The organism is Stenotrophomonas sp. TWI1149 (assembly GCF_039673155.1).
Lineage (GTDB): Bacteria > Pseudomonadota > Gammaproteobacteria > Xanthomonadales > Xanthomonadaceae > Stenotrophomonas > Stenotrophomonas maltophilia_AA.
This window is the reverse complement of the sequence record NZ_JBDJLB010000004.1, coordinates 285,757-329,704: the sequence shown is the minus strand read 5'-3', so window position 1 is coordinate 329,704 and position 43,948 is coordinate 285,757. Positions and strand designations below refer to the sequence as shown.

The 43,948-nt window shown below is 63.5% G+C and carries 38 protein-coding genes (1 of these 38 cut by a window edge); 26 read left to right on the top strand and 12 right to left on the bottom strand.

From position 1 onward, the window contains the following. Nucleotides 1–107 precede the first annotated feature (107 nt). From ABE424_RS06985 to ykgO, 3 genes are all read right to left on the bottom strand, one after another. Complete coding sequence (locus tag ABE424_RS06985; RefSeq protein WP_346490894.1) at nucleotides 108–1,142, bottom strand: agmatine deiminase family protein; 1,035 nt, start codon at nucleotides 1,140–1,142, stop codon at nucleotides 108–110. Nucleotides 1,143–1,188: 46 nt separating this feature from the next. Continuing rightward, the gene (locus ABE424_RS06980) at nucleotides 1,189–1,515 is read right to left on the bottom strand and encodes a hypothetical protein (RefSeq protein WP_176989789.1); all 327 of its coding nucleotides are present in this window, start codon (nucleotides 1,513–1,515) and stop codon (nucleotides 1,189–1,191) included. A 181-nt stretch (nucleotides 1,516–1,696) separates the two neighbouring features. Then, nucleotides 1,697–1,822, bottom strand: a complete 126-nt coding sequence (gene ykgO, locus ABE424_RS06975) for a type B 50S ribosomal protein L36 (protein WP_057628212.1) — start codon at nucleotides 1,820–1,822, stop codon at nucleotides 1,697–1,699. A 194-nt stretch (nucleotides 1,823–2,016) separates the two neighbouring features. Between ykgO and cmk the strand changes: the two genes are divergently transcribed. From cmk to galU, 8 genes are all read left to right on the top strand, one after another. After that, the gene (gene cmk, locus ABE424_RS06970; protein WP_176989790.1) at nucleotides 2,017–2,697 is read left to right on the top strand and encodes a (d)CMP kinase; all 681 of its coding nucleotides are present in this window, start codon (nucleotides 2,017–2,019) and stop codon (nucleotides 2,695–2,697) included. A gap of 194 nt (nucleotides 2,698–2,891) precedes the next feature. Then, complete coding sequence (rpsA, locus tag ABE424_RS06965; RefSeq protein WP_346490895.1) at nucleotides 2,892–4,577, top strand: 30S ribosomal protein S1; 1,686 nt, start codon at nucleotides 2,892–2,894, stop codon at nucleotides 4,575–4,577. A gap of 87 nt (nucleotides 4,578–4,664) precedes the next feature. Next, nucleotides 4,665–4,970: an integration host factor subunit beta gene (locus tag ABE424_RS06960; protein WP_019183098.1), complete on the top strand. Its 306-nt coding sequence runs from the start codon at nucleotides 4,665–4,667 to the stop codon at nucleotides 4,968–4,970. Nucleotides 4,971–5,073: 103 nt separating this feature from the next. Further along, complete coding sequence (locus ABE424_RS06955) at nucleotides 5,074–5,358, top strand: LapA family protein (protein ID WP_123729054.1); 285 nt, start codon at nucleotides 5,074–5,076, stop codon at nucleotides 5,356–5,358. A 6-nt stretch (nucleotides 5,359–5,364) separates the two neighbouring features. Next, a complete protein-coding gene (gene lapB, locus ABE424_RS06950; protein WP_176989792.1) occupies nucleotides 5,365–6,543 on the top strand; it encodes a lipopolysaccharide assembly protein LapB in 1,179 nt (392 codons plus the stop codon). A 3-nt stretch (nucleotides 6,544–6,546) separates the two neighbouring features. Then, nucleotides 6,547–7,521, top strand: coding sequence for a glycosyltransferase family 4 protein (locus tag ABE424_RS06945; protein WP_179459133.1), 975 nt, complete (start codon nucleotides 6,547–6,549; stop codon nucleotides 7,519–7,521). Nucleotides 7,522–7,537: 16 nt separating this feature from the next. After that, nucleotides 7,538–9,445 (top strand): nucleoside-diphosphate sugar epimerase/dehydratase, encoded by a 1,908-nt coding sequence (locus ABE424_RS06940; protein WP_176989794.1) that lies wholly within the window; start codon nucleotides 7,538–7,540, stop codon nucleotides 9,443–9,445. After that, nucleotides 9,445–10,326, top strand: a complete 882-nt coding sequence (gene galU / locus ABE424_RS06935) for a UTP--glucose-1-phosphate uridylyltransferase GalU (RefSeq protein ID WP_179459131.1) — start codon at nucleotides 9,445–9,447, stop codon at nucleotides 10,324–10,326. The genes ABE424_RS06940 and galU overlap by 1 nt, the downstream gene beginning before the upstream one ends. Before the next feature lie 241 nt (nucleotides 10,327–10,567). Here galU and ABE424_RS06930 read toward each other — a convergent pair whose 3' ends face one another. The 3 genes from ABE424_RS06930 to ABE424_RS06920 form a co-directional block, all read right to left on the bottom strand. Further along, on the bottom strand, nucleotides 10,568–11,776 hold the full coding sequence (locus ABE424_RS06930; RefSeq protein WP_346477996.1) for an acetyl-CoA C-acyltransferase: 1,209 nt from the start codon (nucleotides 11,774–11,776) through the stop codon (nucleotides 10,568–10,570). A gap of 90 nt (nucleotides 11,777–11,866) precedes the next feature. After that, nucleotides 11,867–14,239 carry a 3-hydroxyacyl-CoA dehydrogenase/enoyl-CoA hydratase family protein gene (locus ABE424_RS06925; RefSeq protein ID WP_346477997.1) on the bottom strand — a complete coding sequence of 791 codons (2,373 nt, stop codon included), beginning with the start codon at nucleotides 14,237–14,239 and terminating at the stop codon, nucleotides 11,867–11,869. A 44-nt stretch (nucleotides 14,240–14,283) separates the two neighbouring features. Continuing rightward, nucleotides 14,284–14,946 carry a TetR family transcriptional regulator gene (locus tag ABE424_RS06920; protein WP_176989798.1) on the bottom strand — a complete coding sequence of 221 codons (663 nt, stop codon included), beginning with the start codon at nucleotides 14,944–14,946 and terminating at the stop codon, nucleotides 14,284–14,286. 320 nt (nucleotides 14,947–15,266) lie between these two features. Between ABE424_RS06920 and ndk the strand changes: the two genes are divergently transcribed. The 16 genes from ndk to ABE424_RS06840 all read left to right on the top strand — a co-directional run bounded on the left by ndk (nucleotide 15,267) and on the right by ABE424_RS06840 (nucleotide 35,424). Continuing rightward, nucleotides 15,267–15,692, top strand: coding sequence for a nucleoside-diphosphate kinase (ndk, locus tag ABE424_RS06915; RefSeq protein ID WP_008265389.1), 426 nt, complete (start codon nucleotides 15,267–15,269; stop codon nucleotides 15,690–15,692). Between the two features lie 10 nt (nucleotides 15,693–15,702). After that, nucleotides 15,703–16,908, top strand: coding sequence for a 23S rRNA (adenine(2503)-C(2))-methyltransferase RlmN (gene rlmN / locus ABE424_RS06910; protein ID WP_176989799.1), 1,206 nt, complete (start codon nucleotides 15,703–15,705; stop codon nucleotides 16,906–16,908). Continuing rightward, the gene (gene pilW / locus ABE424_RS06905) at nucleotides 16,895–17,692 is read left to right on the top strand and encodes a type IV pilus biogenesis/stability protein PilW (RefSeq protein ID WP_179459126.1); all 798 of its coding nucleotides are present in this window, start codon (nucleotides 16,895–16,897) and stop codon (nucleotides 17,690–17,692) included. Before rlmN ends, pilW begins: the two co-directional genes overlap by 14 nt. Before the next feature lie 6 nt (nucleotides 17,693–17,698). Next, nucleotides 17,699–18,562, top strand: coding sequence for a RodZ domain-containing protein (locus ABE424_RS06900; RefSeq protein ID WP_346490220.1), 864 nt, complete (start codon nucleotides 17,699–17,701; stop codon nucleotides 18,560–18,562). Nucleotides 18,563–18,621: 59 nt separating this feature from the next. Continuing rightward, nucleotides 18,622–19,260, top strand: coding sequence for a tetratricopeptide repeat protein (locus ABE424_RS06895; RefSeq protein ID WP_346490896.1), 639 nt, complete (start codon nucleotides 18,622–18,624; stop codon nucleotides 19,258–19,260). After that, nucleotides 19,260–20,468, top strand: a complete 1,209-nt coding sequence (gene bamB / locus ABE424_RS06890) for an outer membrane protein assembly factor BamB (protein ID WP_346490897.1) — start codon at nucleotides 19,260–19,262, stop codon at nucleotides 20,466–20,468. The genes ABE424_RS06895 and bamB overlap by 1 nt, the downstream gene beginning before the upstream one ends. Nucleotides 20,469–20,480: 12 nt before the next feature. Beyond that, a complete protein-coding gene (gene der, locus ABE424_RS06885) occupies nucleotides 20,481–21,872 on the top strand; it encodes a ribosome biogenesis GTPase Der (protein ID WP_346490898.1) in 1,392 nt (463 codons plus the stop codon). 77 nt (nucleotides 21,873–21,949) lie between these two features. After that, nucleotides 21,950–23,089, top strand: coding sequence for a molybdopterin-synthase adenylyltransferase MoeB (gene moeB, locus ABE424_RS06880; RefSeq protein WP_346490899.1), 1,140 nt, complete (start codon nucleotides 21,950–21,952; stop codon nucleotides 23,087–23,089). A 221-nt stretch (nucleotides 23,090–23,310) separates the two neighbouring features. Continuing rightward, entirely contained in the window at nucleotides 23,311–25,137 is a 1,827-nt protein-coding gene (locus ABE424_RS06875; RefSeq protein WP_346478001.1) for a monovalent cation:proton antiporter-2 (CPA2) family protein, read from the top strand. A gap of 137 nt (nucleotides 25,138–25,274) precedes the next feature. Then, nucleotides 25,275–26,156 (top strand): bifunctional methylenetetrahydrofolate dehydrogenase/methenyltetrahydrofolate cyclohydrolase FolD, encoded by an 882-nt coding sequence (gene folD, locus ABE424_RS06870; protein ID WP_152150574.1) that lies wholly within the window; start codon nucleotides 25,275–25,277, stop codon nucleotides 26,154–26,156. Between the two features lie 154 nt (nucleotides 26,157–26,310). Next, the gene (guaB, locus tag ABE424_RS06865) at nucleotides 26,311–27,768 is read left to right on the top strand and encodes an IMP dehydrogenase (RefSeq protein WP_346490900.1); all 1,458 of its coding nucleotides are present in this window, start codon (nucleotides 26,311–26,313) and stop codon (nucleotides 27,766–27,768) included. A gap of 108 nt (nucleotides 27,769–27,876) precedes the next feature. Then, nucleotides 27,877–29,442 (top strand): glutamine-hydrolyzing GMP synthase, encoded by a 1,566-nt coding sequence (gene guaA, locus ABE424_RS06860; RefSeq protein ID WP_346490901.1) that lies wholly within the window; start codon nucleotides 27,877–27,879, stop codon nucleotides 29,440–29,442. 373 nt (nucleotides 29,443–29,815) lie between these two features. Next, nucleotides 29,816–31,231 carry an N-6 DNA methylase gene (locus ABE424_RS06855; protein ID WP_346490902.1) on the top strand — a complete coding sequence of 472 codons (1,416 nt, stop codon included), beginning with the start codon at nucleotides 29,816–29,818 and terminating at the stop codon, nucleotides 31,229–31,231. 82 nt (nucleotides 31,232–31,313) lie between these two features. After that, nucleotides 31,314–32,942, top strand: a complete 1,629-nt coding sequence (locus ABE424_RS06850; protein WP_346490903.1) for a restriction endonuclease subunit S — start codon at nucleotides 31,314–31,316, stop codon at nucleotides 32,940–32,942. A 2-nt stretch (nucleotides 32,943–32,944) separates the two neighbouring features. Beyond that, a complete protein-coding gene (locus tag ABE424_RS06845) occupies nucleotides 32,945–34,615 on the top strand; it encodes an AAA family ATPase (RefSeq protein WP_346490904.1) in 1,671 nt (556 codons plus the stop codon). Nucleotides 34,616–35,151: 536 nt separating this feature from the next. Next, complete coding sequence (locus ABE424_RS06840; RefSeq protein ID WP_346490905.1) at nucleotides 35,152–35,424, top strand: hypothetical protein; 273 nt, start codon at nucleotides 35,152–35,154, stop codon at nucleotides 35,422–35,424. 4 nt (nucleotides 35,425–35,428) lie between these two features. Here the strand turns inward: ABE424_RS06840 and ABE424_RS06835 are convergent, their stop codons facing one another. Together ABE424_RS06835 and ABE424_RS06830 are read right to left on the bottom strand one after the other, a co-directional pair. Further along, on the bottom strand, nucleotides 35,429–35,785 hold the full coding sequence (locus ABE424_RS06835) for a hypothetical protein (protein ID WP_346490906.1): 357 nt from the start codon (nucleotides 35,783–35,785) through the stop codon (nucleotides 35,429–35,431). A gap of 542 nt (nucleotides 35,786–36,327) precedes the next feature. Then, nucleotides 36,328–37,245, bottom strand: a complete 918-nt coding sequence (locus ABE424_RS06830) for a LysR family transcriptional regulator (RefSeq protein WP_346490907.1) — start codon at nucleotides 37,243–37,245, stop codon at nucleotides 36,328–36,330. Between the two features lie 96 nt (nucleotides 37,246–37,341). Between ABE424_RS06830 and ABE424_RS06825 the strand changes: the two genes are divergently transcribed. Next, entirely contained in the window at nucleotides 37,342–38,223 is an 882-nt protein-coding gene (locus ABE424_RS06825; protein ID WP_346490908.1) for a type 1 glutamine amidotransferase domain-containing protein, read from the top strand. A gap of 152 nt (nucleotides 38,224–38,375) precedes the next feature. On the opposite strand, the gene lpdA is transcribed toward ABE424_RS06825, so the two are convergent. Genes lpdA through ABE424_RS06805 form a run of 4 tightly spaced genes read right to left on the bottom strand, consistent with a single transcriptional unit; the run spans nucleotide 38,376 to nucleotide 43,432 of the window. Then, nucleotides 38,376–39,782, bottom strand: a complete 1,407-nt coding sequence (gene lpdA, locus ABE424_RS06820) for a dihydrolipoyl dehydrogenase (protein WP_346490909.1) — start codon at nucleotides 39,780–39,782, stop codon at nucleotides 38,376–38,378. Nucleotides 39,783–39,785: 3 nt separating this feature from the next. Then, complete coding sequence (locus tag ABE424_RS06815) at nucleotides 39,786–41,129, bottom strand: dihydrolipoamide acetyltransferase family protein (protein WP_346490910.1); 1,344 nt, start codon at nucleotides 41,127–41,129, stop codon at nucleotides 39,786–39,788. 3 nt (nucleotides 41,130–41,132) lie between these two features. After that, a complete protein-coding gene (locus ABE424_RS06810) occupies nucleotides 41,133–42,176 on the bottom strand; it encodes an alpha-ketoacid dehydrogenase subunit beta (RefSeq protein ID WP_176989814.1) in 1,044 nt (347 codons plus the stop codon). 5 nt (nucleotides 42,177–42,181) lie between these two features. Next, on the bottom strand, nucleotides 42,182–43,432 hold the full coding sequence (locus tag ABE424_RS06805) for a 3-methyl-2-oxobutanoate dehydrogenase (2-methylpropanoyl-transferring) subunit alpha (protein ID WP_346488991.1): 1,251 nt from the start codon (nucleotides 43,430–43,432) through the stop codon (nucleotides 42,182–42,184). A gap of 262 nt (nucleotides 43,433–43,694) precedes the next feature. Here ABE424_RS06805 and ABE424_RS06800 point away from each other — a divergent pair, with 262 nt between their 5' ends. Then, nucleotides 43,695–43,948, top strand: partial view of a LysR substrate-binding domain-containing protein gene (locus ABE424_RS06800; RefSeq protein WP_176989816.1) — the beginning only. 658 nt of this gene lie beyond the right edge of the window; the window shows 254 of its 912 coding nt (coding positions 1–254); it begins with the start codon at nucleotides 43,695–43,697; the stop codon falls past the right edge of the window.

The window sequence follows — 43,948 nt, the reverse complement described above, 5'->3', positions numbered from 1 at the left end:
CGCCATGGATGGCGCCCACGATCCCCCAGGGATGGGTTTACGGCGCGTCCCGCACCTCCGCCCCCGCCAGCCCAGCCTCCGCAACCTTCAGACCGCGTGCTTTGCTGTCAGGCCAGCAACCCCGCCGGCAGCTGCATCGTGATGCAGTGCAGGCTGCCGTTCTGCCAGATCAGCGAGCGGCACGGCACCGGCACGATCTCGCGGTCCGGATAGGCCTGGGCCAGCACCGCACGCGCGGCCTCGTCGGCGGCATCGCCGTAGGCCGGCATCAGCACCGCACCATTGAGGATCAGGTAGTTCGCGTACGAAGCGGCAAGGCGGCGGCCTTCGTCGATCACCGGCTGCGCCCACGGCAGCGGGAACAGGCGGTACGGCTGGCCGTCGCGGGTGCGCAGCGCAGCCAGTTCGGCACCCATCGCCTGCAGTTCGGCATAGTGCGAATCGCTGGCGTCATCGCAGGCCTGGTAGACGATGCTGTCGGTCGAGGCGAAGCGGGCCAGGGTATCGATGTGGGCGTCGGTGTCGTCGCCCTCCAGATAGCCGTGGTCCAGCCACAGCACGCGGTCCTGGGCCAGCCAGGCGGCCAGGTCGGTGCTGAGCGATTCGCGGCTGCGATCCGGATGACGCTCGTGCAGGCACTGCCAGGTGGTCAGCAGGGTGCCGGCGCCATCGGTCTCGATGCCGCCGCCTTCCAGCGCGAACGGAATGCTCTGCAGCTCCGCATCGGTAAACAGCCCGGCGGCGTGCAGCACGCCGACCAGCTGGTCATCCAGGCTGGCGTCGAACTTGCCGCCCCAGCCGGTGAAGCGGAAGTCCAGCAGGCGGAAGCCGCCATCGGCGCGCTTGAGCGTGATCGGGCCGGAATCGCGCAGCCAGGTATCGTCGTACTGGGCCGTCACGAACCGCACGCGGTCCGTGTCGATCCGGTTCGAACGCAGGCGCGCGTCGGCGTACGCCTCCAGGTCGTCGTCGGCGACGATGATCACCACCGGCTGGAAGCGGGTGATGGCAGCGACGAGGGCGATGTAGGTGTCCTCGACGTCACCCAGGCGGTCGGCCCAGTCGGTGTCGGCGTGGGGCCAGGCGATCAGGATGGCGGACTGGGATTCCCATTCGGCCGGAAAGCGGAGCGTGTCGTTCATGATCTCAGTGCGAAGGCCCGCCGGCGGGCGGGCAAAGGGAAGGGGGTCAGCGGATCGGCGGTTTCGGCCCGATCTCGTTGGCGTCGGCACGGTTGGCGACCACGTCGATCACCTTCTGCTTTTCGAAGTAGACGGTGAACTGCGGGTAGACCCAGCGGTTGATCGTCGGCCACTGCTGCTTCTGTCCGCCGCGCGGTTCCAGGCGTTCGCCCGGGTCGCCGAACTGGGCTTGGACCTGCTGCATGCTCTGGCCGCGGACGGGCAGGGCGATGGCGGGCTTCTCACGGCTGCGGTCGATCAGCAGGGTGTCGGCGTGGGCACTGGAAACGGCCAGGACAGCCAGCAATGGCAAGGTGGTCAGGTAACGCTTCATCTCGAACTACTCCCCAGTGGTCAAGAATGCGGAAGGTCTCACGACTGCAGGCCTCACGACCAACGGTCGTGAGCTACCTGGCGATTACAACAAAAATGGCAGCAAAAAGCCGCCCGGAGGCGGCTTTTTGTTCATCGCCCGGTCCGGTGAGGGACCGGTGGCGGCCGTGAGGCCAGCCGGCTCAGCGCTGGCGAGCCTTGAAGCGCGGGTTCGACTTGCAGATCACGAAGATCTTGCCGCGGCGACGGACGACCTTGCAGTCGCGGTGACGGGTCTTGGCCGACTTCAGGGAAGACAGGACTTTCATTGCATACCTCGGCGTAAACGTTGGATTCGGTTGGAGCGCGGCCGCGATATGCAGATGACAATCGGCAGGTGACGCCCGTTCAAGCCCGCCATTCTACCGGGCTTTTCCCCATCCTTTCAAGTGGTTGGCCCAAAAAAGTCTCAGGCCACCCCGGGCAGGGGCTAGAATGGGCGGTCACATCTATCGGGAAACCCATGAATCAGCTTCCATCCGTGCTCACCATCGACGGTCCTTCCGGGGCCGGCAAAGGCACTGTCAGCCGCATTGTCGCACGCCGGCTGGGCTGGCATTACCTGGATTCGGGCGCCCTGTACCGGGCGGTGGGCGTGGCCGCCAGCTGGGCCGATATCGATACCTCCGACGCCTCGGCGCTGGTCCGCTGCACCTTCGATACGCACGTGCGGTTCGTGGAATCGGCCGATGGCGGGCTGCGGGTGCTGGTCAACGAGACCGATGCCACCGACGAGCTGCGGCTGGAGACCACCGGCGCCCTGGCCTCGGCGATCGCGGCCATCCCGGAAGTCCGGGCAGCGCTGAAAGAGCGCCAACGCGCATTCAGGATGGAGCCGGGCCTGGTCGCGGACGGTCGGGACATGGGCACGGTCATCTTCCCGGACGCCCCATTCAAGGTGTTTTTGACCGCCAGCGCCGAGGAACGGGCCGAGCGGCGGCATAAGCAGTTGAAAGACAAGGGTGTTTCGGTTAACTTTGACGACCTCCTGCGCGAGATCATGGCCCGCGACGCCCGTGATGCACAGCGCACAGTGGCGCCCCTGAAGCCGGCAGACGATGCCGTCATCATCGACACCAGTGGTATTGGCATCGACGCCGTCGTTGCCAAGGTATTGGATCTGCTTCCGGTTTCGGGTGCCTGATCCGTTGTAAAGGAGGGCCGTCAGGGCATCGACGGTGTCGCACCATCGCAAGGCAACAAAAGCTCCGTCCCGCAATGATGCGTGGCGGTTTTCCTACTTAACACACGACCTGCGTTTCCGGGGTCGACCAACAGGCGGGCAGTAAGCGGTTCCCTTCGGGGGCCAATGCCCATGTGTCCAACAGAGTAAATCTAATGACCGAATCATTTGCAGAGCTGTTCGAAGCCAGTCAGGCCAATCTGGCCAAGCTGAAGCCGGGCTCGATCGTCAGCGGTGTCGTTGTTGAAGTCCGCGGCGATGTCGTGGTGATCAACGCCGGCCTGAAGTCCGAAGGCATCGTGCCGATCGAACAGTTCCGTAACGACGCTGGCGAGATCGATGTCGCTGAAGGCGACGTCGTCAAGGTTGCCCTCGATTCCATCGAGAACGGCTTCGGTGAAACCGTTCTGTCGCGTGAGAAAGCCAAGCGCGCGATGGTGTGGGACGAGCTGGAAGAAGCGTTGGAAAAGAACGAAACCATCACCGGCCGCATCAGCGGCAAGGTCAAGGGTGGTTTCACCGTGGACATCAAGGATGTCCGCGCGTTCCTGCCCGGTTCGCTGGTGGATGTGCGCCCCGTGCGCGACCCGGCCTACCTGGAAGGCAAGGAGCTGGAATTCAAGCTCATCAAGCTGGACCGCAAGCGTAACAACGTCGTTGTGTCCCGTCGTGCAGTCGTCGAGAGCGAGCATTCGGAAGAGCGCGAGCAGCTGATGGACAAGCTGCAGGAAGGCGCGATCCTGAAGGGTGTCGTCAAGAACCTGACCGATTACGGCGCATTCGTGGACCTGGGCGGTATCGACGGCCTGCTGCACATCACCGACATGGCCTGGAAGCGCGTGCGCCATCCGTCCGAAGTCGTGAACGTCGGCGACGAGCTGGACGTCCGCGTGCTGAAGTTCGACCGTGAGCGCAACCGCGTTTCGCTGGGTCTGAAGCAGCTGGGCGAGGATCCGTGGGACAACATCGCCCGTCGTTACCCGGCCAACAGCCGCGTCTTCGGCAAGGTCTCCAACGTCACCGATTACGGCGCATTCGTCGAGATCGAGCCGGGCGTCGAAGGCTTGGTGCACGTGTCCGAAATGGATTGGACCAACAAGAACGTCAACCCGTCCAAGGTTGTGCAGGTCGGTGACGAAGTTGAAGTCATGGTCCTGGACGTCGACGAGGAGCGTCGCCGCATCTCGCTGGGCATGAAGCAGGTTGCCGCCAATCCGTGGGAAACCTTCGCTGCGATCCACAAGAAGGGCGACAAGGTGTCGGGCCAGATCAAGTCGATCACCGACTTCGGCATCTTCATCGGCCTGGACGGCGGTATCGATGGCCTGGTGCACCTGTCCGACATCAGCTGGAACACCACCGGCGAAGACGTGGTCCGCAACTTCAAGAAGGGCGACAACCTGGACGCCGTCGTCCTGGCCGTCGATCCGGAGCGCGAGCGCATCAGCCTGGGCGTCAAGCAGCTGGAGCAGGATCCGTTCGGTCAGTACATGGCTGCCAACCCGAAGGGTTCCAAGGTCGAAGGCTTGGTCAAGGAAGTGGACGCCAAGGGCGCAACCATCGAACTGGCTGACGGCATCGAAGGCTACGTGGCTGCTCGCGACGTTGCGAACGAGCGCGTCGACGACGCGACCCAGTTCCTGAAGGTCGGCGACAAGGTTGAAGCCAAGTTCGTGGGCATGGATCGCAAGGGTCGTACCCTGCAGCTGTCGATCAAGGCCAAGGACGACGCGGAAATGCGCGAAGTGCTGGAGGAATACCAGTCCTCTTCGGCGTCCAGCGGCACCACCCAGCTCGGCGCGCTGCTGCGTGCACAGCTGAACGGCAACAAGTCCGAGTAATCGGTCTGTCGCTGTCGTAGTTTCCTGGGCGGCCCGGACATCAGTCCGGGCCGTTTCAGGGTCTGAGTTCCTCCCCAAGAGCCCGTAATGACCAAATCCGAGCTGATCGAAATCCTGGCGCGCCGACAGGCGCATTTGAAGTCGGACGATGTCGATCTGGCCGTGAAGTCGTTGCTGGAAATGATGGGCGGGGCGCTGGCCGGCGGGGATCGCATCGAGATCCGCGGGTTCGGCAGTTTTTCGTTGCACTACCGGCCGGCACGGCTGGGGCGCAATCCCAAGACCGGGGAATCGGTCGCGTTGCCGGGCAAGCATGTCCCGCACTTCAAGCCGGGCAAGGAACTGCGTGAGCGCGTCAGCGCCGTGGTGCCGCTGGAAAGCGATCCTGCCTGAGTGTCCATCCGCCACGGGGCGGATGCATGATTTCCATGGAGTCGGCTGGTAGAGCGGAGCGTTAGTCCGCTACTCTTGAGCCCTACGGAACTGGAGCTGCTGCATGAACATCGTACGTCTGCTGATCCTGCTGGCGGTTCTGGTCGTGGGCCTCATCATCGGTGCCCTCAACTCGCAACCGATCATCATCAGCCTGGGCTTTACCCAGATCAATTCCACCACCGGCGTGGCGATCATCATCGCCCTGTTGTCCGGTGCCCTCATCGGCGGCGGCCTCGTGCTCGCCAGCATGGTGATCCCGCTGTACGCCAAACTGCGCCGTGCGCAGAAGGCCGCGCCCGCCGTGGTCGTGGCACCCCCTTCTTCTTCTACATTCGACGGACGCTGAGCGCCGATGGAATTTGTCTCCGAGTGGTTCTGGTTCTTCCTGTTCCTGCCCCTGGCCGCGCTGTCGGGCTGGGTGATCGGGCGTCGCGGTGGCCAGCGCCATGGCGACAACCAGGTCAGCCATCTGTCCAGCACGTATTTCCGCGGCCTGAACTATCTGCTCAACGAGCAGCCGGACAAGGCGATCGAGCTGTTCCTGCACATCGCCGAACTGGACAAGGAAACCTTCGAGACCCAGGTCGCGCTGGGCCACCTGTTCCGTCGTCGCGGTGAGGTCGATCGTGCGATCCGCCTGCACCAGGGCCTGGTCAACCGCGCGGACCTGAGCGATCAGCAGCGCGTCCAGGCGCTGCTGGCACTGGGCGAGGACTACATGAAGTCCGGCCTGCTCGATCGTGCCGAAACCGTGTTCACCGAGCTGGCCCAGATCGACCAGCGTGCCCCGCAGGCGCTCAAGCACCTGATCGGCATCTACCAGGCCGAGCGCGATTGGGAAAAGGCGATCGACAACGCCAGCCGTTTCGAGGAAGTCACCGGCGAGCCGATGGGCAAGCTGATCGGTCAGTTCGAGTGCGAGCTGGCCGAGCGTTACCGCGGGGCCGGCAAGATCGACGAAGCGCGCGCTGCGATCGCACGTGCCTACCAGGCCGATGCGATGTCGGTCCGTGCCGGCATCATCGAAGGCCGCCTGGAAGACGATGCCGGCAACGCCGAAGCAGCGGTCCGTGCGTTCGAACGTGCGGCACGCAACGATCCGGAGTACCTGCCCGAAGTGTTGCAGGCGCTCATGCAGAACTACCGCAAGGTCGGTGATCTCGGCGGCGCACGCGCGTTCCTGTCGGAGATGACCGAGCACTATCGGGGCATCGCGCCGGTGCTGGCGCTGACCCAGCTGATGGAAGAGCAGGAGGGCGTCGCGCCGGCGCGCGCCTACCTCGGGCGCCAGCTCAAGGACCGTCCGTCGGTGCGTGGCGAATCGGCGCTGATCGACCTGACCCTCGCCGAGGGCGCCGATTCCACCGCGACCCTGCACGACCTCAAGCACATCACCGACCAGCTGCTGGTCCGCAACCCGGCGTACCGCTGCACCCGGTGTGGCTTCGGTGCGCGCACCCATCATTGGCAGTGCCCGAGCTGCAAGGAATGGGGCACCGTCAAGCCACTGCTCAACTACGCGGTGCTCTGAACCATGATGGTCGCCTGGATGGCGGGGCTGCTGGCGGTGCTGGCGGTATCGGCGGGCTTGACCTGGGGCGCACGCGCGTATGCGCTGCGTCGCAATCTATTGGATGAGCCGGGCGAGCGGCGCAGCCACGGCGTGGCGACGCCGCGCGGCGGCGGCATCGCGATCGTCCTGACCCTGCTGCTGGCCTGCGTGGTCGCGGCGGTGATCTGGCCGACGGCCTGGATCACGCTCGCGGTGTTCGCGCTGGGCCTGGTGCTCGTCGCCGGGATCGGCTGGTGGGACGACCATCGGCCGCTGCCGGCGGTGCGTCGCCTGCTGGTCCATGTGATCGCCGCGGCACTGCTGGCCGGGCTGGTCTGGCACGCCAGCGGCAATCCCTGGCAGGCGCTGCTGGCGCTGTTGTTCGCCACCTCGTTGATCAACATCTGGAACTTCATGGATGGGATCAACGGCATCGCGACCACCCAGGCCATCCTGGCCGGGCTCGCCTTCGCGATGGTGCTGCCCCCGCCCTATGGGCTGGCCGGCGTGGTACTGGGACTGGCCTGCCTTGGCTTCCTGCCGTTCAACTACCCGCGGGCACGCATCTTCATGGGCGACGTTGGCAGCGGGGCGCTGGGCTATGCCATCGCCGCCCTGGTCTGCCTGGTCAGTGTACGCACCGATATCCACTGGCTGCTGTTGCTGGTGCCGCTTTCGGCCTTTCTTGTGGACGCGGGCTTCACATTGCTTTCGCGCATCCTGTCCGGACAGCGCTGGATGGAACCCCACACGCAGCATCTCTATCAGCGCGCGGTGAAAGGTGGTGCAAGCCACACTTCCGTCACCGGGATGTATCTTGTTTTTGGAATATTCAGTGCGGCAGTGTTTAATGCATGCACGAATTTGCAGCCGAGGTGGGAGGCTGCCGTGGCCATCGCGTGGTTGATCCTCGCGTCCGGTCTTTGGCTGCTCCTGCGCAAGGGAATGCGCAACTAGAAGGATTACGCTGTTTATGACGCCTTGGCAGGACCGACTTACCGGCTTGATGCCCCGTGCGGCCATCGTCGCCCACGACCTCTTCATGGTCTGGGCGTGCTGGCAGCTGCTGCATGCAGGGCGGTACTCGATGCTGGCCGATGCGCCGGCGTTGCCGCTCTGGAACATCGATACCTCGCTGGTGCTGATCATCCAGGCGGTGGTGTTCTGGCGGGTGGGCCTGTATCGCGGCCTGTGGCGCTTCGCCAGCGTCGCCGATCTGCTCAACATCTTCAAAGCCAGCTTCATCGGCCTGCTCGCGATCGTGGTGGCGCTGGCCTACAAGCGCTTCGATGGCGTCCCGATGTCGGTGCTGGTGATCTATCCGTTCGCGCTGTCGGCGCTGCTGGGCGCCCCGCGCCTGCTGTATCGCGCGTGGAAGGACTACCAGGCGCTGCAGTCCGACGTCACCGCCCGCCGCGTGCTGATCCTCGGTGCCGGCCAGGCGGCCGAGGCACTGGTCCGCGATCTGCGTCGTTCCGGTGATTTCGAACCGGTAGGCCTGCTCGACGATGCCCCGCATCTGCAGGGCGCCAAGCTGCAGGGCCTGCCGATCCTGGGCACCCTGGAAGACGCCCCCGCCGTGGTGCGTGAGACCGCCGCCAAGCTGCTGGTGATCGCCATCCCGTCGCTGGATGCCGTGGGCATGCAGCGGGTGGTAGCCATCTGCGAAAGCACCGGCGTGCCGTTCCGCATGGTGCCCAAGCTCAACGACATCCTGCTCGGCCACTCGTTGCCGGGCGAGCTCAAGGAAGTGGCGATCGAGGACCTGCTCGGTCGCAAGCCGATCCTGCCGGACTGGGCGCTGATCCGCGGCTGGCTGGGGGGCCGCACCGTGCTGGTGACCGGCGCCGGTGGTTCGATCGGTTCCGAACTGTGCCGCCAGTGTGCCCGCCACGGGGCAGGGCGCATCGTGCTGGTCGAGATGAGCGAGCTGCTGCTGCTGACCATCGAGGCCGAGCTGCAGCGCAGCTTCCCGGATCTGGTCGTGGAGGCGGTGCTGGGTGACTGCGGCGATCCTGCGGTGATCCGCCACGCGCTGTCGCTGTCGCGGGTGGATTCGGTCTTCCACGCCGCCGCCTACAAGCAGGTGCCGGTGCTGGAGCGCCAGCTGCGCGAGGCGGTGCGCAACAATATCCTGTCCACTGAGACCGTTGCCCGGGCCTGCGTCGAAGCCCGCATCGAGCACTTCGTCTTCATTTCCACCGACAAGGCGGTCGACCCGGTCAATGCGCTGGGCGCCAGCAAGCGCTACGCGGAGATGATCTGTCAGAGCCTGGACCAGAAGACCAGCCACACCCGTTTCGTGACCGTGCGCTTCGGCAACGTGCTGGCTTCGGCCGGCAGCGTGGTGCCGGTGTTCCGCGAGCAGATCCTCAAGGGCGGCCCGGTCACCGTGACCGACCCCGAAGTCACCCGTTACTTCATGACGATTCCCGAGGCCTGCCAGTTGATCCTGCAGGCCGCCGCCTCGGCATCGCATGGGGCGATCTATACCCTGGACATGGGCGAGCCGGTGCCGATCCGCGTGCTGGCCGAGCAGATGATCCGCCTGGCCGGCAAGCAGCCGTACAAGGACATCGCCATCGTCTATACGGGCCTGCGCCCGGGCGAGAAACTGCACGAGACGCTGTTCTATTCGGACGAAGATTATCGCCCGACCGCGCATCCCAAGATTCTCGAGGCCGGTGTGCGCACGTTTGCGCGCGAGCAGGTATTGGCCAACGTGCCGAAACTGCGCGAGGCGATCATCAGTTATGACACCGATGCAATCAACAGCATTCTGTTTGCAACCATGCCGGAGTTTTCTCCGCTGCAACAGGACGATCACGTCAGCTCTGCTAAAGTGCTGGCCTTTCCGGCGCGTGAGGCCAACAGGTTCTGATGAGCAAGCGTATTCGTAAGGCGGTATTTCCTGTCGCGGGGTTGGGAACGCGATTCCTTCCGGCCACCAAAACCGTTCCCAAGGAAATGCTGCCGATTATTGATCGGCCGTTGATCCAGTACGCCGTTGATGAGGCGATCGAGGCGGGCTGTGACACCCTGATCTTCATCACCAACCGCTACAAGCACGCGGTCGCCGATTATTTCGACAAGGCCTACGAGCTGGAGCAGAAACTCGAGCGCGCCGGCAAGAAGGAACAGCTTGAGCTGGTCCGCCATGTGCTGCCGAACGGCGTGCGCGCCGTGTTCGTGACCCAGGCCGAAGCCCTGGGCCTGGGCCATGCGGTGCTGTGCGCGAAGGCGATTGTCGGCGATGAACCGTTCGCGGTGCTGCTGCCGGACGATCTGATCTGGAACCGTGGCAACGGTGCGCTCAAGCAGATGGCCGATGCCAATGAAGCCACCGGCGCCAGTATCATCGCGGTGGAAGACGTGCCGCATGAGAAGACCGGCAGCTACGGCATCGTGGCCACCGAGGCCTTCGACGGCCGCCAGGGCAAGATCAGCGCCATCGTCGAGAAGCCCAAGCCGGAAGATGCCCCGAGCGATCTGGCGGTGGTCGGCCGTTATGTGCTGAGCCCGAAGATTTTCGAGCTGCTTGAAGCAACCGGTACCGGCGCGGGCGGCGAAATCCAGCTGACCGATGCGATCGCCGAACTGCTCAAGACCGAGCGCGTGGATGCGTTCCGCTTCGAGGGCCGCCGCTTCGATTGCGGTACCCATCTGGGTCTGGTCGAGGCAACGATCCGCTTTGCCCTCGACAACGAGAAGCTGGCCGGTCCTGCGCGCGAAGTGCTGCAGAAGATGCTCGCCGAAGGCTGATCGCAAGGCGATCAACCGGTAGGTACCGACCGTTGGTCGGTGCGCACCCCAACGAAAAGGGCAGCCTCGCGGCTGCCCTTCTGCGTTTGGTCCGGTTGCCGCACCGACCAACGGTCGGTGCCTACCGGTTCGATCGGTGTTGACCGTCGCATCGGTGATGCCCGTTGCATCGGTATTGCCCGTCGCATCAGTGATACCCGTCGCATCGGTGCCGACCCATCGGCCGGCACCGATCATTGCCTCACAGCGATTCGAAGATGCCCGCCGCGCCCATGCCGGTGCCGATGCACATGGTCACCATGCCGTACTTCTGCTGGCGACGGCGCAGGCCGTGCAGCAGGGTGGCGGTGCGGATCGCGCCGGTCGCGCCCAGCGGGTGGCCCAGGGCGATCGCGCCGCCCAGCGGGTTGACCTTCGACGGGTCCAGGCCGCAATCGCGGATGACGGCCAGCGACTGCGCTGCGAAGGCTTCGTTGAGTTCGATCCAGTCGAGCTGGTCCTGGGTCAGGCCGGCCTGCTTGAGCGCCTTCGGGATCGCGGCGATCGGGCCGATGCCCATTACTTCCGGGCGCACGCCGGCGACCGAGAAGCTGACGAAGCGGGCCAGCGGGGTCAGGCCGTAATCCTTGATCGCCTGCTCGGACGCCAGCAGCACCGCACCGGCGCCATCGCTCATCTGCGAGGAGTTGCCCGCGGTGACGGTGCCGCCGAACTGGCCGTTGCGGAACACCGGGCGCAGCTTGGCCAGGCCTTCAGCGGACGAATCCAGGCGCGGGCCTTCGTCGGTGTCCACGATCCTGTCGCGGGTGATGATGCGGCGGCCGTCAGCCAGGTCGGGCTGGCGGGTGCGCACGTCGTACGGGCTGATCTCGTCCTTGAACTCGCCGTTCTGGATAGCGGCGATGGCCTTCTGGTGCGAGGCGAGGGCGAACGCATCCTGGTCCTCGCGCGAGACCTTCCACTCTTCGGCGACCTTCTCGGCGGTGATGCCCATGCCGTAGGCGATGGCGACGTGGTCGTTGTCGAACACGCTCGGGGCCATCGCGATCTTGTTGCCCATCATCGGCACCATCGACATCGATTCGGTACCGCCGGCCAGCATCAGGTCCGAGTTGCCCAGGCGGATCTGGTCGGCGGCCATGGCCACGGCCTGCAGGCCGGAAGAGCAGAAGCGGTTGACGGTCTGCGCGGCGATGGTGTCCGGCAGGCCGGCCAGCAGCACGCCGATGCGCGCCACGTTCATGCCCTGCTCGGCTTCGGGCATCGCGCAGCCGATGATCGCGTCATCAATGCGGTTGACGTCCACGCCCGGCGCCTGCGCGACCACGGCGCGGAGCACGTGGGCCAGCATGTCGTCGGGACGGGTATTGCGGAACACGCCCTTGGGCGCCTTGCCCACCGGGGTGCGGGTGGCGGCGACGATGTAGGCGTCCTGGATTTGCTTGGTCATTGCAGTGATCTCTTGAATGTGGGGACAGGTGTGCCGACCAATGGTCGGCACCTACCGGGCGCGGACGGGTCCGTCGCGCCCGGCGCGCCATCAATTACGCAGCGGCTTGCCGGTCTTGAGCATGTGCGCGATGCGGGCCTGGGTCTTTTCCTGCTGGGCCAGTTCGACGAAGTGCTTGCGCTCCAGCGTCAGCAGCCACTCTTCGTCCACCAGCGTGCCGCGATCCACTTCGCCGCCGCACAGCACGGTGGCGATGCGCACGGCGATTTCGTAGTCGTACGGGCTGATGAAGCGGCCTTCCAGCATGTTGACCAGCATCATCTTGAACGTGGCGATGCCGACGTCACCGGCGACCTGGATGCGGCGGGCCGGCATCGGCGGACGGTAGCCGCCTTCGGCCAGCGCCAGCACTTCGGCCTTGGCGATGTGCAGTGCTTCGAAGCTGTTGAACACGACCTTGTCGGTCGCGCGCATCAGGCCCAGTTCCTTGGCGTTGACCGCCGAGTTGGAGACCTTGGCCATCGCGACGGTTTCGAAGGTCTTCTTCAGCTCGGCGAACACGTCGCCGCCCGGACCGGCCGCCTGCGAGGCGCGCACGGCCAGCTCCTTCAGGCCACCACCGGCCGGCAGCAGGCCGACGCCGGCCTCGACCAGGCCGATGTAGCTTTCCAGCGCGGCCACGCTCTTGGCGCTGTGCATCTGGAACTCGCAGCCGCCGCCTAGGGCCAGGCCGCGCACGGCGGTCACCACCGGCACCAGTGAATACTTGATCGCCTGGCTGGTGCGCTGGAAGTTGTGCACCATCTCTTCGAACTGGTCGACCTTGCCGGCCTGCAGCAGGCCGAGCGCACCGGCCAGATCGGCACCGGCGGAGAAGGGCTCCTTCTGCTGCCAGATCACCAGGCCCTTGTAGTCCTGCTCGGCGCGCTTGATCGCTTCCTGCAGGCCATTGAGCACGTGGTCGGACACGGTGTTCATCTTGGTCTTGAAGCTGACCACCGCGATGCCGTCGCCGTCGTGCCACATGCGCACGCCATCGTTCTCGAACACGGTTTCGCCCGGGCTGAAGCTCTCGCCCAGCAGCGGATCCGGGAAGCGCTGGCGCTGGTACACCGGCAGCGCCGAACGCGGCAGCTTGGCGTTGCGCGACGGGCTGTAGCTGCCTTCGGCGGCGTGCACGCCGTCGCGGCCATCGAACACCCAGTCCGGCAGCGGGGCGTTGCTCATGCTCTTGCCGGCGACGATGTCATCGGCGATCCACTGCGCGACCTGCTTCCAGCCGGCGGCCTGCCAGGTTTCGAACGGGCCCAGCGACCAGCCGTAGCCCCAGCGGATGGCCAGGTCGACGTCGCGCGCGGTCTCGGCGATGTCGGCCAGGTGGTAGGCGCTGTAATGGAACAGGTCGCGGAAAGTCGCCCACAGGAACTGCGCCTGCGGATGCTGGCTCTCACGTAGCTTGGCGAACTTCTCGGCCGGGTTCTTGATCTTCAGGATCTCGACCACTTCCGGGGCGGCGGTGCGATCGGCCGGGCGGTAGTCCTGCTTTTCCAGGTCGAGGACGACGATGTCCTTGCCGACCTTGCGGAAGATGCCGGCGCCGGTCTTCTGGCCGAGCGCGCCCTTGGCGATCAATGCATCCAGCCACTTCGGCGATTTGAAGAATTCATGCCACGGATCGTTGGGCAGGGTGTCGCCCATGGTCTTGATCACGTGCGCCATGGTGTCCAGGCCGACCACGTCGGAGGTGCGGTAGGTCGCCGACTTCGGGCGGCCGACCAGCGGGCCGGTCAGGCCGTCCACTTCGTCAAAGCCCAGGCCGAATTCCTGGGTGTGGTGGATGGTGGACAGGATCGAGAACACGCCGATGCGGTTGCCGATGAAGTTCGGGGTGTCCTTGGCGTACACCACGCCCTTGCCCAGGGTGGTGACCAGGAACGCTTCCAGGCCTTCCAGCACGGCGGCATCGGTGGTGGTGGCCGGGATCAGCTCGGCCAGGTGCATGTAACGCGGCGGGTTGAAGAAGTGCACGCCGCAGAAGCGGTGGCGCAGCTGTTCGGGCAGAACGTCGGCGAGCTTGTTGATGCCCAGGCCGGAGGTGTTGGAGGCGAGCACCGCGTGATCGGCCACGAACGGGGCGATCTTCTTGTACAGGTCCTGCTTCCAGTCCATCCGTTCGGCGATGGCTTCGATGATCAGGTCGCAGTCTTTCAGCTGCTCCAGGCCGGTCTCATAGTTGGCCGGCGTGATCGCCTCGGCGTAGGACTTGCTGGCGAGCGGGGCCGGGCTGAGCTTGCCCAGGTTGGCGATGGCCTTGAGCACGATGCCATCGGCCGGACCTTCCTTCGCGGGGAGGTCGAACAGCACCGTGTCGACGCCGGCGTTGGTCAGGTGGGCGGCGATCTGGGCACCCATGACGCCGGCACCCAGCACGGCGGCACGGCGGACTAGCAGGGAATTGGACATGTCGATAAGCCTTTGTTGGTCGGGCAGCCGGGCAGTGCCTGGCTCTACGGGGTGGAAAGGGAGGTCGTCGAAGCGCTTGAGGCCGCGCTGGCGCGGAATCCTGCGTCGGCGAAATGAATCAGTTCCTGGGCGGCATGGGCACGATGCGCCGCTTCGGTGACACCGGCGGGTCGCTTGATCAGGCCGAAGTCGGCCATGGCATAGGTCAGCGAGCCGGCGAGGAAGTCCAGGCGCCAGTACAGCTCCTCCTTGCTCAGCCCCGGCACGCAGGCGGAGATCGCCTTGCCGAAGTCACGCAGGACGTGGCCGTAATGGTCGGAGAGGAACTTGCGCAGGTTGTCGTTCTTTTCCGCGTAGGCGCGGGCGATGACCCGCACGAACGCGCCGCCGGTCTGGCGGTCCTGGGCCATGGCCAGGGCCGGTTCGACGAAGGCGGCCAGCACCGGGCGCAGTTCACCGGGGTGTTCGCGACGGGCAGCGTCCAGCTGGGCCAGGCGCGCCGAGGTCATTTCATCCATCCGGCGGCGGAAGACCTCATTGACCAGGTTTTCCTTGGAACCGAAGTGGTAGTTGACCGCGGCGATGTTCACATCGGCCTGGCTGGTGACCTGGCGCAGCGAGGTGCCCGCGAACCCGTGCAGGGCGAACAGTTCCTCGGCGGCGCCGAGGATGCGGTCCTTGGTGGAGAAGTGGGCGGGTTTGGCCATGGGGTAGGGAAGTTCAATCAAACGATTGTTTGATATTAGACCCGTGGCTGCGCTGCCGCATTGTGCGACGCAGCAGAGCGGGGCATCTGTTCATCCCCGCTCGAGGTGGGGCGGGCCGTCGGCCGGCACCCCCCGATTCCCTGAACGGGGCGCACAACCGCCGCAGCCATCGCGTTGCCGGCCAGCGGCCGGCACTACCGTACCGCGGGCTTACACGTTAGAATTGGCGCACGTATATCAGGCTAAGCCCGCGTTTTGACGCGGGTTTTTTTCATGTTAACCTCGGGCCGATCAAGTGGCCCGCCCAACGGAGTATTCCCATGGCGCTGGAGCGCACCCTTTCCATCATCAAGCCGGACGCCGTCGCCAAGAACGTCATCGGTGAAATCTACGCCCGCTTCGAAAAGGCCGGCCTGAAGGTCGTCGCCGCCAAGTACAAGCAGCTGTCGCGCCGTGAAGCCGAAGGCTTCTACGCCGTGCACCGCGAGCGTCCGTTCTTCAACGCGCTGGTCGAGTTCATGATCTCCGGCCCGGTGATGATCCAGGCGCTGGAAGGCGAGAACGCCGTCCTGGCCCATCGCGACCTGCTGGGCGCCACCAATCCGAAGGAAGCCGCCGCCGGTACCATCCGCGCCGACTTCGCTGAATCCATCGATGCTAATGCCGCCCACGGCTCGGACTCGGTTGAGAATGCCGCGATCGAAATCGCCTACTTCTTCGCCGCGACTGAAGTCGTCTCGCGCTGAGAGTGATGCCGTGAACGAGGTCGTACAGCCCACCGCCATCCCATCCGTGCTCGTGTCGAGCCCGGCTGTGGCCAAGCAGAACCTGCTCGACCTCGATCGCGAGGGTCTGGAGCGCTTCTTCGCCGAGACACTCGGCGAAGCGCGCTACCGTGCCCATCAGGTGATGAAGTGGATCCACCATCACTACGTCACCGATTTCGATGAAATGACCGACCTCGGCAAGGCGCTGCGCGCCAAGCTCAAGCAGCATGCCGAGGTGCTGGTTCCGAACATCGTGTTCGACAAGCCCTCCGCCGATGGCACCCACAAGTGGCTGCTGGCCATGGGCACCGACGGCAAGAACGCGATCGAAGCGGTCTACATCCCGGACAAGAACCGCGGCACGCTGTGCGTGTCCTCGCAGGTCGGCTGCGCGCTGAACTGCACGTTCTGTTCGACCGCGACCCAGGGCTTCAACCGCAACCTCTCCACCGCCGAGATCATCGGCCAGGTGTGGGTGGCGGCGCGCCATCTGGGCAACATCCCGCACAAGCAGCGTCGTCTCACCAATGTGGTGATGATGGGCATGGGCGAGCCGTTGATGAATTTCGACAACGTCGTGCGCGCCATGAGCGTGATGCGCGACGATCTGGGCTACGGCCTGGCCAACAAGCGCGTGACGCTGTCCACCTCCGGCCTGGTGCCGCAGATCGACCGGCTGTCCGCCGAGAGCGACGTGTCGCTGGCGGTGTCGCTGCATGCGCCCAATGATGCGCTGCGCGAGACCCTGGTCCCGCTCAACAAGAAGTACCCGATCGTCGAGCTGATGGCCTCGTGCGCACGCTACCTGCGCGCCAACAAGCGCCGCGAATCGGTCACCTTCGAATACACCCTGATGAAGGGGATCAACGACCAGCCCGAGCACGCCCGCCAGCTGGCGCGGCTGATGCGCCAGTTCGACAACGCCGTGCAGGCCTCGAACGCGGGCAAGGTCAACCTGATTCCGTTCAATCCATTCCCGGGCACGCGCTATGAGCGTTCCGGCGAAACCGACATCCGCGCCTTCCAGAAGATCCTGCTCGATGCGAAGGTGCTGACGATGGTGCGGCGCACCCGTGGCGACGACATCGATGCCGCCTGTGGCCAGCTCAAGGGTCAGGTCATGGATCGCACGCGCCGCCAGGCCGAGTTCAACAAAACGCTGCAGGACGGGAAAAACCGGGATGCCGCTGCCTGATCGCCGATTGCCAGCCGTTGTTTTCATCGCGCTGGCATTGGCCGGCTGCGGCAAACAGGGCATCAAACCGCCGTCCGGTACCCTCGAGGTCGCGCCGACCTATGAGGCCCGCGACAACCCCGAGATCCGCAAGCGCGTGAACTACCAGGACCAGATGGTCCTGGCCGGCGAGTCGCTGCGTGCGGGCTCGCCGGAGGCGGCCGAAAAACGGGTGCGGGCGGCGATGAAGATCGACGCGCGCCGTCCCGAGGCCTACATGCTGCTGGCGGCCATCGCCGCCCAGCGCGGCAACCAGGCCGAGGCCGGGCAGTTGTACGCCAAGGCCGCCGAGCTGGGCCCGGAGCGCGGTGATGTGCTCAACAATTATGGCGCGTGGCTATGTGCTCATGGCCGTCCGGCCGAGTCGCTGGTCTGGTTTGATCGGGCCCTCCAGGCGCCGGGCTATACGACGCCTGCCTCTGCCCTGGCCAATGCCGGTGGCTGTGCGCTGGATGCCGGGCAGCCCGAACGGGCGGTTCCGGACCTGCGCCGGGCGCTTGAGATCGATCCGGTCAATGCCTACGCGCTGGAGTCGATGGCCCGCAACGAGTTCGCCCAAGGGCGTTATTTCGAGGCCCGCGCCTTTTCGCAACGGCGTTTGACGGCTGCACCGGCCACACGTTCCGTGTTACAACTTGCGTCTCAAATCGAGGCGCGGCTTGGCGACAGCGTGGCATCCGGTCGCTATCTGCAGCGAATTCATGACGAATTTCCGCAGGATGCGGCACCTAATCCCCGGGGTTGAAGCATTGTGATTGATGACCAGACTGTGAACGCTTTTGATACTGCGGCCGGTTGCGGAGCTCGTCTTCGCCAGGCCCGGGAAGCGGCCGGACTGACCCTGGAGGCGGTGGGGCAGCAACTGCACATGCCGGTCCAGGTCGTGAAGTCCCTCGAAGACGAGCAGTGGCAGCGCCTCGGCGCGCCGGTCTTCGTCCGCGGCCAGCTGCGCAGCTACGCCCGTCTGCTCAAGGTGGACATCGGCGATATCCTCGAGCAGGCCCATATCGGGCCGATCGTGCCGCCGCAGCTGGTCAGCCATACCCATACCCCGCGGGCCCGGCGCATTGCCGAGAGCCTGGGGCGTCGCGTCCTGTATGTCGGCATCACCGCGGTTCTGGCTGTGCCGGTCTGGTTCGCCACCCGCGGCCATTTCGATGGCACGGCGACCACCCCGAACACCGCCTCGCTGGATGTGATCCCGGCGGCGGTACCGGTGGCCGGTGGCGAGACCCCGGATCCGGCCGCACCTGCGGCGGTCGAGGCGGCCAAGCCGACGGCACCGGCCGCGCCGTACCTGGCATCGCTGACTCCGGTCCCGCGTCCGGCGTCCGCGCCGATGCCGCAGGCCGGCGCGCTGAGCCTGCAGTTCAAAGGCGACAGCTGGGTGGACATCTCCGGGCCGGACGGCACCACCGTCGAGAAGGCCCTGATCAAGTCGGGCGAGACCCGCAGCTTCGCACCGGGCCAGGTGGCCCGCATGGTGCTGGGCAATGCATCGGCGGTCGAGGTTCAGCAGGCCGGCACTATCGTCGACCTTTCGCCGTACCAGCGAGCCAACGTGGCACGCTTTACGGTATCCTCTGACGGCTCCGTGGTCCCAGTTTCGCACTGAACCGCGTTTCCCCAATCCAATTCAAATAGCTCCTCCTCATGGGCGGGGCGAGAGTACGCATGGCGATCGACGACCTGCTCGACGAGCACGAACAAAGTGAACGCGTCCGCGGCTGGCTGCGGAAGAATGGTGTCAGCATCCTCGCTGGCGTAGCCATCGCGATCGGTGGCATCTGGGGCTGGAAAGAATGGCAGACCCGGCACAGCAACAGCCTGGCCGGCGCCAACGTCCAGTACCAGATCGTCCTCAAGAGCCTGGAAGACAAGGATCTGGAGCAGGCCGCCAAGGGTGTGAAGGACCTGGAAAGCGGCAAGGCCAACATCTATGCCGATCTGGCTGCCCTGCAGCTGGCCAAGGCCCAGGTCGATGCCGGCAAGAACGAGGACGCGCTGGCGACCCTGCGCGCGATCAAGGCCGACCCCGAATTCAAGCCGGTGATCGAGCAGCGCGTCGCGCGTCTGCTGGTGGCCACGGGCAAGACCGAGGATGCGATCAAGCAGCTCGGCACCGCTACCGACAGCGCCAGCCTGGAAATCCATGGCGATGCACTGATGGCGCAGGGCAAGCGTGATGCCGCCCGCGAGCAGTATGAGAAGGCGCTCAAGACGCTGGACGTGGCAGCGCCCCAGCGGCGCCTGCTGGAAACCAAGTTGACGGATGCCGATGGCACCGTCACCGATCCTGCGGAGTCGGTGTAATGAATCAGATGGTCATGATCAAGCGCGTTGCCACGGTTGCCCTGTTGGGCATGGCCCTGACCGGCTGCAGCACGATGAAGGGCTGGTTCGCCGGCAAGGACGCGGCGGCCAAGAAGGCGCTGGAACCGGCCGAACTGGTCAAGTTCGATGCCACCGCCAAGGTCGACAAGATCTGGACGGCCAACGTCGGCAAGGGCGAGAAGCGCATCGGCGTCCGCCAGGGCCCGGTGGTCGCCGATGGCCGCGTCTACGCAGCCGCCATCTACGGTGGCGTGCATGCCATCGACCTGCAGACCGGCAAGAAGGTCTGGACCTACGAGCCGGCCAAGGAAAAGAAGAAGCCCAAGCTTCGTCTGTCCGGTGGCCCGGGCGTGGGTGACGGCCTGGTCGTCATCGGCACCCTGGACGGCGAAGTCATCGCGTTGAACGCGGCCGACGGCACCGAAAAGTGGCGTGCCAAGGTGCCGGGTGAAGTGATTTCCGCACCGGCCGTGGGCCAGGGCATGGTGTTCGTGCGCAGCAACGACGGTCGCGTGACCGGCCTGGATGCCGAAAACGGCACCCAGCGCTGGTTCAACCCGCGCGAGCTGCCGGCACTGACCGTGCGCGGCAACGCGCCGGTCGTCACCGGCCCGGGCGTGCTGTTCATCGGCAACGACGACGGCTCCGTCGCCGCGCTGGCCATGCAGGACGGCCGCACGCTGTGGGACCAGATGGTCGGCACCGGCGAAGGCCGTACCGAACTGGACCGCATGGCCGATATCGACGGCGCGCCGGTGCTGGAAGGCAATACGCTGTTCGTGAGCAGTTTCAAGAGCCAGACCATGGCGATCGAGGGCCCGACCGGCCGTCCGCTGTGGGCCCGTGATCATGGTGGCGCCGGCGGCGTGGCCCTGACCTCGAGCACTGTGTTCGTCACCGACAACAAGGGCGGCGTGTTCGGCCTGGACAAGGCCAGCGGTTCGGCCATGTGGTCGCAGACGGGCCTGGCCCGTCGTTCGCTGACCGGTCCGGTCATCCACGGCGATTACGTTGTGGTCGGTGATTACAAGGGGTATCTGCACTGGTTGCGGACCGATACCGGTGAGTTCGCGGCGCGCGCCAAGAGTGGCGGCGACGCCCTCCTGGCCCAGCCGGTAGCCGCCGATGGGATTCTGCTGGTGCAGAACGTTGATGGAAAGCTGACCGCGTTCCGGTTGGCACAATAAGGAGTTACCGCGATGCTGCCCTTGGTCGCCCTGGTTGGACGGCCGAATGTCGGCAAGTCCACGCTGTTCAATGCGTTTACCCGTACGCGCGACGCGCTGGTCCATGACCAGCCCGGCGTGACCCGGGACCGTAATTACGGTGTTTGTCGTCTTGATGAGGACCACCCGTTCCTGGTGGTCGATACCGGCGGTATCGCCGGTGAAGAAGAAGGTCTGGCCGGCGCTACCGCCCGCCAGGCCCGCGCCGCCGCCGCCGAGGCGGACCTGATCCTGTTCGTGGTCGATGCCCGTGAGGGCCCGATGGACGACGAGATCCTGTCCTGGCTGCGCAAACTGGCCCGTCCGACCCTGCTGTTGATCAACAAGATCGACGGCATGAATGAAGACACCGTGCGTTCGGAGTTCGCCCGTTACGGCTTCAGCGAAATGCTGACCGTCTCGGCCGCGCACCGCCAGGGCCTGGATGATCTGGTGGACGAGGTCGTGGAACGGTTGCCGGAAGAGGGCACCACGGAGACCCTGGACACCGATCCGAACCGCATTCGCATCGCCTTCGTCGGCCGCCCCAACGTGGGCAAGTCGACGCTGGTCAATCGTCTGCTCGGCGAAGAGCGCATGATCGCCTCCGAAGTGCCCGGTACCACCCGCGACTCGATCGCGGTGGACATGGAGCGCGACGGGCGTGAGTACCGCCTGATCGATACCGCCGGCCTGCGTCGCAAGGCGCGTGTCGAGGAAGTGGTCGAGAAGTTCAGCGTCATCAAGACCCTGCAGGCCATCGAGCAGTGCCAGGTCGCGGTGCTGATGCTGGATGCCTCCGAAGGCGTGACCGATCAGGACGCCAGCGTGCTCGGCGCGGTGCTCGATGCCGGCCGTGCGTTGGTGGTGGCGATCAACAAGTGGGATGGCCTGACCGATTACCAGCGCGAGCAGGCTGAAGCGCTGGTATCGCGCAAGCTCGGCTTCGTGCCGTGGGCGGAAGTGGTGCGCATCTCGGCCAAGCACGGCTCGGGCCTGCGTGAGCTGTTCCGCTGCATCCACGCCGCGCACGCCTCGGCGACGCACGAGTTCAGCACCAGCGAAGTCAACAAGGCGCTGGAAACGGCGTACGAGACCAACCCGCCGCCGGCGATCCGTGGTCACGTGTCCAAGCTGCGTTACGTGCATCCGGGCGGTTCCAATCCGCCGACCTTCATCGTCCACGGCACCCGTCTGAAAGACCTGCCGGAGTCGTACAAGCGCTACCTGGAGAACTTCTTCCGAAAGCGCTTCAAGCTGGTCGGCACGCCCGTGCAGTTCATCTTCCGCGAGGGTGTGAACCCGTACGAAGGCAAGAAGAACGTGCTCACCGAACGTCAGCTCAAGCGCAAGCGCCGCTTGATCAAGCACGTCAAGGGCAAGTGATCCAAAGAAGAGCCGGCGAAAGCCGGCTCTTCTCATTGGGGCGGCCGGCCGATGCGCCCGAACGCGATAATCCCCGCATGAGCACGATCCCCGAACTCACCCCGGCGCAGGCCCGCGAACGCCTCGCCCACGGCGCACTGCTGATCGACATCCGCGAAGCGCACGAACGTGCCGCCGGCATGGCCGAAGGCGCGCTCGGCATTGCCAGGGGCGATCTCCAGGCCGAGCCGAGCGCACACCTGCCGGGACTCGATCGCGAGGTCGTCCTGATCTGCCAGAGCGGCAGGCGTTCGATGGACGCCGCGGTTTTCCTGTCGGACCTGGGCTACACGCATATCGCGTCCGTGCAGGGCGGTACGACCGCATGGCGTGCCGAGGGACTGCCTTTGGTGCAGCCGATCCAGAGCGGCGCCGAGCGTGACTTCAACGAGCGCTACTCGCGGCATCTGCTGTTGCCGCAGGTGGGTGTCGAGGGCCAGAAGACGCTGCTGGCCTCGCGCGTGCTGGTGCTCGGCGCCGGCGGGCTGGGCGCGCCGGCCAGTTTCTACCTGGCCGCGGCCGGGGTAGGGCACCTGCGGATCGCCGATGACGACGTGGTGGAGCGCAGCAACCTGCATCGGCAGATCATCCATACCGATGCCAGCGTCGGCGAGCCCAAGGTGCTCTCCGCGCGCACACGCCTGCTTGCCCTCAATCCCTCGCTGGACGTGGAGGCTGTGCAGGCGCGGGTCACTTCGGCCAACATCGATGCACTGCTCGACGATGTCGACGTGGTGCTGGACGGTTCGGACAACTTCCCGCTGCGCTACCTGCTCAACGATGCCTGCGTCCAGCACGGCATCCCCCTGGTGTACGGGGCGGTGGAGCGCTTCACCGGCCAGGTCAGCGTCTTCGATGCCGGGCGTCAGCGCGGCACCGCGCCGTGTTACCGCTGCCTGTTTCCCGAGCCGCCGCCGCCGGCGTTCGCGCCCAACTGTGCCGAGGCCGGTGTCCTCGGCGTGCTGCCCGGCATGGTCGGCCTGCTCCAGGCCACCGAAGTGCTCAAGCTGCTGCTTGGCATCGGTGAGCCGCTGATCGGCCGGCTGCTGAGCTTCGATGCGCTGGGCATGCGCTTCCGCGAGACACGCCTGCGCCCGGATCCGGCCTGCCCGGTGTGCGCGCCCGGGCGCGCCTTCCCGGGCTACATCGATTACGCGGCGTTCTGCAGCGGCGCGTAGATCCACGCCATGCGTGGATGCCGTTGGCGAGGCCGCCGGGTGGTCGCAGCCACGCGTGGCGTGGCTCTACCGGTGGGTTCGGTCGCGATTTCGGGACGATGTGGCATCCAGATTCAATATCGTTCTGAATTCAGCACGATAAAACGCATCATCCGCGCTATTGCCCTTCACCGCTTTGCCCTATCGTTGACCCATCTTGTGCAGTCCGGGGAAACAACCGCATGGCGGTGGAAGCAGGTGCCAGTGAACTGGTGAAAGTGGTCGCCCTGCTGGGTGCGGCAGTGGTGATGGTGCCGCTGTTCCGCCGGCTCGGCTTGGGCTCGGTGCTGGGCTATTTCGCCGCAGGCCTGGCGATCGGCCCGTTCGGGTTCGGCTGGTTCTCCGATCCGCAGGCGATCCTGCATACCGCCGAGCTCGGCGTGGTGATGTTCCTGTTCGTGATCGGCCTGGAGATGCGGCCCTCGCATCTGTGGAGTCTGCGTAACGAGATCTTCGGCCTGGGCACGCTGCAGATCGTGGTCTGCGGCACCGTGCTGACCGGTGTGTGCATGCTGCTCGGCTTCCCCTTGCCGGTGGCCTTCATCGGCGCCGCCGGTTTCGTGCTGACCTCGACCGCAGTGGTGATGCAACTGCTCGCCGAACGCGGTGACATCGCGCTGCCGACCGGCCAGAAGATCGTCTCGATCCTGCTGTTCGAAGATCTGCTGATCGTGCCGTTGCTGGCGGTCGTCGCGTTCATGGCGCCCGTGCACAGCGATGCCGGCGAGAGTTCGCGCTGGGTCACCGTCGGCATCGCGGCGGGTGCGATCGTCGGGCTGGTGCTGGTCGGCCGCTTCCTGCTCAATCCGCTGTTCCGCATCCTCGCCGCCGCCAAGGCGCGCGAAGTGATGACGGCTGCCGCATTGCTGGTCGTGCTCGGCGCCGCGCTCCTGATGCAGCTGGGCGGATTGTCGATGGCGATGGGCGCGTTCCTCGCCGGCGTGCTGCTCAGCGAGTCCACCTTCCGCCACCAGATCGAAGCGGACATCGAACCATTCCGCGGCATCCTGCTCGGCCTGTTCTTCCTCAGCGTCGGCATGGCGCTGGACCTCACCGTCGTCGCCAACAACTGGCCGCTGATCGTCTCCGGGGTGTTCGCGCTGATGTTTGCCAAGGCGATCTGCATCTACGTGGTCGCGCGCATCCTCGGCAGTGATCATCGCCAAGCGCTGGATCGCGGCGTGGTGATGGCACAGGGCGGCGAGTTCGCGTTCGTGCTGTTCTCCGCCGCGGCCGTGGCCGGTGTGATCGATGTGCAGGTCAACGCCAATCTGACCGCGATCGTCGTGCTCTCGATGGCACTGACGCCGCTGTTCGTGCTGCTGCACGACAAGCTGATGCCAGACCGCGAAGTCTCGCTCGATGGCGTCGAAGAAGCCGACGGTTTGTCCGGCAGCGTGCTGCTGATCGGCTTTGGTCGCTTCGGTCAGGTCGCCAGTCAGTCGCTGCTGGCGCGCGATGTGGATGTGACCATCATCGACAACGACGTGGACATGATCCACAACGCCGAGCGCTTCGGGTTCAAAATCTACTACGGCGACGGCACCCGCCTGGATGTACTGCATGCGTCTGGCGCGGGGTCGGCGCGTGCGATCGCGGTCTGCGTCAACAGCGACCAGGATGCCGATCGCATCGTCGAGCTGGTCACCCACGAGTTCCCCCAGGCCAAGCTGCTGGTGCGCTCGTTCGATCGCGAGCATTCACTGCGCCTGATCCATGCCGGCGTGGACTTCCAGATCCGCGAGACCTTCGAATCCGCACTGCAGTTCGGCCAGGCCGCGCTGATGGAGCTGGGCGCCGATCCGGATGATGCGCGCGAGATCGCCGAGCAGATCCGCGAACGGGATGCGGAACGCTTCGAACTGGAGATGGCCGGCGGAGACCTGCGCGCCGGCGCGCACATGGTATTCGGCACCGCGCTGCCTGGCGTTCCGACGCCGACGCCGTTCACCGCGCCCAAGCGCAAGGCGCGCACGCTCAACGCGGACGAGGTGCCCGAGGAAGAATAAGGAGGGTAGTGCCGGCCGCTGGCCGGCACCCAGGTGGGCCCATCCCACGTGCCGGCCAGCGGCCGGCACTACCGGTGGGCGGGGCGGGCCGAATCGGGGACAATAGACGACCGTCGCCCCCACGCCTGCTGCCCTCGATGAGCTCACCGACTTCCGACACCGCTTCTTCCGCCCGCATTCTCGACGGCCGCCGCATCGCCGAGGACCTGCTGGACAGCCTCAAGGTCCGGGTGGATGCCCGCCTGGCTGCCGGTGGCAGCCGTCCGGGCCTGGCCGTGGTGCTGGTCGGTGGCGACCCGGCCTCGACCGTGTACGTGCGCAACAAGCGCCGTGCGGCCGAGAAAGTGGGCATCGAAGCCTTTGATTACGATCTGCCGGCCGGCACCACCGAGGCCGAGCTGCTGACCCTGATCGACCAGCTCAACGCCGATCCCAAGATCCACGGCATCCTGGTCCAGCTGCCGCTGCCGGGCATTCCGGACGCCAACCGCCTGATCCACCGGATCGACCCGCGCAAGGACGTGGACGGCTTCCACCCGGAAAACGTCGGCCACCTGGCCTTGCGCGAATTCGGCCTCCGCCCGTGCACGCCGCGCGGCATCGTGACCCTGCTGGGTCACACCGACCAGCCGGTCCGCGGCCGCAACGCCACCATTGTCGGCGTCAGCAACCACGTCGGCCGCCCGATGGGTTTGGAGCTGCTGATCGCTGGCTGCACCGTGACCAGCTGCCACAAGTTCACCCCCAAGGACGTGCTGGAGCAGTCGGTGCGCAACGCCGACATCCTGGTGGTCGCCGTGGGCCGCCCGGGCATCGTCCCGGGTGAATGGGTGAAGCCGGGCGCCGTGGTCATCGACGTGGGCATCAACCGCCTGGACGATGGCCGCCTGGTCGGTGACGTCGGCTTCGAGGCCGCCGCCCAGCGCGCCAGCTGGATCACCCCGGTCCCGGGCGGGGTAGGGCCGATGACCGTGGCCACCCTGATGCAGAACACCATCGAGGCGGCGGAGGCGTTCTGACCCGGGAACGGCGTGACGACCAACGGTCGTCACCTACCGGCACCAGCGTCCTGAACCGGCGTTTGCCGGCGCGACACAGCGTCGCATCCGCCCCCTGCCAAAGACGCCCGAATCAGGGTAAAATGTCGCGCTTCCCCACATCTCGGGTATGCCGATGCTGCGCATCCAGGCTGAAGCTCTCACCTACGACGACGTCTCCCTCGTCCCCGCTCATTCCATCATCCTGCCCAAGGATGTCAGTCTGGAAACGCGCCTGACGCGCGACCTGCGGCTGAAGCTTCCGATCCTCTCGGCTGCCATGGATACCGTCACCGAAGCCCGCCTGGCCATCGCCATGGCCCAGCTCGGCGGCATGGGCATCATCCACAAGAATCTGAGCGTCGAGCAGCAGGCTGCCGAAGTGGCCAAGGTCAAGAAGTTCGAGGCCGGCGTCATCCGCGACCCGATCACCGTCGGCCCGGAAACCACCATCCGCGACGTGCTGGCCCTGACCCAGGCGCGCAACATCTCCGGCGTGCCGGTAGTGGACGGCGGCGGCCAGCTGGTCGGCATCGTCACCCACCGTGACATGCGCTTCGAGACCGAGCTGGACGATCCGGTCCGCCACATCATGACCAAGAAGGATCGCCTGATCACGGTCAAGGAAGGCGCGGCCTCGGATGAAGTGCTGCAGCTGCTGCACCGCAACCGCATCGAAAAGGTGCTGGTGGTCAACGATGATTTCGCCCTGCGTGGCCTGATCACCGTCAAGGACATCCAGAAGAACACCGACTTCCCGAACGCTGCCAAGGACATCGCCACCCGCCTGCTGGTCGGCGCCGCCGTCGGCGTGGGCGGCGATACCGATCGCCGCGTGGAAGCGCTGGTCGCTGCCGGCGTGGACGTGATCGTGGTTGATACCGCGCACGGCCATTCGCAGGGCGTGCTGGACCGCGTCAGCTGGGTCAAGAAGAACTTCCCGAACGTGCAGGTCATCGGCGGCAACATCTGCACCGGTGAAGCCGCGCTGGCGCTGCTGGACAGCGGCGCGGACGCAGTGAAGGTGGGCATCGGCCCGGGCTCGATCTGCACCACCCGCGTCGTGGCCGGCGTGGGCGTGCCGCAGATCACCGCGATCGACCTGGTAGCCGAAGCGCTGCAGGACCGCATCCCGCTGATCGCCGACGGTGGCATCCGCTACTCCGGTGACATCGGCAAGGCGCTGGCCGCCGGTGCCTCCACCATCATGATTGGTGGCCTGCTGGCCGGTACCGAGGAATCGCCGGGCGAAACCGAGCTGTTCCAGGGCCGTTCGTACAAGAGCTACCGCGGCATGGGCTCGCTGGCCGCAATGGAGAAGGGGTCCAAGGACCGTTACTTCCAGGACGCCGCCACCGCCGACAAGCTGGTGCCGGAAGGCATCGAAGGCCGCGTGCCGTACCGCGGCCCGGTGGGCGGCATCATCCACCAGCTGATGGGCGGCCTGCGCGCCACCATGGGCTACGTGGGCTGCGCTACCGTCGAGGACATGCGCAGCAAGCCCAAGTTCGTGAAGATCAGCGGCGCCGGCCAGCGCGAGAGCCACGTCCACGACGTGACGATCACCAAAGAGCCGCCGAACTACCGCTCCTGATGCGGGACGAGCAAAGAGGAACGAGGAAGCTGATTCCCGTTCCTCTTTCTCCATCTGCCGCTGAAAAATCTGACGTTTTCGTTTTCCCTACTGCATTGCCGGGGCGCCATGACCAACATCCATAACGACAAGATCCTCATCCTCGATTTCGGCGCGCAGTACACGCAGCTGATTGCCCGCCGCATCCGCGAGCTGGGCGTCTACTGCGAAATCTGGGCGTGGGACCACAACCCGGCGGAGATTGCCGGCTTCGGCGCCAAGGGCATCATCCTGTCCGGTGGCCCGGAATCGACCACGCTGCCGGGTGCCCCGGCCGCGCCGCAGGAAGTGTTCGACAGCGGCCTGCCGATCTTCGGCATCTGCTACGGCATGCAGACCCTGGCCGCGCAGCTGGGCGGTGCCACCGAAGCGGCTGACCAGCGCGAATTTGGCCACGCCGAAGTGAACGTGATCAACCCCGATGCACTGTTCAAGGGCCTGAGCGACCACGGCGGCGAGCCGAAGCTGAATGTCTGGATGAGCCACGGCGACCACGTCTCCGTTGCGCCGCCGGGCTTCACCATCACCGCCACCACCGACCGCATTCCGGTGGCCGCCATGGCCAACGAAGAAAAGCGCTGGTACGGCGTGCAGTTCCACCCGGAAGTGACCCACACCCTGCAGGGCCAGGCGCTGCTGCGCCGCTTCGTGGTTGATGTGTGCGGCTGCGAAACCCTGTGGACCGCCGCCAACATCATCGACGACCAGATTGCCCGCGTAAGAGATCAGGTGGGCGATGACGAAGTGATCCTGGGCCTGTCCGGCGGCGTCGATTCGTCCGTGGTGGCCGCACTGCTGCACAAGGCCATCGGCGAGAAGTTGACCTGCGTGTTCGTGGATACCGGCCTGCTGCGCTGGCAGGAAGGCGACCAGGTGATGGCGATGTTTGCCGAACACATGGGCGTGAAGGTGGTGCGCGTGAATGCCGCCGACCGTTACTTCGCGGCGCTGGAAGGCGTGAGCGACCCGGAAGCCAAGCGCAAGATCATCGGCAACCTGTTCGTTGAGATCTTCGACGAAGAGTCGAACAAGCTGAAGAACGCCAAGTGGCTGGCGCAGGGCACCATTTACCCTGACGTGATCGAGTCGGCCGGCAGCAAGACCGGCAAGGCGCATGTGATCAAGAGCCACCACAACGTGGGCGGCCTGCCGGAGCACATGAAGCTGGGCCTGGTGGAGCCGCTGCGCGAGTTGTTCAAGGACGAAGTGCGCCGCTTGGGCGTTGAGCTGGGCCTGCCGCGCACCATGGTCTACCGTCATCCGTTCCCGGGCCCGGGCCTGGGCGTGCGCATCCTGGGCGAAGTGAAGCGCGAATACGCCGACCTGCTGGCCAAGGCCGATGCCATCTTCATTGATGAGCTGCGCAAGGCGGATCTGTACGACAAGACCAGCCAGGCGTTTGCCGTGTTCCTGCCGGTGAAGTCGGTGGGCGTGGTGGGCGATGCGCGCGCTTATGAGTGGGTGATTGCGCTAAGGGCGGTGGAGACGATTGACTTCATGACCGCGCACTGGGCGCATCTGCCGTATGAGTTCCTGGGTACGGTGAGCAATCGGATCATCAATGAGTTGCGGGGGGTTTCAAGGGTTGTCTATGACATCTCGGGGAAGCCGCCGGCTACTATTGAGTGGGAGTGAGTTGGGGTTTGGCCTTATTGTTACAGCGGTCGACGATCTCGATCTAACCGCGCGAACCGAACGTCCGACGCCGCCAGAAGTGATATCTGGTGGCGTTCGTGTGTAAATTTGAGCCAGGTGCATGTGATGATCGTAGAAGCCTTACCCTCACGTCAGGCGAAAGTCTGCTCCAAAGCCTACTGATGCTGATAACTAATTGAAGTTGCTAGTCTGTACTGTGATGGATACTGCGCGTCGTCTGCATGCTCAGTAAGCGCACTCCCCGATTGGATTCTGGAAATATGAATCAGCCCTTGAAAATAACTAATATCAATTGGTGGGCGCCAATGGTGACGTTGAGTGTTGCGATTGCAAAATAATGGAGTTGAGTACAATGAGTGCAGAGAACTTTGTTCAAAAAATATGGGAACTCTGTCACGTTCTGCGCGGCGATGGCGTGAGTTATCATGAGTATGTCTCCGAGTTAACTTATCTTCTTTTTCTGAAGATTGCGAAAGAGAATAAGACGGAGGATCTCATTCCGGCTGGTAGGCGCTGGGATGATCTTGCCAATTACAAGGATGGGGATCTTCTGGATTTCTATCGCGAGATGCTTACCTACCTTGGGGCGCACGCTGACAGTGACACTGTTAGAAAAATTTACGCATTTCCTACGACAGTCTTCTCGCATTCAGAGAATCTGAAGGCTGTAATTGATGGAATTGCCAAGCTGGACTGGCTCTCGGTTAAATCCGACGGGATGGGCGACATCTATGAGGGGTTGCTGGCAAAGAACTCACAAGATGCGCGATCCGGAGCTGGTCAATATTTCACTCCCCGTGCGCTTGTGGATTGCATGGTAAATGTAATGAAGCCCACGGCAGGGGAGGTAATTCAAGATCCTGCGGCAGGAACAGGTGGGTTCTTGATATCGGCGGATCACTATATCCGAGCTCGAACGAGCGCTGCTAAGTATGACGCGAATCCTCCAGTTTATGAGGGGGTGGAAATCGAGAAAGGTACTTACAGAATATGCTTGATGAACTCATTCCTTCATCGATTAAATGCACGCGTTATTCTGGGTGATGCGCTCACGTCGGATGCAAATGGTCTAAGTTCGGCTGATCTTATTCTGGCAAATCCACCGTTCGGATCGAAGGGTGGTAGCGCGCGAAAGATCAGAAAGGATATTTCGTTCTCGACGACCAATAAGCAGCTTGCATTTCTGCAGCACATTTATCTTGGTTTGAAAGTCGGTGGCAGGGCTGCAGTAGTCCTTCCGGACAATGCCCTGGCTGAAGATGGCGCAGGCCGGCTTATACGGCAAGAGCTAATGAATCGATGCGATCTGCGTGCGATCCTCCGACTTCCATCGGGTATTTTCTATAGCCCAGGCGTCAAGACCAATGTTTTATTTTTCGAGCGTGCCGCCGGAGATCAAGGTGGTACCAGGGAAGTGTTTATATATGATATGCGCGATGGCTCAACTCGGTACGGGAAGAAGCGTCCGCTGAGAGATGTGGATTTCTTGGAGTTTGAAGGGCTGTACGACCAGTATTTCGGTCTGCATGGTGGTGCTCGAAATGAAATTAAGTCGGAGAGGTGGAGGTCCTTTACGCGGGAGGAAATCGCAGCTAATGACGATAATTTGAATATCTCTTGGCTGAGTGGCGCGGATATCGAGTCTGAGGATGCTCCCTCTGAGCCGGAAGATATCGCTGCAGCGATCATTCTTCACCTCCGGGCGGCACTTAATGAGGTTGAGCTCGTCGCAGATGAGCTATCAGAACGATCAGAGGGTCGCCTATGATGCACGTGGCGTCTGAATGTACAGATCCGGCATGTGGACCAGTCTACATTCTGTTTAGCGGTATTAAATTCGGTTTCTCTATATGATTGATGTTCCGGTGGGTTGGGTCGCCGTCAGTATCGGAGATGTCGCGGAAGTTAATCCGAGGAAGTGTGTTGACTTGCCTCTGGATTCGATCGTTACCTTTGTGCCGATGGCGGCTGTCAGCGAGGTGACCGGTAATATCTCACATGCTTCAGCTCGTCCCATGGCGGAAGTCAATAGGGGCTTCACTCAATTCGCGGAGAATGACGTAATTTTTGCAAAAATTACGCCATCAATGGAGAATGGGAAGGCCGCAGTTGCCGACAATCTACTTAATGGTATTGGTTTTGGTTCCACTGAGTTCCATGTGTTGCGGAGCAATGGTGCCGTCGTGCCGAAGTTTCTTTGGTACTTTCTTAGGCAGCAGAGCTTTCGAGACAGTGCGCGCAAGGTGATGACCGGAGCTGTTGGCCAGCAGCGAGTCCCTGCGGACTATCTTAGATTACATCCATTCTTGTTGCCTCCGCTTGCCGAGCAGCATCGTATCCTCAATAGATTGGATGTGCTGATTGCTAGATCTGCCCGTGCCAAAACGGAATTGCAAGAAATTCCGAAGCTGGTTGCGGCATACAAGTCGTGCATACTCGAGCTTGCTTTCTCTGGAAAACTAACGGCTGATCTGCGCGGTCAAGCTAATTCCCAATCCTCTGAACTCCCCGTTGGGTGGACCACTCGAAGTCTCGGTGAGATTGGTGAGATTCAAAGTGGAATTCAGGTAGGGAAGCGTAGAAATAGCACGGATCGCCTCGTGGAGGTGCCGTACCTTCGCGTCGCGAACGTACAGCGGGGATGGCTTAATCTGAATGAAATTAAAACCATTCTAGTCACTGAAGAGGAGAGGGATCGCCTGCTTCTGAAGGATGGTGATGTGCTTATGAATGAAGGCGGTGATAGAGATAAGCTGGGAAGAGGCTGGGTTTGGCGCGAGGAAATCGATGCTTGTATACATCAGAACCACGTTTTTCGCATTCGAATAGATCCGTCCGTGCTTCCGGCCGAGTTTGTGTCTCATTTTGCGAACGAGCGAGGACAGCAGTACTTCTTTGACGAAGGTACACAGACCACTAATTTGGCTTCGATAGGCAAGCGGAAGGTGGCGGCGCTGCCGTTACCCGTCCCCCCGCTCGACGAGGCTGTCGAAATAGTGCGTCGTATTACGAGGGCTTTCTCCTGGCTCGACAAGCTCGCAAAGAGTGAGGCCGCCGCTTCAGCTTCGCTGGAAAAGCTTGATGCCCAACTCCTGGCGGTCGCATTTTCTGGTCAGCTCGTAAGTCAGGCGTCAGAGGAAGAGGCGGCAACGAACACATTGTCGCGAGTAAAAGATCAGCTGAAACTAGCGAAAGTGTCGCCTGCCCCACAGAGGTTGTCTCGCAAAATAAAGACCAAGGAGAGTGTGGTGGCTGTCAGTTCAATGGTTAAGGCGGCGCTGAAAGAGTCGGAAGATTGGATTACAGCGCAGGATCTTTTCAAGCGTTGTGGGGTTGTTGACGGCGCATCTACTGAGCAGATCGAAGATATATATTCTCAGCTGCGATCATTGGAAATTTCGGGTGCGCTCGAGGTGCAGGCAATTCGAGACGATAACGGCCGGAAGATGTATGACCGACTTCGCCTTAGGAGGGAGTAAGGATGCGGCTTGACAGGGTGATTATAGGGAGTCCCAAGGATAGCCCTAGGCATCAATTTAAGAATCTTAAGAATGTTTCAATTGATTTCGATCAAGGGCATTGGATCACGGTTGTAATTGGATGGAATGGCACAGGTAAATCTAATGTGCTGGAGGCGCTTGCAATAATATTTCGCGATTTCATTCAGGGGGTTGGTAGGCCGGCCTTCGCTTTTAATTTAACGTATAGGATTTCTGCTGAGCGCGGGAATGTATGCGTAAATGTTGAGGCTGATCCTGACCGTGCTCGTGATTCTTTGATAGTTCGTGTGTCTCCTGAATCTGGCAGCTGTGATTCTGGTGCGCGCCGCATTCCTCTGAAGGAATTCTTTGAACCAAAACGCGGCTACCTTCCGAAGCATGTTTTTGGATACTACTCGGGTGAAAGCGATAGGCTCTACCAGGTATTTCGCCCATATCTTGAAGATTTTGATAAAAAACTCCGTCGTGGCGAAGATCCGGGGCTAAAAAGACTCTTCTACGCGCTGCCGGTGCATAGTCAGTTTGTTTTGCTCGCATTCTTGATTCAGCAATCGAACGACGTTCGTGATTTCTTGTCGGATCATCTTGGCATTGATCCAGATGAGGGCATTGAGTCGGTGCTGTTTGTTCTTCGCGAGCCGCCTTGGACCTCTATTGAGGGCGATGACCGATTCTGGCGTGCCAAAGGTGTTGTGGCCTCCTTCCTTGATCGACTTTACGATATTGCTTTGGCTCCAGTCGAAATAAGTCGGCGTGAAAGGGTCTCGCTTTGGAATGAAAAGGTTCTTCAGTTCAAGTATCTTTATGTAAAGAATATTGCTTCACTAAGGGCGTTGGTTGGTGAGCAACGGCCAGCGGAGTTCTTCAGGGATATGGAAAGTACACACGTCTCTCAGCTTATTGAGGAGGTGCGAATCCGTGTTCGCCTGAAGAAGAATGATGGCACTGTGACTTTTCGCGAGCTGAGTGAGGGGGAGCAGCAACTTCTGACGGTTCTTGGGTTATTGAGATTCACGGCTGAAAGTGAAAGCCTATTTCTGCTGGATGAGCCGGATACCCATCTCAATCCGCGCTGGGCTGTGGACTATTTTGGCTATCTCAGGACTTTTGCTGGTCATGACGATGAAGCTCGGGAAAATAGTCATATTTTACTAACGACTCATAATCCTTTGGCGATTGCTGAGCTTGTGAAGGAGCAAGTTCAGATATTGCGGATGTCCAAGGATGTTAGTTCTTCGAGCATAGTTGCTGTTCATCCTGAGCTCGATCCGCGAGGTCTTGGCTACGCGGCGATCGTTATGAGTGATATGTTTGGTATCGCTTCAAGTTTGGATCAGTCGACGCATCTCATGCTTGAAAAGCAGCGGGCATATGCAGGTATGGAAAAGCTGACGCCCGCCCAGCTTTCCGATCTATCTTCGATAAACACCAAGCTTCAGCGGCTAGGATTCAGGTTCTTTCATCCTGACGAGGAGTATTCGCGCTATCTTCGTATGAGAAGTGCGATGCTTCGAGAGATGTTCGGTACGAGCGATCCTGGAGTTGTCGCGGATCGTGCTGTTGCAATGACTACGGACCAGCGCGAGCAGCTGGGCGAGCGTCTTATTAAGGAACTTCTTGCGGAGAACGAAGGCTTGGATGCCATGCCATGAGGTATATAGATTCCAGCAAGATTAGATTGCCAGATGGCTGGTTGGAGCGGGCTGCTGCGGCCAAGGTCGCAGTAGACGGTGGGGATTCTCCCGATTCTCACAGAAGGATTTGGAAGGATCTAAAGGACCTTCTTGCGGATCTATTTAATGATAAGTGTTGGTACTGCGAGGTTCCAATACCAAGGTCAGATAATGCTGTGGATCACTTTCGCCCAAAGGCTCGAGTCGGCGACGCCGCCCAGACGCACCTTGGTTATCGATGGTTGGCCTTTGAAAAAGGGAATTTTCGGTATTCTTGCACCTTTTGCAATTCATATCGGAAGGATGTTGCAGGAGGGACTGATGGAGGCAAAGCGGATAGATTTCCTCTGTTGAATGAAGCGGACAGGGTGTACGTCGAAGGTGCTGTCACGGGTGAGCGCCCAACGCTAGTGGATCCTTGTGATGTCACAGACTGGAAGTTGTTAGGCTGTAAAGTGGAGAATGGAAAGTCTTGTCACACAAGTGATGATCCTGTTTTGCGCGTGCGTGCGGAGATGTCAATCGAAATCTATCATCTTGACCATGAGCCAACCTGCAAGCTTAGGCACACAGAGGCTGTAAAGCTGCTTGCCGACATTGAGGAGGCAAAAGGGCGTTTTGTTCTTAGTCAAGCGGATTCCGCATTGGAGTCAGATTTCAAAAGGGTGGCTGCTAGGATTCTTCGAGCAATCAACGCTGATTCGCCATTTAGCGGTGAGATGAGATTCTTGCTTGCGGGAGAGCGTCACGAGAATCATCCTTGGATTGAAACTCTGCTTCAGGCCTGAATGCTCACTCCGGCCTAACCTCCCGACAGGCCCACTCAACCAGCCCCCGGCAAGCCAGAAACAACCCATCCACAACCCCCTCGTCCAAATGCCGCTCCGGGTCCGCTGCCACCCGGCAGCGATCTGCCGAATGCAGTACTTCCAATACCGTCAGCAGCCCCACCAATGCGCGCTCTGTCCTCGCCAGGCTCACGCGGCGTCCGGGTGACACATCGTTCTCCGGCCAGGGCAGCCCATCAGCGCCTTCGCAGTCGCGCATGCGCTTGAGGATGCCGAGCAGGGAGTTCAGGTCGGGCAGGGGAGTGTCGTCGTTGATGGGCTCAACAACGGTGTACGAAGAGAAGGTCTCGGATTCGTTCATAGCGTCGGTTTCCTTGGCTGTGCTTAACAGCGCCACCGCGTAAGCGGGGTGGCGGACGATGCGTGGCTGCAAACCGGACGTCAGTTGTCAGTACCCGGCGGGCCCGAAGACCCCCACGCACCGCCCGCCATAAAGGCCGACGGATTACCCGCCGGCACCGGTTAAGGGCGGTGCCGACGGGTAAGCGTAAACAACTAACAGTTCGGGTTTGCAGACCCGGCCACCCGTTGTCGGTGGCGCGCCATGGTGTTTACGCCGCCGCTCCGAATGCAAATTGAAATTCGCGAAGAAATCGCGGAATTCGAGAGCGAAGATCTATTGTTGCACGCACCATTCGTGCAGCACGCGACGCGACAAGACGTATTCGCGCAGATGCTCTGCTGATTGCGAACTAAAGTGGCGCAATCGCCCATGCTGCAAGCGAATAGCGCGACGGCGTTCTTTGCAACAGTTCTTAGTCCGCCTCGCCAAGCAACGGCGCGCGATCAGCTGCACACGCCGAAAAGCGGTTCAAACCCGACACCGTTAACAAGCTCGCAGCTTCAACCAACGCCAGCCTCAGCCACATTCCCCACCAGCAACTCAATCATCGCCCGCGCCGCTGCCGACTGCCGCCGATGCGGCGCATAGATCACCGAGAACGGCCGCGATCGCCCACGCAGCTGCGGCAGCACTTCCACCAGCTGCCCACGCTGCAATCGATCACGCACGATGAACTCGTAGCTCTGGCAGATGCCGATCCCCTGTTCGGCCAGCGACACCACACCCAGCACATCGTCGGAGGTCTCGATGGACGAACGCGGCAGCCAGTCCACGTCGTGCCCAGCGTCGCGGAAGATCCACGGCGCCAGCCGGCCGGTGCGCGGCATCACGAAGGGCAGGCACAGGTGCTGCTGCAGATCGTCCAGCGTCTGCGGCGTGCCGCGGCGCTGCAGGTAGTCCGGCGCGGCCACCAGCAGCAGCGGCGCGTCTTCCAGCTTGCGTGCCACCAGCCCGCTGTCCGGCAGCTGGCCCAGGCGGATGGCCAGGTCGAAGCCTTCGGCCACCAGGTCCACGTTGCGGTTGGTGATGTTCAGTTCCACCTGCACCTGCGGGTACTGCTGCGCAAAGCGCGCCAGCACGGGCGGCAGCCGGTAGTGGCCATAGGTGGTGGGCACGCTCAGGCGCACGCGGCCGGCCAGCGCGCCGTCCTGGCCCTGCACGTCGCGCTCGGCGTCGTCGAGCAGGCCAAAGGCGGTGCGCACCTGTTCCCGGTAGTGCCGCCCGGCATCGGTCAGGCCCACGCGGCGGGTGGTCCGCTGCAGCAGCTGGCGACCCAGTCGCGCCTCCAGACGGGTGACCGCGCGGCTCAGCACCGAGGGCGTGGTGGACAGCGCCACCGCGCCGGCCGTGAACGAGCCGTGCTCGACCACCGCCAGGAACACCTCCACATCGCCCAGGTAGTCGAACTTGCGGCTCATTTGGCTCTCCGGGGAACAGATGTTTTGCGATGGGGCCAATTTATCGCCGCTGGGGCGATGAATAAAGTGGCGGCCATTCCCCGATAGGAGCTCTCCATGAACCTGATGACCCGGCTGGCCGCAGCGCTGGCCCTGACCCTGGCCGCCAGCGGCGCGCATGCCGCCAACGTGCTGGTGGTGCTGTCCGACGAAAACCACCTGGACCTGAAGGACGGCAAGGTGCTGTCCACTGGCTTCTATCTCAACGAGCTGATGCAGCCGGTCAAGCTGCTGCTGGATGCGGGCCACGAGGTGACCTTCGCCACGCCGCAGGGGCGGGCGCCGACGATGGATGCGTCCTCGGTGACGCCGGCGTACTTCGGCAACGATGCTGCGCAGCTGAAGCTGCACAAGGACCTGCTGGAGAAACTGGCGCTGACCTCGCCGACCGCCTCGCCGGTGGTCAGCCTGGCGCGCGTCGAGCAGCAGGGCTACGCGCATTTCGATGCGGTCTATATTCCTGGTGGTCACGCGCCGATGCAGGACCTGCTGAAGAGCCCGGCGCTGAGCCGGTTGCTGGCCGACTTCCATCAGCGCAACAAGACCACCGCGCTGGTCTGCCACGGGCCGATCGCGTTGCTGTCCACGCTCCCGGATGCTGCCGGTTTCGTGGCGAAGCTGGAAGTGGGGGCGGTTCCCGTCACACCGAAGTGGATCTACAGCGGCTACCAGATGACGGTGATCAGCAACCAGGAAGAAGAGCAAGCCAAGCCGTTGCTGGGCGGTGGTGAGATGAAGTTCTACCCGCAGACGGCGCTGCAGCAGGCGGGTGCCCGCTTTAGCAGCAACGCCACGCCGTGGACGGGGCATGTGGTGGTGGACCGTGAGCTGATCACAGGGCAGAACCCGGCTTCGGCGCTGGAGGTGGGGCAGCGGTTAGTTGAGCGGTTGAAGATGGAAAAGAACTCGGCGTTGGATTCCAGCCGCATCCAGAAATAGGGGCCTGGCGGCCGGTCATCGCGCCATATGGGATAGATCTGCACACGCGCGTGCGCAGCGTTTTACGCCAACAAACAAATGGCCCGCAGTGCGGGCCGTTTGCTTTGGTGCCTGCAAAGCATCCGAGCATGACTCGGACCTACAGACCTGCCTCAGATATGCAGCGCATGCCCCAACGCACGCAGCGCTGCTTCCTGCACCGCCTCACCCAGGGTCGGATGCGGATGGATCGTGCCGGCGATATCCTCCAGCGTGGCGCCCATCTCAATCGACTGCACGAAGGCGATCGACAGTTCCGAGACCTGCACGCCGACAGCCTGCCAGCCAAGGATGCGGTGGTCACTGCTGCGTGCAACAACGCGCACGAAGCCATCAGTGGATTCCAGCGACATCGCACGGCCATTGGCGGCGAACGGGAACAGCGCGACCTTGGTCTCGATGCCTTGTGCCTTGGCCTCGTCCGGCGACAGCCCGACCACCACGATTTCCGGATCGGTGAAGCACACCGCCGGAATCGCGGCCGGCACGAAGTGGCGCTTCCTGCCGCTGACAATCTCGGCCACCAGCTCGCCCTGCGCCATCGCGCGGTGCGCGAGCATCGGCTCACCGGCGACATCGCCGATCGCCCACACGTTGCGCATCGAGGTCTTGCACTGGTCGTCGATCTTGATCGCCTTGCCGGTCAGATCCAGCTGCAGCGATTCGAGATTGAAGCCGTCGGTCTTCGGGCGACGGCCGACCGCGACCAGGATCTGGTCAGCATCCAGCGCGATCTCGGTGCCGTTGGCATCGCGAACGCGCAGCTGGCCGTTGTCGGCCAGGCCGAGCACGCTGTGGCCGGTCAGCAGCTTCACGCCGGACTTCTCCAGGTGCGTGGCCACCGGCTTGGTCAGCTCGGCGTCGTAGGCCGGCAGGATACGCTCCTGGGCCTCGACCACGGTGACTTCGCAGCCCAGCTTGCGGTACACGGTGCCCAGCTCCAGGCCGATGTAACCGCCACCGACGACGATCAGCTGCTTCGGCAGCGAGGTCGGCGAGAGGGCTTCGGTGGAGGAGATGACCTTGCCACCGAACGGCAGGAACGGCAGTTCCACCGGCACCGAGCCGGTCGCCAGCAGCAGGTGCTCGCAGGTGATACGCAGCGTGCCGCCATCTTCCGCGGCGCCGGCGATTTCGACGGTCTTGCCGTCGACGATCGTGGCCCAGCCCTTGATCAGCTGCGCGCCGTTCTTCTTCAGCAGCGCACTGACGCCACCGGTCAGCTTCTTGACGATGCCGGCCTTCCACGCCACGGTCTTGGCCAGGTCCAGCGACGGGGCCTGCACGCTGATGCCCAGCGGCGAGGTGCCTGCCGCATACGCGGTGACCTTGGCGAACTCCTCGGCGGCATGGATCAGCGCCTTGGAGGGAATGCAGCCGATGTTGAGGCAGGTACCACCCGGATTGACGCCCTCGACCACGATGGTCTTGACGCCGAGCTGGCCGGCGCGGATGCCGGCGATGTAACCGCCGGGACCGCCGCCGATGATCAGCAACTGGGTTTGAAGGGTATTGGACATCGCTTACTCCACGAACAGCAGGGCCGGGGTTTCCAGGCGGGTACGGATCGCCTGCACGAACTCGGCCGCATCCATGCCATCGACGATGCGATGGTCGAACGAGGACGACAGATTCATCAGCTTGCGCGCCACCACCTGGCCCTCGCGGAACATCGGGCGTTCGATGATGCGGTTGACGCCGACGATCGCCACTTCCGGATGGTTGATGATCGGGGTCGAGACCAGGCCACCAATCGCGCCGAGGCTGCTGATGGTGATGGTCGAACCGGACAGCTCCTCACGGGTGGCCTTGCCCACGCGCACGGCACTGGCCAAGCGCGCGATTTCCGCGGCGGTCTGCCACAGATCCAGCGACTCGGCATGCCCGACCACCGGCACCGACAGGCCGACCTCGCTCTGGGTCGCGATGCCCAGCTGCACACCCTCATAGCGGGTCACGATGTTGGCCTGGTCGTCGTAGCGGGCGTTCATCTGCGGGAAGTCGCGTGCGGCCAGCACGACCGCGCGTGCCAGCAACGGCAGCAGGGTCAGCTTGCCGCGTTCCTTGGCCCAGCGCTCATTGAGCTTGGCGCGCAGGGCTTCCACTTCCGTGACGTCGATCTCTTCCACATAGGTGATGTGCGGAATGGTCGACCAGGACTGCTGCATCTTCTGCGCGATCTTGCGGCGCAGGCCCATGATCGGCACCTGCTGCTCGCCGGTACGGCGTGCGTAGCTGCTGCCGCCGGCACTGCCACCGACCGGCTGTGCCTTGCCACCGGCGGCGGCGTAGGCATCCAGATCGGCCTGCAGGATGCGACCGCCCGGGCCGGTGGCCGGCACGTAGCGCAGCTCGATACCCAGGTCCCAGGCGCGGCGGCGCACGGCCGGCGAGGCCAGCGGGGCTTCACCGGCGTTGAGCACGCCGTTGGTGACCGCGCCACGCGCGTCCTGCTTGGCGGCGCAGGCGGGTGCGGAGGCAGCGGCGGCCTTGGCCGGGGTCGCAGCGGGTGCAGGCTCTGCGGCGGCCGCAGGTGCCGCTGCGGGTGCGGCAGCCTTGGGCGCAGCAACCGGTTCGGCCGGCGCCGCGGCGGCCGGCGCACTGGCGGCGCTGGCGTTGCCCGCACCGTCCACTTCCAGGCGGATCAGCTCGCTGCCGACGGCCATCATCTGGCCAGGCTTGCCACCCAGCGAGACCACGGTGCCTGAGACGGGCGAGGGGATCTCGACCATGGCCTTGTCGGTCATGACCTCGGCCACGACCTGGTCTTCGGCGACCGGGCCACCGACCTCGACCTTCCAGGTGATCAGTTCGACTTCGGCGATACCTTCACCGATGTCCGGCATCTTGATGACGTGATGTCCCATGGTTCAGTCCTCCAGCACGCGCTGCATTGCATCGATGACCCGGGACGGACCCGGGAAGTAGTCCCATTCCTGCGCGTGCGGATACGGGGTGTCCCAGCCGGTAACGCGTTCCACCGGTGCCTGCAGGTGATAGAAGCAATGCTCCTGCACCAGGGCGACCAGTTCGGCGCCGAAGCCGCAGGTGCGGGTGGCTTCGTGCAGCACGATGCAGCGGCCGGTCTTCTTGACCGAGTTGACGATGGCGTCCAGATCCAGCGGCCACAGGCTGCGCAGGTCGATCACTTCGGCGTCGATCCCGGCATCTTCGGCGGCGGCCTTGGCCACCCACACGGTGGTGCCGTAGGTGATGACCGTCAGTGCCTTGCCTTCGCGGGCGATGGCGGCCTTGTCCAGCGGCACGTTGTAGTAGCCCTCCGGCACCAGGTTGTCCGGGTACTTGGACCACGCGGTGACCGGGCGGTCGTGGTGACCGTCGAACGGGCCGTTGTAGAGGCGCTTGGGCTCCAGGAAGATCACCGGGTCGTCGTTCTCGATCGAGGCGATCAGCAGGCCCTTGGCGTCGTACGGGTTGGACGGCATGACGGTACGCAGGCCGGTGGCGTGCGCGAAGATCGCTTCCGGGCTCTGGCTGTGGGTCTGGCCACCGTAGATGCCGCCGCCACACGGGGTGCGGAACACCAGCGAGGAGGTGAAGCTGCCACCGGAGCGATAGCGCATGCGCGCCGCTTCGGAGACGATCTGGTCGTAGGCCGGGTAGATGTAATCAGCGAACTGGATTTCAGCGACCGGGCGCAGGCCGTAGGCGGCCATGCCGATCGCGGCGCCGGCGATGCCGTTTTCGGAAATCGGCGCATCGAACACGCGCTGCTTGCCGTACTTGGTCTGCAGGCCATCGGTGCAGCGGAACACGCCGCCGAAGTAGCCCACGTCCTGGCCGAAGACCACCACGTTGTCGTCGCGTTCCAGCATCACGTCCATCGCCGAGCGCAGCGCCTGGATCATGGTCATCGGCGTGCCGCCGGTGTTGTTCTGTTCAATCCCGCTCATGGTGTTCAGACTCCCAACTGCTGACGCTGGCGACGGAGATGTTCGGGCATGTCCTTGTAGACGTCTTCGAACATGAGGGCCGCGCCGGGACGGTTGTCGCTGCCGAGCAACCCGTGGGTTTCGGCTTCCTTGAGGGCACGCAGGACCTCGGCATCGAGTTCGGTGCGCACTTCGTCGTGCTGCTGCTCGCTCCACAGGCCGCGCTTGATCAGGTGCTGCTTCAGGCGGTCGATCGGGTCGCCGAGCGGGAAGTGCTGGGCATCGTCGGCGGGGCGGTACTTGGACGGATCATCCGAGGTCGAATGCGGGCCGGCGCGATAGGTCACCCACTCGATCAGGGTCGGGCCGAGATTGCTGCGGGCGCGTTCGGCGGCCCAGCGCGAGGCCGCGTACACGGCGAGCAGATCGTTGCCGTCCACACGCAGCGACGGAATCCCGTAGCCCACGCCGCGCGCGGCGAAGGTGGTGTTCTCACCGCCGGCAATCGCCTGGAAGGTGGAGATCGCCCACTGGTTGTTGACCACGTTGAGCACGACCGGCGCGCGGTACACGTGCGCGAAGGTCAGCGCGGCGTGGAAGTCGCCTTCGGCGGTCGCGCCATCACCCACCCATGCGGTGGCGATGCGGGTGTCGCCCTTGATCGCCGAGGCCATCGCCCAGCCCACCGCCTGGATGTACTGGGTGGTCAGGTTGCCGGAGATCGAGAAGAAGCCGTAGTCCTTGTACGAATACATGATCGGCAGCTGGCGGCCCTTCAGCGGGTCGGCCGCGTTGGACAGCACCTGGCAGATCATGTCGACCAGCGAGACGTCCTTGGTGATCAGGATGCCCTGCTGGCGGTAGGTCGGGAACTGCATGTCGTCATCGCGCAGCGCCAGGGTCTGGCCGACGGCGATCGCTTCTTCACCCAGGCACTGGATGTAGAACGAGGTCTTCTTCTGGCGCTGGGCGATCAGCAGGCGGGCGTCGTAGGCGCGCGTCTTGAGCATGGCGTGCATCGCACGCAGCAGCACTGCGTCGTCGATGTCGGCAGCCCAGGGGCCCACGGCGTCGCCGTTGTCGTCCAGCACGCGGATCAGCTGGCCGGTCAGCGGCGCGGTCTGGCTGGCGCTCACGTCCACGGGCGGCTTGTCGACCGCGCCGGCGGGGCTCAGCTTCAGATAGGAAAAGTCGGTGGCCTGGCCGGGACGGGCGCTGGGCTCGGGCACGTGCAGATGCAACGGCTCGCTCGTGGCGGGAATCTGGGGTGATGACATGTCAGGGGCCTCGCTGGGCTTGGGTCATGGAGCTACAGGCATACCGCCGGCGGGGGGCAACGGTAATGGCGATGTTGACGCGCCGACATCCGGGCGGGATCTCGTCGCGAAGCGGGTAAGGTCCAGCGCTTGCAAGGCGGCTGGGGCCATGGCGCATTGCACCCAGTGTGAAGTCTAGAGGCACAGCGGCTTATCGTAAATTTGTTTAATTGCGTATGAGGTATTGTTTATTCAGATATCTTCATTCCGTGGGAGCCCGTGCATGCAAATCCCCGCCAACATGACCCTGCGCCAGCTGCGTTACTTTGCCGAAGCGGCTGAATTGGGGCAGTTCTCGCAGGCCGCGCGCAAGCTGCACGTCTCCCAATCCGTGATCACCACGGCGGTCGCCCAGCTGGAGGCCTCGCTGGGCCTGAAGCTGTTCGACCGCATGCCGCACGGGGTCGGCCTCACCGCTGAGGGGCATCGCTTCCACCAGCATGTGCGGCACATCCTGGATACGCTGCAGGACGCGCT

What these genes read in the sequence shown, in the direction of transcription:
- ABE424_RS06985 (WP_346490894.1), bottom strand. Translation starts at nt 1,142, where the DNA reads ATGAACGACACGCTCCGCTTTCCGGCCGAATGGGAATCCCAGTCCGCC.
- ABE424_RS06980 (WP_176989789.1), bottom strand. Translation starts at nt 1,515, where the DNA reads ATGAAGCGTTACCTGACCACCTTGCCATTGCTGGCTGTCCTGGCCGTT.
- ykgO (WP_057628212.1), bottom strand. Translation starts at nt 1,822, where the DNA reads ATGAAAGTCCTGTCTTCCCTGAAGTCGGCCAAGACCCGTCACCGCGAC.
- cmk (WP_176989790.1), top strand. Translation starts at nt 2,017, where the DNA reads ATGAATCAGCTTCCATCCGTGCTCACCATCGACGGTCCTTCCGGGGCC.
- rpsA (WP_346490895.1), top strand. Translation starts at nt 2,892, where the DNA reads ATGACCGAATCATTTGCAGAGCTGTTCGAAGCCAGTCAGGCCAATCTG.
- ABE424_RS06960 (WP_019183098.1), top strand. Translation starts at nt 4,665, where the DNA reads ATGACCAAATCCGAGCTGATCGAAATCCTGGCGCGCCGACAGGCGCAT.
- ABE424_RS06955 (WP_123729054.1), top strand. Translation starts at nt 5,074, where the DNA reads ATGAACATCGTACGTCTGCTGATCCTGCTGGCGGTTCTGGTCGTGGGC.
- lapB (WP_176989792.1), top strand. Translation starts at nt 5,365, where the DNA reads ATGGAATTTGTCTCCGAGTGGTTCTGGTTCTTCCTGTTCCTGCCCCTG.
- ABE424_RS06945 (WP_179459133.1), top strand. Translation starts at nt 6,547, where the DNA reads ATGATGGTCGCCTGGATGGCGGGGCTGCTGGCGGTGCTGGCGGTATCG.
- ABE424_RS06940 (WP_176989794.1), top strand. Translation starts at nt 7,538, where the DNA reads ATGACGCCTTGGCAGGACCGACTTACCGGCTTGATGCCCCGTGCGGCC.
- galU (WP_179459131.1), top strand. Translation starts at nt 9,445, where the DNA reads ATGAGCAAGCGTATTCGTAAGGCGGTATTTCCTGTCGCGGGGTTGGGA.
- ABE424_RS06930 (WP_346477996.1), bottom strand. Translation starts at nt 11,776, where the DNA reads ATGACCAAGCAAATCCAGGACGCCTACATCGTCGCCGCCACCCGCACC.
- ABE424_RS06925 (WP_346477997.1), bottom strand. Translation starts at nt 14,239, where the DNA reads ATGTCCAATTCCCTGCTAGTCCGCCGTGCCGCCGTGCTGGGTGCCGGC.
- ABE424_RS06920 (WP_176989798.1), bottom strand. Translation starts at nt 14,946, where the DNA reads ATGGCCAAACCCGCCCACTTCTCCACCAAGGACCGCATCCTCGGCGCC.
- ndk (WP_008265389.1), top strand. Translation starts at nt 15,267, where the DNA reads ATGGCGCTGGAGCGCACCCTTTCCATCATCAAGCCGGACGCCGTCGCC.
- pilW (WP_179459126.1), top strand. Translation starts at nt 16,895, where the DNA reads ATGCCGCTGCCTGATCGCCGATTGCCAGCCGTTGTTTTCATCGCGCTG.
- ABE424_RS06895 (WP_346490896.1), top strand. Translation starts at nt 18,622, where the DNA reads ATGGCGATCGACGACCTGCTCGACGAGCACGAACAAAGTGAACGCGTC.
- bamB (WP_346490897.1), top strand. Translation starts at nt 19,260, where the DNA reads ATGAATCAGATGGTCATGATCAAGCGCGTTGCCACGGTTGCCCTGTTG.
- der (WP_346490898.1), top strand. Translation starts at nt 20,481, where the DNA reads ATGCTGCCCTTGGTCGCCCTGGTTGGACGGCCGAATGTCGGCAAGTCC.
- moeB (WP_346490899.1), top strand. Translation starts at nt 21,950, where the DNA reads ATGAGCACGATCCCCGAACTCACCCCGGCGCAGGCCCGCGAACGCCTC.
- ABE424_RS06875 (WP_346478001.1), top strand. Translation starts at nt 23,311, where the DNA reads ATGGCGGTGGAAGCAGGTGCCAGTGAACTGGTGAAAGTGGTCGCCCTG.
- folD (WP_152150574.1), top strand. Translation starts at nt 25,275, where the DNA reads ATGAGCTCACCGACTTCCGACACCGCTTCTTCCGCCCGCATTCTCGAC.
- guaB (WP_346490900.1), top strand. Translation starts at nt 26,311, where the DNA reads ATGCTGCGCATCCAGGCTGAAGCTCTCACCTACGACGACGTCTCCCTC.
- guaA (WP_346490901.1), top strand. Translation starts at nt 27,877, where the DNA reads ATGACCAACATCCATAACGACAAGATCCTCATCCTCGATTTCGGCGCG.
- ABE424_RS06855 (WP_346490902.1), top strand. Translation starts at nt 29,816, where the DNA reads ATGAGTGCAGAGAACTTTGTTCAAAAAATATGGGAACTCTGTCACGTT.
- ABE424_RS06850 (WP_346490903.1), top strand. Translation starts at nt 31,314, where the DNA reads ATGATTGATGTTCCGGTGGGTTGGGTCGCCGTCAGTATCGGAGATGTC.
- ABE424_RS06845 (WP_346490904.1), top strand. Translation starts at nt 32,945, where the DNA reads ATGCGGCTTGACAGGGTGATTATAGGGAGTCCCAAGGATAGCCCTAGG.
- ABE424_RS06840 (WP_346490905.1), top strand. Translation starts at nt 35,152, where the DNA reads ATGTCAATCGAAATCTATCATCTTGACCATGAGCCAACCTGCAAGCTT.
- ABE424_RS06835 (WP_346490906.1), bottom strand. Translation starts at nt 35,785, where the DNA reads ATGAACGAATCCGAGACCTTCTCTTCGTACACCGTTGTTGAGCCCATC.
- ABE424_RS06830 (WP_346490907.1), bottom strand. Translation starts at nt 37,245, where the DNA reads ATGAGCCGCAAGTTCGACTACCTGGGCGATGTGGAGGTGTTCCTGGCG.
- ABE424_RS06825 (WP_346490908.1), top strand. Translation starts at nt 37,342, where the DNA reads ATGAACCTGATGACCCGGCTGGCCGCAGCGCTGGCCCTGACCCTGGCC.
- lpdA (WP_346490909.1), bottom strand. Translation starts at nt 39,782, where the DNA reads ATGTCCAATACCCTTCAAACCCAGTTGCTGATCATCGGCGGCGGTCCC.
- ABE424_RS06815 (WP_346490910.1), bottom strand. Translation starts at nt 41,129, where the DNA reads ATGGGACATCACGTCATCAAGATGCCGGACATCGGTGAAGGTATCGCC.
- ABE424_RS06810 (WP_176989814.1), bottom strand. Translation starts at nt 42,176, where the DNA reads ATGAGCGGGATTGAACAGAACAACACCGGCGGCACGCCGATGACCATG.
- ABE424_RS06805 (WP_346488991.1), bottom strand. Translation starts at nt 43,432, where the DNA reads ATGTCATCACCCCAGATTCCCGCCACGAGCGAGCCGTTGCATCTGCAC.